The sequence below is a fragment of the Clostridium rectalis genome (assembly GCF_900626095.1).
Lineage (GTDB): Bacteria > Bacillota > Clostridia > Clostridiales > Clostridiaceae > Clostridium_AS > Clostridium_AS rectalis.
In genome coordinates, this window is the sequence record NZ_UYZZ01000003.1 from 1 (window position 1) to 57,671 (window position 57,671).

Sequence of the window (57,671 nt, forward strand, 5' to 3'; positions counted from 1 at the left end):
ATATGACTCCTAATGAATTTTACCACCTCTATTCTGGAGAACAGCTAACTGATATTGAGGTAAGGGTGTAATTATAAGAAAAGGCGAGAATTAATTAGATATTGTCCAAAATAAAGGGGTTAATCCGATATTATATAGTAATGCTAAACAATTTTGATAGCAGAATAATTAAAATTATTATAATAGAAGGTGGATTTAATTGAGTAATAGATGTAATTTATGTATACCCTGTTGTGGTAGATGCACATGTCCTAGAGGTGCTACTGGTCCTACTGGTCGTCAGGGCGTAACCGGACCTAGAGGTGCCACTGGTCTTAGAGGTCCTACTGGTATTCGTGGCATCACTGGCCCTCGTGGCATTACTGGGCCTACTGGTCTTCGTGGCATTACTGGGCCTACTGGTCCTCAAGGCATTACTGGGCCCACTGGTCTTCGTGGCATTACTGGGCCTACTGGTCCTCAAGGCATTACTGGACCCACTGGTCTTCGTGGCATTACTGGGCCTACTGGTCCTCAAGGCATTACTGGGCCTACTGGTGCATCTGCTATAATACCATTTGCGTCTGGTGGTCCAGTTGAATTAGTAACTGTTTTAGGAGGCGCAACAAATACAGGTGCATTACTAGGGTTTGGAAGCTCCTTCCCAGGAGTTAATGTTGCTCTTGGAACTATCTCCTTAGGTGTTACAGTTTCTGACTTCGCATTTGTTGCTCCTCGTACTGGAAATATAACATCCTTAGCTGGATTCTTTAGTGCTACAGTTGGAGTAACTTTATTAAGTCCAGTACAAATACGTTTAACACTATACACTGCCCCTGCAGGTAGCAATACCTTTACTCCAGTAGGTACTCCTTTATTACTAACTCCGCCATTAGGAGTGATTGTTGTAGGTACTACCGCAAGTGGTATTAGTGCTGAAGCAATTCCTGTTACTGCAGGAGATAAAATATTATTAGTTGCTGATTCTGATACTTTAGGTGTAAGCTTAGCATCTACTGTTACAGGATATTTAAGTGCAGGAATAACATTTAACTAATTCTATATCTAGTAAAAAAACACTTTCTCCCTTGTATATTTATTTGCAGTTAATAAACTGTATTATGATTATACAAGGGAATTTTTAAATTACAGATTTAATATTATAATTTTTAGGAAAATCTATTGCTTTATTATCGTTATATTATAAACTTTATTCACTTAAAGAATAGGTTAGAATAATATCTTAATAAGTTCTTTCACTATTTCTAGACTATTAACTAAATAAAGTCTATATTATTAAATTAGCCTAATATTAAAAACTTTCACAAAAGGTATACTTTTCATTTTGTATTCTATTATGAGAATCAATTATGTAATACAGCTAACACTTTTATTAAGTAAAACACATTATATAAATAATTTAATATCCAAAATCAAAGTAAATCATATTATATAGTAATGCTTAATAATTTATATAGCAAAATAATTTAATTAATTAGAATAGAAGGTGAATTCATTGAGTAATAGATGTAAAATATGTATACCTTGTTGTGGTAGATGCACCTGTCCTAGAGGTGTTACTGGACCTACTGGTCCTCAAGGTATTACTGGACCTACTGGTCCTCAAGGTATTACCGGTCCTACTGGTCCTCAAGGTATTACCGGTCCTACTGGTCCTCAAGGCGTTACCGGCCCGACTGCAGCCTTGATTGGCATACAAGTTCAAACAACAGGATTACAACTTGGTATAATACTGAATTCGGCAGATATACCTTTAGATACTTTGATTAGTGACGCTGGATCACCAGAAATAACATTTAATATAAATTCAAACGATATACAACTCAATACACTTGGGGTTTACTATGTAGACTGGTGGATTAACGTTTCTGATGCACAAACAACTGACACCGAAATAAATTTAACTCTAGATGCTGCTAATGGAATAATGGTACCAGGCAATGTAGACTTTACTGCTGAAACATTATCACTACCTACTCAGATATCAGGGAACGCAGTTATTACTGTAACTTCTGCACCTGTAAATTTAAAATTCATAAATTCTAGTGGAGGCAGTATCCAACTAGGAAATACAACAATACAATTAAATGTATCTGTTATTAAAATCAGGTAATTTCAAATTGTTTCTTATAGATTTAAAAGATAATTCACTGTTTTTTAAAATATATTTAACAGTGAATTATATTTTAAAAAAGTAATTAAATCAATATTAAATGAGGTGTATAATATGGCGAATAATAGTCTTCAGCTTCAAAGAACTACTACTGGTACTATAACTCCTAACACAAATGTTATATTTAATAATACACTTTTATCTACCGGTAGCGATATAATCTATGATTCAGGAACAGGAGTTATAACAATATATAAACTTGGCATATATTATATCGATTGGTGGGTTAATACTCAATCATCATTTTCTGCCGACTACGTTTCATTTGCTATAAAAACGTCAGACAATAGAATAATACAAGGGCAATCCCCTATAAAAATAGATCAAATCTCTGGTAATGCTTTATTAAATGTAACAACGATACCTTATACTTTTTCATTAATAAACAATAATTTATCTGTATCATTAGCCGTTAATCCTACAATAAAAGCCAATTTGGCTATAACGGAGGAAACCATCCTTGGTGCTACAGGGGCTACTGGACCTGCAGGACCTACTGGCACTACTGGGCCTCGCGGTATTACGGGACCTACAGGTATCCAAGGTGTTACTGGTCCTACTGGTATTCAAGGCGTTACGGGACCTACAGGTGTCCAAGGTGTTACTGGTCCTACTGGTATTCAAGGCATTACAGGGCCTACTGGGCTTCGTGGTATTACTGGTCCTACTGGTATCCAAGGCGTTACAGGACCTACTGGACTTCGTGGTATTACGGGACCTACAGGTATCCAAGGTGTTACCGGTCCTACTGGACTTCGCGGTATTACTGGTCCTACTGGCATTCAAGGCATTACAGGGCCTACTGGGCTTCGTGGAATCACTGGTCCTACTGGTATCCAAGGCATTACAGGGCCTACTGGGCTTCGTGGAATAACCGGACCTACTGGCATTCAAGGCATTACAGGGCCTACTGGACTTCGCGGTATTACTGGTCCTACTGGTATCCAAGGCGTTACAGGACCTACTGGGCTTCGCGGAATCACTGGTCCTACTGGTATCCAAGGTGTTACCGGTCCTACTGGGCTTCGTGGAATAACTGGACCTACTGGGCTTCGTGGAATAACCGGACCTACTGGCATTCAAGGCATTACAGGGCCTACTGGGCTTCGCGGAATCACTGGTCCTACTGGTATCCAAGGCGTTACAGGACCTACTGGACTTCGTGGTATTACGGGACCTACAGGTGTCCAAGGTGTTACCGGTCCTACTGGGCTTCGTGGAATAACCGGACCTACAGGTGTCCAAGGTGTTACCGGTCCTACTGGGCTTCGTGGAATAACCGGACCTACTGGTATCCAAGGCGTTACAGGACCTACTGGGCTTCGCGGAATCACTGGTCCTACTGGTATCCAAGGTGTTACCGGTCCTACTGGGCTTCGCGGAATAACCGGACCTACTGGACTTCGTGGTATTACTGGTCCTACTGGTATCCAAGGCGTTACAGGACCTACTGGACTTCGTGGTATCACTGGTCCTACTGGTATCCAAGGTGTTACCGGTCCTACTGGGCTTCGCGGTATTACTGGTCCTACTGGTATCCAAGGCGTTACAGGACCTACTGGACTTCGTGGTATTACGGGACCTACAGGTATCCAAGGTGTTACCGGTCCTACTGGGCTTCGTGGAATAACCGGACCTACTGGCATTCAAGGCATTACAGGGCCTACTGGGCTTCGCGGAATCACTGGTCCTACTGGACTTCGTGGAATAACCGGACCTACTGGTATCCAAGGCGTTACAGGACCTACTGGACCTGCACTTGCAAGTTCTTATATAAATGCCACACATGATTCTACTTCTACTGCTACTGTAGCCACTGGAGCTAATGCACCACTATCAGTAACTCGTCAAATTTCAACTGATATCACAAGAACAGGAAATATAGTTACAATAGGAACTACAGGTTTATATTTTATTTGGTATGCAGTAGCAATAGACGCAGGTAGTTCTGGTGGATTTGGAATAAAAATCAATACTACTATAACAGGTGGTAATAGTGCTGGAATTGATAATACTAGTATTCAAACCCAACAAGTAAGTGGTGGAGGAATATTCTCACTAGCACAGGGTGACCAAGTAAGTATAGCAAATAAATCAACTGGAGATGTAACTATATCTGGTAGCATAAGTAATTTATCTGATCCTGATGTAGTTCAACTTGTTGTCTTTAGGATTTCATAAATACTATTATTAAAAAAGTGAAAACTGTCGCATTATCGTAAAAGATTCGCTAATGCGACAGTATTATCCATGTGTTTAAAAGATTTAGTAACATTTAAATTCATTATAATCTCCATATTTAAAAATTATGAACACATAAAAATATATTATAATGATCTATTAAAACACCTCTATAATACATAAAAAATAATTTATAAACATACTTAAAAATGTCTAAATCATTCTATAACCTACAAAACTATATTATATAATTTTATTTATGTCAAAACCTTAAACCAATCATATTATATATTAAATCATCAGATTTTTATTGACATAGTAATTAATATTTTTAAAAAATAGAGGGTGATAATTTGAAAAATAGATGTAATAAAATTATATATTGTGATAAATGTACTTGTCCTCGTGGGGTGACTGGTCCTACTGGTATTCAAGGCGTTACCGGACCTACTGGACTTCGCGGAATGACTGGCCCTACTGGTATTCAAGGTTTTACCGGTCATACTGGGCTTCGCGGTATTACTGGTCCTACTGGTATCCAAGGTGTTACAGGACCTACTGGGCTTCGTGGTATAACTGGCCCTACTGGTATTCAAGGTGTTACTGGACTTACTGGACTTCGCGGTATAACTGGCCCTACTGGTATTCAGGGTTTTACCGGTCATACTGGACTTCGCGGTATAACTGGTCCTACTGGTATTCAGGGCGCCACAGGGCCTACTAATTCTAATGTCTCTACAATACTACCTTATTCCAATGGTAACAGTACTATTTCTTTATTCAATGGTGGTGGATCAACAGTAAATACAGGTATATTCCTAGGATTTGGAAACCATAGTTTGAATATAAATCTTTTTTCTAACACAATAGATTTATTTGATATTAACGGAAACTTTTCATTTATTGTTCCTGAAGATATAACTATAAAATCATTATCTGGTTTCTTTGTTTTTACTCAGCCTATAACATTATCAAGTATTTCAAGCCTACGTTTAAGAATATATACTGCACCCACAAATAGTATAATATTTAACCCAATAGCTATTACTCCATTACTGCTAACTCCAAGTTCTCTTAATATTGCTTATCGTACTATTTTGTATGATACTATTGATTACAACATTACAGTTACTAAAGGAGAAAAAATACTGTTACTTGCTGATACAGTAACAGGAGGCACATCACAGTTCACTTTTTCAGGATTATTAAGCGCAAGTATAGCACTTATTTAATTTAAAATATACCCAGTACATTAAAAAACATGTACTGGGTTTTATTTGTGTCGAGTTGACGTAATATTGAAATAAATTAAAAATATAAAATTTATAATATTAATAACTCCATATAAATGCTTAACTCGCCTTAATACACAATATTTACATAAATAAACATATTATAATTAAAATTTACCTTTCTATATTGTTTACATTTATTCCTTTCATATGATAGAAGTTTAAAATAATATTTGTCATTTCTTTTGGCGTTTTTTTAGTATCATCCTCAATCCATTTTTTTAAAGCAAACCATAGTCCCCCTGCTGAGAAGTGATTATAATAAGCATCATTTGATATAAATGTTAGTCCTTTAAACTTTTTATTTGTTGCCATAGAAGTAATATATTTTAAATGTAAATCAAGTAAAGTTAAATATACATTGTTATCTATTAATTTTTTTATAAATTCTTTATTTTTATACCAATACTCAAAATATGTAATAAGTAAATCATATAATGTTATATTATCTTTAGATGAAACTATTTCTATAAAGTCATCATAAAGACCATCAACATAGTATTCTATAATAGCCTCTTTTGTAGCAAAGTTTCTATAAAGGGTCTGCCTACTTAAGTCTGCATTTTCTGAAATTTCCTTTAAAGTAATTTTACTATAAGGCTTCTTATCCATTAATTCAATTAATGAATTAACAATCCAATTTTTTGATCTTAAAACTATAGGATTAATTCTCTCCTTATCTGCACCCATTTGTAACCTTTCTCCTTACTTGTAACACTTATTTTATTTCATTGACTTCATACTTTACAGTATTATATGATAAATATATAAATGTTACAAGTGTATCATTTGTACTATAAATTACATTTTACGAGGTGAACTAGATGAATAAAATAGCTGTTGTTGTTGATAGTACAGCTGTAATTAACGCTGAGTTACTAGAAAGTAACACTAATTTATATTCAATACCATTACATCTAATAATTGATGAAGAATCCTATAAAGATGGTTTAGATATAACTCCCAGTGAATTTTGTACTAAAATGAATCAAGCTTCGCATCTTCCAACTACATCACAACCACCAGTTGGAGATGTTTTTAACCTTTTTGAAGAACTATTAAAAAAATACGAATATATTATATATATTACAATAAGCTCTAAGTTAAGTGGTACATTTCAAACAGGATTATTGGTGAAAAATCAACTTTCAAATAATAGAATAATTGTTTTTGACTCTACCTTTACATCAACAATTCAAAAACAAATGGCATTAAAAACTTTAGAGTTAATAAAAATGGGAAGATCTATTGAAACCATTATAGAAAATCTTGAATATATAAAAGAAAACTCAAAAATATATTTAGTTGTAGATGATTTAGGGCATCTACATCGAACTGGAAGAATCTCTTTATATACTTCATCATTTGGAAAACTAATGAATATAAAACCGCTCCTATGTTTTGATCAAGGTGAGATAATAATAAAAAACAAGGTAAGAACCATGAATAAAGTTTATAATAACTTGATTGACTTAATTAGAAATGAAAAACTCTCTTCAAACTCAAGGATCATAATAGCTCATGCAAATGGTTACGACTTTGCTACAAAATTAAAAGAAAAAGTTTTAGAAATATATCCAGAACATAAAATTGATATTGAAGAACTGTCTCCTGTAATAAGCGTGCACACAGGCGAAAAAAGCTTTGGTATATCATGGATACGTTGAGTAAAATTCGATATATAAGTACTTAAAACACAAAGATTCTAAACATGAAATATAATTAGATGTTTAGAATCTTATTTTTAATTTTTACTAGTGTTAAAATTTTATATTTTTATGATATATTTTTAATTCAATACTAACCATGTTTTAAAATTCCATGCCATTTTTTGCAATTCATTTAAAAATCTAGTGGCATGATAACCATCACATACTGCATGGTGTATTTGTAATGAAATAGGAATAAATATTTCCTCATTTCTTTTAAAATATTTTCCATACGTTATTACCGGTAAAAGGTATGGAAATTTTTCGTAGGAACAAACATTGAAATTAACTCCAGTAAAACTAAACCATGGAACGCAAGAAATTGGAACGATATTTTGGGGTTGATTTTTTTTTGCAAAAAGTCTTTTTACATTACTATATTTTTTTATTTCTAAAATACAATTAGTATAAAACATTCTTAAATCATCAAGATATTCTACCCATATGTTACTAAAAGTTTTATTATCCTCATGAAATATGGTAAAAGAAGGATTAATGCTCTCCCAATACCCTAAATTACCATTTTCATCAAAAGAAGTCCTTAATTCTTTATGTTTATTTATTATGTTTGAAGTAATATAAAGTAAAATTGGATATAATTTAAGTTCATTTGTTTCTATTTCCATTAGCAAATTAGTAATTTCAATATTAGCAGTTATACTAAAAGTACATTTAATATCATTCATATAATAATTAAAATAAGGTAATCTATCCCAACTTTCTTTATTAATTAAATTAAACTTCATAAAATCAACTCCTACTCATTATATTCCATAGTAAATATCCCAATCTCTAAAAGTATTCCTCATGCACTTACATTATATATATATGCTATATAGTCTATTATGAGTAAAATATTAAATTTATAAATAAAAATACTTATATAAACAATATGTATGTTCCTAGAAATCAAGTTAGAATAAATGTTACCCCCCTATTAAGAAATCTAAAATGTTCCAACCATCAGAGTTTCACCTTTATACAGTTCCGTATATCCACATCTCTTACAACTTATTGTTATAAATTTTTTATTCTGTATATCGAACATTTTTGCAAAATTTCCCCCTGTTGCTTGAAATTGATCTGATTCAAAAACCCCATTATTACATTTTGGACATATATAATGCTTCTTTTCCATATTTACCCCTGTAATTTTGTATAATTTAAACATAATTATACCACATATTTAGTTAATAAAACTTTAAAGCCTTATATTGTGTATGTTCATATACAATATTTGTAATATATAAATATTTATTTTATTTCCTATTAATCATTAAATTGTATTGTATATAATTACAAACTTATTTTTTTATTACTAAATTCTATAATATCTATTTCTTACCCTTTAAAAATGTATTTAATAAATTATTATATAAATTATTAAAATGCTAATATTAAGACTTTTTAAAAAAGAACTTCTTATATTTCATAGATATGAAATATAAGAAGTTCTTTTTTATTGATTTTTATTATTATTTAAGTATTCTTTGCCCAATAAATCTACTGCTAATAAAGCATGATATAATTGATCTTGAGTCACATCACCTGCCATATTATGTATTGTTTCACCTTGTATACATGCTTTTTCAGCGGCAATACGTACCCTCTTAATATCAGTTATCCCAAGCTCTTTTAATGTTACCGGAAGTCCTATGCTATAACAGAAATCCATTACTTCTTTTATTTCTTCTTTTGAAACATTTTCTAATACTAACTGAGCAATAGTACCAAAAGCAACTAAAAATCCGTGCATTGTATACTCACACTCTGGTAAAGCTGTAAAACCATTATAGACAGAATGTGCTACTGCTAATCCTCCATTATCCGCTCCTACCCCACTTAAATATGTAGTAGCTTCTACAATTGATTCTAAAGCTGGGGTAATGAGTTCATTTTCACAAGCTAGTTTAGCTTGATATCCACATTTAATTAATGTTTCATAACATAACTTACAAAGAGCCATAGCTGACAATGAAATACCACCATTCTCCAAGCTTGGAGCATCAGTTCTAACACAAGCCCTTGCTTCAAAATATGTTCCTAAAGCATCTCCCATACCTGCTACTAAAAACTTTACTGGAGCACTTGCTATAACCTGAGTATCAACAATAACAACCTCTGGATTTCTAGGATAAAACAAATAACTGTTAAAAGTACCATCATCATTATAAATCACCGATAATCCGGTACATGGAGCATCCGTTGCACATACAGTAGGAATTACTACTACTGGACATTTTTCATAATAAGCAGTTGCTTTAGCTGTATCAATTGCAGATCCGCCCCCAACTCCTACTACAACTTCAATATTATCCTCTATAACTATATTTCTCATTTTTTCTATTTCTCCATTAGAGCTAGTTCCACCAAAAATCTCAAAACGCATTTTACAATCTGTTCCCTCAAAACTCTTTTTTAATTTATCAAAACAATTTTTGTAACCACTATTGCTACAAATAAATAAAAAAGAATTTCCTAACTCTTTCGTTTCATCATAGAATTTTAATAATGCATCTTTACCTTGTACATATTTCAATGGGGCCCGTAATAATTTTAATACTGCCATAATTATATCTTCCTTTCAAAAATATTGTTAATTTATTGACAAATTCATTATAGTATTTATATAATGAAATCACAATTACATAAATAACCTATTAATATAGGGTATTTATCCCAGAGGTGATATAGTGAATATTTTAGATAAGCAAGATTATCAAAATTTATTAGAATTATCAAAGGAATTAGCTCCCATGGATATTAATTTCCAAGAAAAATCCCTTCAATCAATACTTAAATATTTTAATTTTTCTGGAGCAGCTTTCCCACTAGTTGATAATAAAGGATATTATCATAGCCTTGTTTATGCAAATTTTAATCAATTGTCTAGGGTTATTTATAACAATTATTGCTATGAGCAAGATTTTTTTGCCCCTGCTAATTGTAATAAAAATTTACATGAAACCGTTTTAACTATAGATAATTTTATGACCTTTGAAGAATACGAATCATCTACTTTATACACGGATGTACTATCCCAAAATAATTTTTATTATGAAGCACTAGTACTTTTAAAAGGAAAAACCAAAAAATATATTGGTGCTGTCGCAGTCTACCATAAAAAAAATTCTATAGGATTTACAAAAAAAGAAAAAATAATTTTAAAGGAAATTGGAAATATAATTGAAACCCACTTTCAAATTCATCTTCATATATACAATAATATGTCTACTATAACGGCCAATACACTACTTCATCGTTTACCTATTGGTATGATTTTGTGTGATAGTAATTTTAAAATTCTTCAGATTAATAATGAAGCTACAAATATTTTAAAACTATCATTAGAGGATGTATCTATTAAATATATTGAACAAATAATTAAAAATAAAATTCTTCCTTTACATATCAAGTATGGTCTAAAACACTATTCTCTCCAAAACAAAAATAATATACAAATATCCATTGATCACTTAATTACAAAAGCTGAAAATAGCTCTAACTATATAACTTACTATGCCATTTTTTTTCAGTATAATAGCCAAGAAAAAGATAGAGCCTGGAGTAATTTAATGGAAAGTAAAGGTATAACAAAACGTGAACATGAAATAGCTAATTTTCTTCGTATGGGGTATTGCAACGGAAAAATAGCCAAAAATCTGCATATAAGCGAAAATACTGTTCGCCGCCATAGAGAAAGTATATATAAAAAATTAAATATTACTAGAATAAATCAATTAAATATAATATATGAAAAAATTTAATTTTACTATAGTTACATAGATTTATAATCTATGTAACTATATAATAACCCCTGCTTATTATCCTGTCCTTTTCCTTAGCTAACTTAAACATTAAATTAAGCTATAAAAAAACAGCTAAAACTTAATTTCTTAGCTACTTACAGATTTATTTTATTAAAACTTATTATAAACATTAAAAATTAAATTTATAAATAACTTTATATTTAATTAATTTTATTTAAAAACTCCTTTTTTATATTTGGAAATTCTTTTATATCATTAGAATCTAAATCCTCATTATATAAATTAATAACAGAAATTTGTCTGTTCTCATAGGTATGATAATAATAATTACCTGATTCACTACACATAGCTGATGTATAAAAAGTATAATCGCTTAAATCATCTGATTTTAAAACTACGCCTTTTGGTACTTCACAATTAGATAGAATATGAAACACTCCATTTATTCCTTTTATCTCATTATCAGTATCAGCAATATTATTCTTTAAATAAGCTGCCCTAACAAAACGAGACGGAGGTGTAAAGTCCCCAGGTAACCCAAAGGTTCCTGAACCTTGACTAAAAGCAGCTAACTCTAAATCCCCCCACATAGCATTTTCAAATTGTTTTGGTCTTAAACCAATATATTGGCGTAAATTACTTAGATGCCATTGGAAATTAGGGCTATTAGTCATAACACCCACTGGATTATCAAATATTTCAAGACCCCTGCTAGTTTTTTCTACAACTATACTTTTACCTGATCTATCAGTCAAAATCCAATGCAAAGGTGGGGCAAAATTTAATATTGAGAGAGTCTTGTTAACAATAGACATGTTTTTTAAAGCTTTCTTTACCTGATTTAAATTCTCAAATTGAGATAATACCCAAAATACAAAATCATAGCTTGGTACATTCTCCTTATTATTCACAGTTTTTTCTTCAAATTGAGAAAACCCTGGGAAATACAGTGTAGCACATATTAATCCTTTTTCGTTCATTCCATCTGCTAAAACAGGGTGATTATTTATAACAACAGCCATCCCAATTGTAGCATATTTACTTTTCCTTTCTTTTTTATCCACTTCGGTACTCCAAACAAAATTCCTAGGAATAATGTTAACTGATTCATTAAATTGTATAGCAAAGTCCATAGTACGTCCAAAAATATTATGTCCATCTTTAGTTTTTAAAGTTAAACTAGTACACATATATTAACACACCCTTTTTTATTATTTTCTTTATAAAATATAAATAAATTATTGTATGTATAAATAATAGTATTTCACAACAATTCATTTATTATTTAACAACAATAATATTATTTATTATATCTGCAATTTTTTAATAATGAATTACAATAAGATGAACTTTTTAGAAATTGCTTATAAACTGAAGCTTTCATAATATAATCTATAAATATGATCATTTCCTTTCTTACAATTAATAATAATTATTAATCTTTGAACTGGGGAAGGTTTTTATACGTATTAACATCAACTATAACATCTTAATTAGAACTATTGGACGTTGTTGCCTAACAAAAAAATTTGTAGAACTTGTGCTAAGGAGGACTATTTGATTGGTTATCGTCGTAAAAATTTATTAAAATCTATAAAATTAGTAGAAGAATTTTACAACATTGCATCAAGAGACGAAGGACGTAACTCAAGAATACTTAAAGGTATATTAAACAAACTCAGTTCTAAATAATCTTTTAATCAAAATTAGATAAAAAGTTGCTATTTAACAGTTACAAACTATTAAATAGCAACCTTTATATTACATAATATTTTTATAACAATAAATTCTATGTGCCGCTATATTAATACTTACCCAAAATACTGAAGCAAACCATCCTGTAAGTACATCAGTAAAAAAATGTACTCTTAAATAAATTCTACTTACCCCAATAATTATGGAAAATAGCAGTGCAAGTATGCTAATAATGTATACTAATTTTAAATTTTTTACATATAAAAATATTAAATATATAATCATAATAGAAAAAGCCATACATGCCATAGAATGACCACTTGGAAAACTATATCCCTTTGCTATTATTATTTTTTCTATAGGTCTTGTTCTTTTAAATGTATGTTTTAACAGTTCATTAAAAAGCCAAACACCTACAATATTAGATAAGAAAAATATAGCTTCTTTTTTCATAGTCTTAGTAAATAAAAACGCTACAACTATAACTGTCATTATTATTATAGATAAAGGATCTCCAAAATTAGTTATAAACTTAAAGAAATTATCTAAAAAATTATTTTCTATACTCTTTACGTAATTAATAGCCTTTACATCTATTAGAAATTTACCTTCTTTGTTTATATAATTAATTATTAAAGTAATAAACAATATTATTGATACAATTCCCATAACAATAGCTGTAAAAAACCATTTCCAATTATCATCTTTTTCTTTGTAATCTTTTATAAATGTTTCTATAGTTATTTTCAACATATCACCTCGTGCTTATAAGTGTATTTAAATAAAATTATTTTATAGATATATGTACTAATGCATTACCACCTTTTGTCTAAAATCAATGAAACATAATAATTAATTGATATTATATCAAAAAATATATAATATTACTAGAATAAAACTAGAAACATCGGAAGCTTCCGATGTTTCTAGTTTTATTAACTATTCTTCTATATAAGTGTTATATATGAAATTATATACTTTATCGTATACATTGTTATTTCCTATTACTACTATTGTATCTCCTTCTCTAAATATATAATTGGGTCCTGGAGATATCATTATATCATCTTTTCTTCTATAGGCAACAACAGTAGCTCCAGTTGCTTGCCAAAATCTTAATTCATTTATTTTTTTCCCAATTACCTTACATCCCTCATTTATTTCCACTTCTATTAATGTAAAGGGAGTTATATTTCTGAATCTGTCTATAAAATCAAGTATCTTTTCAAAATTTAATTGAATCTCAGTATCTAACTCTTTCTTCTTATCTATTAATCTAAATATATTTTCTTTTACTGTACTTAAATATTCATTATCTTTATTTTTTTCAATAAATCTTTCCGCTGCAGATACAGACAAAATTTCTATTCCACTTCCCTTAGTTGAAGAAACCACTCTCATGTCTTCTAGGAGTGCTATAGCTCTCCTAATGGTTTCTGGGGATACATTATACATACTTGCTAATGTAGACCTTCCACTTATCTTTTCATCTGTTTTTAATTCACCTATAAGTATCTTATTAGCTATATCTAACGCTATGTTTTTATAAACTGCCCCTCCATGGTGACCTTTCATTTATCTAATCCTCCATTAAATATGAAATAATTATTAAAATTATAGTATTAATCCTGTAGTCCCATACTATATTACACCAAATTCTATTTATTTTCTACCATTTTTTCATATTTCTCAAAATACTCTATGGTTCCCCTATATATTGCCCTTGTAAAATAATCATCACTACTGCATTTAAAATCTTTCTTATTTAATTTTATAACTTGTTGAATAATAGGTAACAGTTGTATTCCATATAGTTGCATGCACTCTTTAGGTTTTATTCCTGGCCATGCATTACAACTTACAACTATCCTCTTATTTTCCTTATTTACCCCTTCAGGAATAGTATTATAAATAGAATCATTAATGTAAATTACAGGTTTATCTAAAGTACCTGTTGGTATACCTTCAATAGCTTTAACCTGAATAGGATCAGTGTCTATTAAATAAGGGTCCGCAGTTAAATCTAATATTATTGAATGTGGTTTTAATTGAGCTAACAAACTATTTGAGATTATATATTTAGATGAATTATCTCTTGTAGAAGCATCAATTAATATATCTGTATTTTTTAAAATTTTTATAAGTTCATGTCTATCTTTAGTTATACTTCTTGGTAACATTGTTACAGTTATACCCTTTGTCCCTAATTGATTCATTTTCTTATTTAATTCTAAATTCCCATATTTACCTGCAGATTTAGCTGCATAAAGTCCTACCATTCCCATGCCTATAATACTAACCTTTATTGGTTCCCTATCTTTGGAATAAAAATCTTTAAATGAATTGCTTAATTCTTGAAAAGCTAACTCTACTCCATTCCCAGAGGTCCCATTGTAATTTACAACTATTCTTTCTAGAAAATCATTTCTTAAAGAGTCCATAGAAACGCCAAATATATTTTTTTCTTTTAGCTTTTTTACTCTTGTGGCTCTAGTTGGATAATGTAACATGCTAATAAGAGTACTTCCATTTTTCATATAATCTATTTCCATAAATTCTGGTGACCTAAGTACAACTATAATATCCTTTTCATAACATTCCTTATTAGAAACGAACCTTATATTATTATTTGCCTTTAAATAGTCTTCCTCCTTCATACCCATCCCTGAACCATATCCTTTTTCTAAATAAATTTCTACACTATCTGCTTTAAGCATTTTAAAAATATTTGGCAAAAAATCTCTTTTTTCATTCTTTTCTTTATGCATTCTTGGAAATCCTAAAGTTTTCATAAAATTCCCCCTCGTTCACAAAAATTTTATATAATTGTTACATGAAAGTTTTTGACAACAAAAAACTCATATAGTATAATAAAGTTGTTAATAGTTACAACTTTATTATATAGTGTAAGTTGTAATTTTTCAATATGTATGATTAAAGGGGGACAACTATGACAGGTAATTTAAATAAATTATTTAAAGATTCTGGTTTCCAATTTGCTCTCTCAATAGATTGTGAGGGCACTAATTTCGATAAAAACTTAGAAAATAATGTTGGAAATTTAGAGAAAATCTTAGAATTAACTTCTGTAAATAATATTTATACTATTTTATTTATAACCCCTTATTTTGCAGAAATGCTTTGTAAATTAAATTTGACAGAAAAAATCAAAAATTATAAAGTCATTTTTGGTCTTCATATTCATCCAGATAATTTGCCAAAAAAAATATTAAATTTTTGTCCTTTTATTAGAAAAAATGAAGAATACCTTACCGCTTATTCTTATCCTGAACAAAAAATGATAATAAAGCATTGTATGGATTATTTAACTAATAAAGGTATAACTCCCATTGAGATCTTTAGAGGAGGATATTTCTCTATGGATGATAACACATCTAAGGCGCTTTCTGAAGCCACAAATATAACATATGAATCTCATAATATATATAGACAGCAATATAAAATTACTAAAAATATATTAACCCCTATTCCTGTGTATGCATTTAACGATAAAGAGGAATTAAGACTTGAATATTTCTCTTTAGATAAACTAGTTTTAATGTTGCAAAATGCAATTAAAAAAAATAATAAAACTTTAGCTATAACACATAGCTATTTATTAGACCCAACGGATCATCATTATAAACGAGATGGTATAAAAAAGGACATTCACATTAGACTAAATGAATTAATACAAATTATAAATCTTAATAAAAATAAAAAGATATAATTTTTATTAATAGATAGAATGGAGGTTATTTATGAGAGATTACAGAGAAATAGAATTATGGAAAGATGTTAGCCCAAAACAATGGATGGATTGGAAATGGCAGTTGCGCAATAGAATTACTACAATATCCCAATTAAAAAGAGTTATAAATATTTTACCTGAAGAAGAAGATGCTATAGATAAATGTTTAAAAACTTTGAGAATGGGTATTTCCCCTTATTATGCTTCATTAATAGATCCAAATGATATAAATGATCCTATAAGAAAACAAGCAGTCCCTACCATACAAGAGCTAAATTTTTCTAGCGTTGATATGTCAGACCCACTTCATGAGGACGCTACCTCACCTGTACCAGGACTTACTCATGCATATCCTGACAGAGTATTATTTTTAATTACGGATATGTGTTCAATGTATTGTAGACATTGTACAAGAAGAAGATTTGCAGGTCATACTGATGCTTCTATGCCTAAAAATAGAATTGAAATGGCCCTTGAGTATATTAGAAATACTCCCCAAATAAGAGATGTACTTTTATCTGGTGGAGATGCATTAATGGTAGATGACGACAAGCTTGAATATATCATAAAAAACCTACGTGAAATTCCTCATGTAGAAATAATAAGATTAGGATCAAGAGTACCTGTAGTTAATCCAATGAGAGTAACTGATAATTTAGTAAATATGTTTAAAAAATATCATCCTATTTGGTTAAATACCCATTTCAATCACCCAAATGAAATAACTGAATATTCTATTAACGCTTGTGAAAAGCTAGCTAATGCCGGAATCCCTCTTGGGAACCAAACTGTTTTATTAAGAGGGATAAATGATTGTGTCTACATTCAAAGAAATTTAATTCATAAATTAGTAAAAATGAGGGTTAGACCTTATTATATATATCAGTGTGATTTATCTCAAGGAATTGAACACTTTAGAACCAAAGTGTCAAAGGGTATAGAAATAATTGAAGGTTTAAGAGGACATACTTCTGGTTTTTGTGTTCCTACTTTTGTTGTTGATGCACCAGGCGGTGGTGGCAAAATTCCAGTAATGCCTCAATATCTAATAAGTCAAGCCTCAAATAAAATTGTTCTTAGAAATTATGAAGGGGTAATAACAACTTATACAGAACCCGAACACTTTGAAGAAAATAAATGTTCTTGCGATGTTTGTACAGGTAAAAAAATTGAACCTACTACAGGTGTACTATCCCTTTTAGAAAATAAAAGAATGAACCTAGAACCTAGATCCCTAGATAGAAAAGAAAGAATTGCAGAATATAAAAAACTTCATGAAGATAGGATAAATCAATAATTTTCATATATAAAAAGGCTGTTGTAATTTTTTACAAACAGCCTAAAACTTAAAATAGATTGGTTACTATGTTATTAGTTAAGAATCCAAATAAAACAGTTTAATACTGCAGCAAATATAATCCATAAAAGATATGGTATCATAAGTTTAGCTGCAATTTTATCATATCTATAAAATTCTAAAATTGTTAAAATAACAAAACATATTAAAAGCATCAATTCAAAAAATGCTAGTTCTATGAGCCCAAATCTAAAAAATATTATACTCCATAAAAAATTCAATAATAACTGAGTATTATAAAACTTTAATGCCATTTTAACATCTATACCTTCTTTTCCTATCATCCATATCCTATAAACTGCTATACCCATTAACGCATATAATATAATCCATACTATTAAAAATACGTTTGCTGAAGGAGCAAATGAAGGTTTTTGTAAACTCTGGAAAACCCCTCTTATATCTCCGGAAAACAATGCTGACAGCATTCCTATTAATTCAGCTATTAGTATACTTATAAGCAAAGTCCCTATATTACTTTTCCCATTGACTTTAAAAATATTTTTTTTCATTTATCCCTCTAATTAAAATTCTATCAATACATAATATGCTAAAAATAAAAAAATATGAGGTAAAGTTATCCTTACCTCATATTTTTTTATTCTGTTTTAAAATTCTTAACTTCATCCTTAAGCTTTAATGCCATAGTATTAAGTTCTTCAACTAAAGCATTAATTTGTTCCATCTCCGCATTTTGCTCCTCCGTAGCACCACATACATTTTGTGCCGCCTCGGCTATATTGTCAGATACATTAGCCACATTATCCACTACTGTTAAAAGTTTATTTCTAGAGTCATCTACACTATTTAAACTTCTTGTAATATTATTAATCTTTTCTACTACATTCTCTATAGAAAGATTTATGTCCTTAAATGTGTTTCTTGTATCATTTACTGCATTATTTTGTTCTATAACCACTAGTTCTGATTTTTTTATAGTATTTTTTGCTCTTTCCACATCTTTTTGAATATTAGTTATAATAGCCTTTACATTATTAGTAGACTCGGCTGTACCCTCTGAGAGTTTCCTTACTTCCTCTGCCACTACTGAAAATCCTTTTCCCGCCTCTCCTGCTCTTGCTGCTTCAATAGCTGCATTTAGTGCAAGTAGATTTGTCTGTTCTGATATTGATGTTATAGTTTCAACTATAGATCCTATATTATTTGCTTTCTCACTTAAGGAATTTATAACCTGTGTTACATTTTTTGAAACCTGACTATTTTCTTCATTTTTTTCTTCAAGTTTTTTAATAGTTTCAAAACCTTTGTTAGATATTTCATAAACTTTTTGGGATGATTGTCTACTTTCCTCTATATGAGAAACAACTAAATCTAATTCACTAGAAAGTTCACCTGCGGCTTGTACACCCTCTTTTGCATCTTCTGCTCCTGAATCCGTACTGCTTGCCACATCAGTTATAGTTTTTGCAACTTCGTTTATAGATCCTGAAGTTTGCTGTGTTGAAGCCATTAATGATTCTGAAGACTCTGTAACCACCTCTGTAGCTTTATGTATGTTATTAATTAATGCCTTCATATTTCCAATCATGATGTTAAATGCACTACTTAAAGTTCCTATTTCATCTTTAGATTTATAACCACTGCATACTGTTAGATCTCCTTCAGAGGCCTTTTTGGTTAACTTAGCCAATTCAATTAAAGGTTTTGTAAAGTTATTTGATATAAAATATGTTAAAATTCCAACCAATAATAAAATTAAAACTCCAAAAAGTATTATTTTATTATTTATACTCGTTATCATTATAAAAGCATCTTTTTCATTTTCTACAGTTATTACAGCCCAACTTTGAGATTCTCCAGGAAGCTTTATTCCTTGATAAGCACTAATAATCTTATTTCCACTTGTATCATTGTATTCTGCAACTCCATTCTTACCACCTAAAGCTTCATTTGTTATTAATTTTAATTTTTCTGGAACTTCTATAGTTTTTTTCTCTGTTTTAGGACTGCCATTTTTATCCTTAATTACCTTACCGGACTCATCCCTTACTCTTACAGTTTTTTTAGAACTTTTATAATTATATATCTCACTTACCTGTATTCTATCTGGATGAGCGATAACTGCACCTTCTCCATCTATAATATATGCATATGTTTGTTTATTACTATATTTTTCAACCATTTTTTGAAGTTCATTTAACTTTAAGTCCGCATCCATAACTCCTACCATTTTACCCAAATCGTTTATTATAGGAAAAATAACTGAATTAATAGCTTCACAATCATCATTTACAGTCAAATATGATTTACTTACAAAAGGTTTCTGAGTTGTTATTGATTGTTTAAACCACCATCTATCTCCTCTGTTAGTAAGGTTACCTCTACTCCTTGCTGTTTGATTTCCATTTAAATCTTGTACACAAAACAAATCAAAATATGGATTCCTTTCTATAGTACTTTTTACTGCCTTGGACTGTTTATTCTTGTCAAACTCCTTTAAATTGTCATTATTTACTAATTCTTCTGTAATTAAATAAGCTTTATCCATATAATCCGTAACACCATTGGCTATAGTTTTAGCTAAAACTTTATGATCCTCAAAAATATGATTTTTTAAATTTCTAGTTATATAAAAATTATAAATGAAATTAGATATTATAAATGGTATAGAGACTAATAATACAGCTATAACTATTAATTTTTGTTTTATTGATCTAATTTTAACCCCCTCCTTTTCATATGTTTTAACCTAGTAAAAAATAAAAAAACTCCTTCAAGTGTATAATATATCATTTTTTGGTAAATATCAATAAAATTTGTAAAATATTTTGGATAATTATCATATTTTATCATTGCGATTCTGTATAATTTTACACTTTATTTATTTAGTCGTATAGAAAATATTAAAGTTAACACTACTTTTTATTTTCTTATACCATATCCTCCATAAATAGTTTTAGTATCATTTATTGATATAACAGATCTAACATGAGTTTTTTCTATTATTTTTACAATTTCATTTTTTCTTCTTCTCTTTGCATGAACCATAAGAATATTTTTATTTTCGTTTATACCTTCCGCGGTAATTTTTGTAACACCTACATTTTCCCCTCTTAATGCTTCAGCTAATTTATTACCATCCTTTTCTGAAACAATAACACTAACAGTCAAAAGTCCCAAAGCTAATTTTTCCTCTATAATAGACCCTAAATAGTTCCCACATGCAAACCCTAATGCGTAAATTACCATTCTTATAGGATCATCACTTATTCCTACCAATACCTTATTTATTAAATATAACCATATAAAAACTTCTACAAAACCTATTATAGAACCATATATTTTTTCCCCTCGAGTTATTAAAACAGTTCTTATAGTCATAAGAGATACCTCTAAAATTTTAGCTAAAAAAATAAAAATATAAACTATCATAACCCCACCCCTTTATAAATAATAAAAAATAATAATTTTAGAGAATAACATTTGATATTCTCTAAAATTATTATTTATTCATATACCATATAGAACCATTTAAATAAGCCGCAAAAGTTGACCAAAATAAATACGGTATTAACAAATATGCTGACACTTTATCTATTTTAATAAATTCAACTGTAGTAAGTATTATAAAAACTAGTAATGTTAACAATTCTGCAAAAGATAAACCTTTTAACTTAAGTCTAAAAAATATATATGGCCATAATATGTTAAGAACAAGTTGTACAGAAAAAAATATCATAGCCTTTTTTATTCTTTTCCCCTTTTTACCTAGACATAGTATTCTTACTGCCGAAATTGCAATCAGAGTATATAATATACTCCATACAGGAGCAAATATCCACTGTGGTGGCATAAATGTTGGTTTTTTTATTCTCTTCATAGTTTCCACTAATATCACATCCTTTTTAATATACAATATTAGTTTTAACCACTTATATTATTTAATACTATATTTTATATAAATTTATTAAATCTTTTAGTGCAGCAGCAGCAGCTCCTCTTGTATTTGACGCTCCTCCAATTACACAAATTTCTCCCATAGTATCTGTATTGAATATAATTCCTTTATTACTTCCATCTACACCATATAATAAATTTTCCTTATCTATTAATTCTGGTTTAACCTCTAACTGAATTTCTCCATTATTATAATATGCTCTACTTACCAATTTTATTTTTTTGCCTGTTTTTTTAGCATTAATAATATCTTCTTTTTTTACTTCATTAATTCCTTTTATTTTGATATTTTCAAAACTACTACTACACCCCATAAAACTATTTGCTAATATTAATATTTTACAAGCACTATCTACACCACTTGTGTCCATATTATTATCTTTTTCTGTTATATTTTTAGTCTGAGCTATATTTAATGCTTGCTCATAATTCAAATTTCCCTTTTCCATTTCTGTTAATATATAGTTTGTTGTTCCATTTAATATTCCAACTATAGAACTTACTTTACATCCTGCTAAACAGTAATATCCTATATCCATAGTAGGTAATGCAGCAGCAGTTGCTCCGCTATATTTGATTTTAGTTTTCTTTTTTTTAGCTAAATTCATTATTATATTAAAATTTCTTACTAAAGCTCCTTTAGAAAGAATTACTGTATCCATTCCACTATTTATTGAAGATAATATATGTCTTAATGCAGGATCTCCTGATTCAATATCTCCATAAGTACATTCAACTAATACATCTCCTTCATAAATTGGATAAGTATAAAAAGATTCTTTATTAATTTTTCCATATTCCATTAATCCATCTGAACTGTCTTTACACCCTAATAATAAATCTATATTAATCCCCTCATCCTCAAATATACATACTTTATTTCCTATAATACCACTAAGGATTAGATCCAAATTATATTTCTCTTTAATGTATTCTTTTTTTTCACTGAACAATTTAACGAACTGCTTCCCTACATTTCCATACCCTGATAAAATTATTTTTTTAATCATAGTTATCCCCTTTCCCTCTTAAACTTTATATTATTGTAATCGTTTTTTTGAAAGTTATATGGATATTTACTATTCTTAAGTTACCTTAGTTTTTCATAAACTAAAAAACTTCATAGGTTAAATAACCTATATACCTTTTAAACATTTAATAAATCTTTAAATAAAAATTATTTTAAAATTAAAAACTTTATAAATATAATTATACAAATTTATTATAACATACTAATTTAATTATCAAAATATGTAATATATAAAAAAAAAAGTGAATACATTGCTATAATAGCACATTCACTTTAGCCATACAAATCCTTATAAACTATTTTAAATACTTTTAAGGCTTCCTCTATCTTATTTTTCAACAAATGTTTTCTTTCCCCTAATTCTCTTTTTCCTTCTTCTGTTATAGTATATATCTTTTGCATTTTCTTTTTAGAATTATCCCATCTTCCTTCTACAAATTTAGCCTTCTCAAACTTTTTAAGAAGTGGATATATTCCCCCAGTACTTGGTATCCATAACCCATTAGTTCTTTCACCAATCTGATGTGCTATATCATTGCCATTTGTAGGTCCTAAGTCCAATACGTATAAAACATATAGGGGCAGTAGTCCCTTTGTAAAAACCTGCCCTACTGCTTCTTTTTCCTTTTCAACTTTTTTAAGTTCCGCTAGTTTTCTTTTATAATCATCATATAATCTTTTTTCTTCTGCTTTTGTATCTTCCCCTAAGCTAAAGTTACTCATATTTTTATGGCTCCCTTACTAATACAACTCCTACCAAACCTGGTCCACTATGTACACCAGATACAGGGCTTATTTCTCCTGCAAAACATACATCTTCAACATTTTCATAATTTCTTATGCTATCGCATATTTTTTTACTTTCTTCTAATGCATTTCCATGACAAACATAAATTTTATGTTTAGCATCTTTAATGATATTTTTTATTGTGTTAAGAAGTCTATTGATAGATTGTTTTCTACCTCTTACTTTATCAAAGGTATAATACTTTCCATCATTGGAGTCAACAGCTATTATCGGTTTTATATTAAGTAATTCGCCTATGGTCCCGGAAACTTTACCTATTCTTCCACCTTTTTTTAAATATTCTAAAGTACCAACCACAAAAAACAACTTTGTTCTTTTTTGAATATTAGGTATTTCTTTGATTATTTCTTCAAATTTTTTACCTTCTCGTACCATCTCAGCACACTCTTTGACTATTATACCCTCCCCCATAGATATAGATTTTGAATCGCATATATAAGTTTTTATATTAGGATGATTCTCACTTACTATCTTAAAAGCATTATAAATTCCTGATAACCCAGAAGATAAGGTTACTGCTATTACATGAGTATATCCTTGCTTTTCAAGATTACTTAGCATATCATCCATATCTTTCATGGATGGTAATGATGATGTCGGCACCTCATTTTCTAAATTATCATATACTTCCTTTGGGGTTATATCTAATTTATCCCTATATTCTCTATCTTTATATATTATTCTAAAAGGTAACACCTGAATATTATATTCTTTTATAAACTCCTCTGATAAATCCGAAGTAGTATCTGTTATCATTGCAATCTTCTCCAATTTATTTTCCTCCCTCATCTATTATGTGTTTTTATTAAATATTGTTCCACTTATATATAAATTATATCATTATATTTTTAATTATCAATAGTGATATATATCACTATTGATATGTATCACTATTGATATGTATATACAAAATTAAAGTAGTACCTATTAAAAGTACTACTTTACAATATACTACGTTCTTAATTTAAATTTAAATAAACATCTCGGACAAGTAACTAAAATATTTCCTTTATTCTTTGGTAATCGTAGTTTCTGAGAACAGTTAGGACACTTTGTAACTAAAAAATGTTTTTTAGTATTAAATCTTTGCTTAACACTATTAATTCTTGATTTAACATTATACAAGAAATTGCCACTTCCCAGATTATGAAAATATTCTTTTACCTTTCCTTCAAATCTTTCATAGTAAAACATTTCTTCTGTTCTTTTATTTATATTACGTGACCTAGTTCTTATAAATGAATAAATAACTAAAGCTATCCCTATTATAATTCCATATTTAGTAAATATAAGTGCTACTCCTAATACAAACATAATTTTTGATAATTTATCCCATCCATATATATCATTTGAATAATTCATATTATTCATACTACAATTACCTCCCTGTAATATTAATTTGTATCTATATATTAACATATTTATGCTCCTTTCATTATTAAAGTTTTTTAAACTTTTTGTGCATTATATATGTATCAGTTAGATTGACAAGTATACATAATTTCATTATTCTATATTGATAAGTTCAAAAATGCAATTAAATAAGCTAAGTATCCATATAAAATATTTTTTCTAAACTTATTAAAATAATATATTTAAATCAATTCCATGTATAATAAAAATTTCATAAAAGGAGAATTTTATTATACCAAAAACAAATGTTAGCCAATAGGTTATCCCCTCTGTTAAAGAAGAAAAGGTAAAAAAATATAGAGGATAAAACATATTAATGTTTTATCCTCTATATTTTTAATTATTTAAATTCTACATATACGGATGTTTTTTCCTTTAGTATCTTACCATCTTTTGATTTTATATTATCTACTATTAAACAATACTTACCTGAAAGTGTTGCTGTTTTTTTTGGAGTAACTATAACTTTTTTGTCATCTATTACACACTCTATATCTAATTCATCAAATGTGTTTTCATTTACAAGTTTTATAGTTTCATTATTTATAGTTTTTTTATCTAAATCCATATTAAATTTTATTATGAAATTATTATTCTGTTTATTCTTTACTAATTTATTAAATTTTTTTATATTATTAAAATAAATACTTCTCTCATTTTTTACAAATTCCTTAGTAGTTTTATTAAAACCATTTGAAGTTCCTAAATAAATTTCATTATTTTCAGCTTTATCTACTATATAATTAATACCTTTATAATATTCTTTGTTTGTAACTTTAGTTAAATCTATTAGGAAATACTCATTACCTAATTTCACCTTCAATAATCCTGTTTTATCCTCTTTTTCTTTACCTGAATACAATAGTTTAGCTACTAGCAAAGGGTCCATATCCTTTGTATCTAAATCCGGTATTATTCCAACCTTATGTATAGTACTACCTTTTGGAGAATAAAAACTATGGGTTGTAAGTTTTAATACTCCTCCATCAGAAAGTGGGAAACTACTTTGTTGTATTCCCTTTCCAAAACTTTTTATGCCTATAAAAAATGCTTTATTATAATCTTTTATAGCTGCAGACAATAATTCTGATGCAGAGGCTGTATAATCATTTATTAAAAATATAGTTGGCTTGTCTATTACATAACCATGATTTACACCTTTGTATTCCACAGCATTTCCACCTTTGTCCTTCATAATTATAGCTGTATCTTCTCCTATAAAATTACCAGCAATATTATATGCAGAATTAGTATATCCTCCAGTATTATTTCTTAAATCTATAATATATCTATCAACCTTGTCCTTCACTTCATTTACAGCATCTAAAAATAATTTAGGTGTATCCATACCAAATGTTTGGATTTTTATGTAAGCTATATGGTTATCCAATATATTCCATTGAACAGTAGGCACTTCAATTTTTTTTCTTTCTACAGAAAAAATTAAAATTTCCTTTCCTCTTTTTATAACTAACTTTACTTTTGTTCCTTCTTCACCTTTTAAATATTTTATAGCGTCTTCTAATTTTACTCCTTTAAGTACTTTATCATCAACTTTAGTAATTATATCCCCTTGCTTTATTCCTACTTCTTTAGCTGGAGAATTATCCATTACCATTTTAATTCTAATTCCTTCAATATCCTCCTCATTATATATACCTATACCACAAACTGTATTATTTACCGCATTAGTAAAATCTTTGAAATCTTCCGAACTAAAATATTCAGTATAAGGATCTCCTACCCCTTTTACTATATCCTTTATATTATCTTTTTCTAGTATTTCTTTTGGTACATCTTTTATATAACCATTTCTTATTAAATATCTAACTTGGTCTATTGCAGAATCAGAATTAGTAGATGATGCATGTACTACATTACTGGATATACCACATATAAATGTAAACATTAATGTAAATACAATGCCTAATATCCTATTACCACGTTTGTGTTTCATATTAACCCTCACCTTCCTTTTAATAAAAATTATACCATAAAAATCTTAACATAATAAAATATATTACTTAAGGATTTTTATGGTATGTATTTAAATTAATTATATAATTTCAATATTAAATAATTTATAAGAATTTTAAACAGCTTCATTTTTTTTATTAATGAGTGGGCAACAGAAGATAGTATATATAAATATAAGTAAACTCCCATTTAAAATATTTCTTGTAAAACAAGTAATTTGTTGCTTTAATAGTATACTCAGTAACAAAATAATAATCAATGCTATTAAACTAAATACCAAATATCTGTTTTTCCTTTTTTTATAACCTATTACATTTACTATTATTAAACACATAGCTATAGTTAAACTCATAATTTCACCTCATTTATAAATCTAGTTTTTCTCTTATTAAATAGGAAGTTAAAAGGAAAAATACTATTGCTACAACCACATCTAAAATTATTGAAACAATATATAAATCACCAGTTAAAGATTGAACCTTAAACGAATTTATTGTTATATTTGAATTAAATTTCATTACATTTATAGGTATGGAATAAGGAATTAATCTCTCCAACATTTCAGATAAACTAGATATTCCTAAACATATTCCTATAAATACTATCCATGAACCTAATTTACTAAGCTTCTTTTTCCTCTTAAGTGCCACTTTACTTAATGTTATAGAAAAATAAATAACGCATAAAAACCCTACATATCCTACTATGCTATTAAATATTTTTATTGTGATAAAAATTGGATTTACACTACGTATAGCTCCAATTAAATTTATGGAAATTTTACTTGTTAACATAAAGTAAATAAAAATAAAATTTAAAATTAATATACTTAAAAATTGTATAAAAGCTGTAACTAATTTTGATACAAGCAAACTATTACTAGAAACAGGAAGCGTATATAATAAATATCCTGTGTCATCATTCAATTCTTTACTAAATACTTTTATATTCCAAGAAAAAATTATTACTAAAGATATACCAACGATAGCACAGGATAATAAAATAATTGTTTCCTCTTTCCAAACACCTTTTTTAAATATTAATAGTACATTAGCAGCAATAATAGTTAATATCAATCCTAAAAATTCTTTAAAAGAGCCTTTCATTTCGTATTTAATTAGTTTTGCCATTATTCGAAAACCTCCCTATATATTTCATCTATTGATTTTCTCTCTTTATTTCTCAATTCTTCTGCATTACCGCTTAATATAATACTTCCATCTGAAATAAATAATACCTCATCAAATAATCTTTCTATATCGCTTACAAGATGAGTTGTAATTAAAATAGAACTATTTTCACTATAGTTTTCAACTATAGCATCTAATATTTTTTCTCTTGTAGTTGGATCCACTCCCCCTAACGGTTCATCTAAAATATAAAGTTCTGCATTTCTTGAAAGCACTAATGTTAAATTTAATTTCTCCATCATACCTTTAGATAAACTTGTTACTTTACTTTCCTCATCTAATTTCATAAATTTTAATAAATTTCTTGCCTTTTTCTCATCAAAGTCATTATAAAAATCTTTATAAAATTCTATCGCATCTTTTATTTTCATCCATTTATATAAAAAATTTTTATCCGGTAAATAAGAAACTATAGATTTTGTATCTACACCTGGTGTTTTTCCATCTATTAATATTTCTCCTGAAGATTCTTTTAATACACCTGAAATAATCTTTAATAAAGTTGTTTTTCCACTACCATTAGGACCTAATATTCCTACTATTTTTCCTTTTATAATTTCTAAACTAACTGAATTTAACGCCTTTTTATTCAAATAACTTTTTGTTAAATTGGTAATTTTTAATATACTATCCATTAATTATTTTCCTCCTTTAACTTCTTAGAAATAACCTTTATTATATCTTCATTGGAAAACCCTATTTTCTTCATACCTTCTATAAAAGAATTTACAATATTTGATGCTAAATTGTTTTTCAATTCATCTACCATATTCTCATCCTCCTTCACAAAAGTTCCAGTCCCCCTTTGAGTATAAGTTATCCCCTGTCTTTCTAATTCTTGATAAGCCCTTTGTAAGGTATTAGGGTTAACTCTAAATTTTGTGGCCATTTCTCTAACAGAAGGTAATTTATCTCCTCTATTTAATTTTCCTGATACAATACCTTGTTTTATATAGTCCATTATTTGAATATAAATAGGAGTTTTATCATCAAAGCGTATTCCCATATGTACTATTTCCTCCCTTCCATCGTTCTAGTGTACTATCATTATAATACACTAGGTCATTGTTATCGTCAATAGTTTTTCACATTATATATATATATTTCATAATATAAATATGAAATAACAATAAATAGGAGTTTAAAATGAATATAAAACCAACAATATATAACTTTACCACTGTAAAGGGAATAAGTTTAAATCAGCTTCAGCAGCATTACAAATTATATGAAGGTTACATTAATAAATTAAATGAAATATGGAGTGTACCAAATAATGCACAGGATTTAGGAGAAGGAAATCAAACTTATAGTCCTATGAGGTCTTTAAAACTAGGTGAAACTTTTGCTCTAGACGGTGTAAAACTTCATCAGCTATATTTTGAAAATATTACAAATGGTAATAATACTCCTAATGGAGATATACTACAATTAATAAAAAGAGATTTTATTAATCTAGAAAATTTTAAAGAATACTTTAAAAATGTAGGTCTTGCTGTAAGAGGATGGGCTATTTTAGTTATAGACCCTTTGGATGGTAAATTGCATGTTATTGGTTCAGATGCCCATGATGTTGGAGCCATATGGCTTTCATTCCCACTGCTTATAATGGATGTTTATGAACATGCTTATATGATAGATTTCGGAATAGACAGAAAAAAATATATAGATACTTTTTTTAAAAACATAAATTGGGAAGTAGTAAATAAAAGGTTTAAAACTTATTGTTCCATGACTATGCAAAGATGCACTTATAATACTTATCACCCTTCAATTTTTTATTAAATTTAATAAAAAGTTGCTAACAATATTTGTTGGCAACTTAATTTTTTACGTTTTACTTTATATAAATCCTACTTCATCTTAATGACTTTCTTAAATGCATAGTATATGGTATATTCTTATTATTCTATGGATATAAAGGAGGTAATATAAAATTGATTGTATGTTTAGGAGATAGTTTAACTTATGGGTATGGTGTTCCCCATTATGATTGTTGGGTTAGTATAAGTAAAAACTTTTCTAATACAAAAATTATAAATAAAGGTTTAAACGGTGATACCACCTCTGGTATGCTTTTTAGAATATATGAAACTGCTATTTTATTAAACCCTTCTCATATTTTTGTTATGGGTGGTACCAATGATTTTCTATTAAACCGCCCAGTGGATAAAGTTTTTAGTAATATGAAATGTATTATTAAAGACATTTTTAAACATAAAATTATACCTATAGTAGGGATACAAATTCCAGTTCATAAAGATATGGCTGAAAAATATTGGGAAGCTTCTATAGATTATGATGAAGTTAATAACAAAATACAAATATATAGGGACTTACTTTTAAACTACTGTACAATTAACAACATTAAATTTTTCGATTTCTTTAAACTCTATAAAAATAGCCGTATTTTAAATGATTTACTATATACTGACGGTATACACCCTAGTAAGGAGGGTCATAAAATAATGTCTAAAATAGTTAATTTCTAGCCTATAACCAATATTTTTTTACTTCTCATTTAACAAATTTATATCACAACATTAATACCTTATAATTATCCTTATATTAGTGGTTAATATCCTATACTATTTATATTAAATAGATATTTGGTATTTTACTATATAAGTTAAATATTATATTTTTTTAAGAATTTTTACTAAAACATAAAGATTTAAATCTTTATCTAACAAATAAAAATAACCCATTATTATTAATAATATATTAGGTATTCAACCCCACTATTATACATATATCAATTTTAAGTACCATAGTTCTACATATTAATTTATAGTGTAAGAACATAATTAGCTCTAAAACATCAAAAAATTTTTGATAAATTTTTAACAAAACTATTTAATTTTATTTTAAATCATGTTAAAATGTTCTCGTCGGTATTCTTATGAAACTGAACATTTTAAGTTTAATAAGAAAAGTCTGAATTATATCCTTTTATAGGAATAAGAACGGAGGGTACTTTTATGGAAAGAAAATTAAAACCAATTTCCCAACTTAATACTAGACAAATGGCAGTAGTTGGTATGTTGTCTGCTATATCTATCCTTCTAGGAATAACTAGACTAGGTTTTATACCAATTCCACCTGTTAATGCTACTATAATGCATGTGCCAGTAATAATAGGGGCTATCCTTGAAGGGCCTGTAGTAGGTGGTCTAATCGGTCTTATATTTGGCATATTTAGTGTTATAAACGCTATTATGAATCCAACTCCACTTTCATTTGTTTTTATGAATCCTTTGGTATCAATAATACCTAGAATTATTATAGGTATTATCTCATATTATTCTTATACTTTAATATCATCAAAATTTAAAGTTTTAAGAATAGGTATAGGAGCAGCTATTGGTTCATTATTTAACACTATTGGTGTATTAGGTTCAATGTATTTAATATATATTGAAAGGTATGCTAAGACATTTAATATTAGCTTACCTGCAGCAAAAAAAGCTATTATTGGATTAGGCATAGCTAATGGCATTCCTGAAGCTATACTATCTATTTTAATAACCATTCCTGTAATAATGGCCATAAAAAAAATAAAAAGATAAAACATATGTCTCCTGACAATTGTCAGGAGACTTTAAAATAATTTTAAAAGGTGATTTTTATGGAAGAAATAAATTTTATGGAGATAGATGGGATAAAAGTAGGTCATGCCCAAAGTATAGAAGGTGCCACTGGTTGCACTGTAGTAATTTGCAAAGAAGGAGCTACTGCTGGAGTAGATGTCCGTGGAGGTGCTCCAGGAACTAGAGAAACAGACCTTCTTAACCCAATAAACCTGGTACAAAAAATCCATGCTGTAACTTTATCCGGCGGTAGTGCCTTCGGATTGGATGCATCTAGTGGAGTTATGGAATATTTAGAAGAACATAATATAGGTTTTGATGTATCCGTTACTAAAGTTCCTATAGTATGTTCTGCTGTATTGTTTGACCTACTTATAGGTGACTATAAAATTAGACCTGATAAAGATATGGGATATAAAGCATGTATTAATTCAGAAAATAATATTAAGGACTTTCAAGGTAATGTAGGGGCCGGCATGGGGGCTACCATAGGTAAAATTTTAGGTCCTAATCATTCTATGAAAGGTGGTCTAGGCTCTTACTGTATTAAAATTGGTGATTTGAAAATTGGAGCATTAATTTCAGTAAACTGTTTAGGTGATGTTATTGATCCTACTACAGGAAAAATAATTGCTGGTGCAATAAATAAAAATAAAACTTTTATAAATACAGAACAATTTATGATTTCAAAATATAAGGAAAAGAAAAACCTATTTTCAGGAAATACCACTATAGGTGTAGTTACCACTAATGCAATAGCTACAAAATCTGAAGCTACTAAAATAGCATCCATGGCACATAATGGTTATGGTAGAACTATACGACCAGCTCATTCTATGTTTGATGGAGACACAATATTTACTATGTGCACAGGTAAAATAGAAGCAGATGTAAATGTATTAGGATCTTTGGCAGCTTATGTGGTAGAAAAAGCAATTATTAAAGCAATAAAGAATGCTTCCTCTCTACATGGATATATTTGCATGGAAGATATTAAATAAATTTTATTACAAAAAGCAATTGATAATGAATTATAAAACCCATTATCAATTGCTTTTTACATACTATGCATTAGTAATCACAGCTAAAATAGCATCCTCTTCCTTTGATATCTTAATAGAATCATCTATTTTAAGATCTTTAACTTTTATTTCTTGTCCAAATTCCATTTTACTAACATCTATTTCTATATTATCTGGAATCTGAGCCACAATACCATCAACCTCGATTTCATTTGAATAAACCTGAACATATAGGTCTTTGTTTTGTAATGCTTCTTTTCCTGAAAATGATATAGGAATTGACCACTTAACTTCTTCATCTTTATTTATGGACTGTATATCTATATGAATTATATTACCTGTTGATATCTCTCTTTCAACCTGTTTTATTATTCCTCTCATTTTCTTACCATTTAAATCTAAATTTATTTTTGCTTTTTCTCCTTTAGATTTTAATGTATTCATAAGATTAGTTTTTTGGAAACTAACTAGTAAATTTTCTGTATTTTTACCATATACTATACCTGGAATTAACCCCTTTTTTCTTGAAATTTTCGCCTTTTCCTTTCTTTCTGATGCCATAAGAACTGTTTCCATGTATATACCCTCCTTAGTATTTTATAAAATTTTGTGCTATATATATTTAAAATTATAACATAGTTTTGGAAAGATTATTCATTTTTATAATAAAGTTTACAATTGTTTCACATAAAGCCTGTTCTTTTGTAAGTTCTTTTATGATATGATGTAAAATACAATAGATTTTGAGGTGAATTTTATGAGTAAAGAAAATATTGATAATATAATCAAAAATCAACATATTTTTTTCAATTCAGGTGCAACATTAGATATATCCTTTAGAATAAAGCAATTAAGAAAATTAAAACAATTAATATTATCAAATGAAAATATTATATTTAATGCTCTTTCAAAAGATCTGCATAAATCCAAATTTGAAAGCTATATAAGCGAAATTGGCTTTGTAATAAATGAAATAAATCATACTATAAGCCATTTAAAAAAATGGTGTAGAGTTGAAAAGGTTAAAACTCCATGGATTCATTTTCCAGGTAAAAGTTACATACTTAAGGAACCTTATGGTAATATTTTAATTATAGGCCCCTGGAATTATCCTTTCCATTTAATTTTCGCTCCTATAATAGGTGCTATGTCCGCTGGAAATTGTATAATAATAAAACCATCTGAAATATCTAATAATGTTTCAAAAGTCATTACTAATATCATAAACAAAAACTTTTCTTCATCTTTTATTTACTCATATGAAGGTGGCATAGAAGAAACTAATTTATTATTATCTTATAAATGGGATTATATATTTTTTACTGGCAGTAATACTGTGGGTAAATTAATTATGAAAAAAGCTTCCGAAAATTTAACCCCAGTAACACTAGAACTTGGTGGAAAAAGCCCTTGCATAATAGATGAGAATATAAATATTAAAACAGCAGCTAGAAGATTAATTTGGGGTAAATTTTTTAATTCAGGCCAAACCTGTGTAGCACCAGATTACGCCTTTATACATAAAAATATTTTAAAAGAATTTATTGAAGAATTAAAAATAACTATAAAAGAATTCTATGGTACCCATATTATTTCAAGTACCTATTATGGAAGGATAATAAATAAAAAACATTATATAAGACTTATAAATTATATGAATTATGGTAAAGTTATATTTGGAGGAAAATATAATGAAACTTCTCTTTATATATCTCCTACATTAATAATAAATACACCTTTAGATTCATGTATTATGAATGAAGAAATTTTCGGACCTATACTTCCATTATTTAAATATGACAATTTGTCTTCAGTAGTTCAATTTATAAATAACAAACCAAAGCCTTTATCTTTATACTTTTTTTCTAAAGATAATAAAAAAATAAATTTTGTTTTAAAAAATACATCTTCTGGTAGTGTTTGCATTAATGAAACTTTATCACAAATATCATCACCCTATCTTCCTTTTGGAGGAGTTGGTAATAGTGGCATGGGAAAATATCATGGGAAATATAGTTACGATAGCTTTTCTCATAAAAAATCAGTTATGGAAAAAAACTACTTTTTAGATTTAAAATTAAAATATCCTCCATATAAAACTCCAATAAGTTTTATTAAAAAAATACTATGATATCAAAATTAATAGTTTTTTAATACATTATCATTGTAAAAGCTAGGAATTAATAGTAAAATGATTATAATAGTTTTAGATTTAAAACTTTTTTCTTTATATGTACAATATATAATATGAATACATTAGCTACTAACTAAAAGGAGGTTTAACTATGAAAAAAAGAAATAATTTCATGCTACGTACTGCAATGTTTGCAGCCGCAGTAGGTTTAGGAACCTATATATACAAGAAATTTTCACATAAAAACTACAATAATGAGGAATCTGAAGAAAACTGTGGAATCATTGAAATAGAGGAACTGGACTTTAATAACACAACATCTAATGAGAACACATGTTGTAGTAATAATGATGAAACTGATGATACAGATTTTCAAATTAATTTAGATGAAACAGCTATGGAAGAAAATAATAATGATAATAAATAAAAAGGTGCCAATAAAGCACCTTTTTATTTATTTCCAACAGTCTTTTGACTTCCAGTAGAATTTTCATCTAATTTACTTAGATTATGAATTCTAAGAACAGCTTCTGCAATATTTAAAGAATGGTCTCCTACTCTTTCGAAATTACTTATTATATCTAAATAAATAGCACTTACCCTCGCCTCACAAGCTGAGGAATTCAATCTTTTTATATCATTATCTCTTAAAAGATCTTCTAAGCTGTCTATCTTTTCTTCTATTTCATACACAGATTTTGCTATTCTTACATCATTACGTTGAAAACTCGCCATAGATTTATCTAAAGCATCTATCGTATATTTATAAATTTCATCTATTTCACTCATAGCCTCATTAGAAAAAACTAATCTTTTAGATTTCTTTTCTAAAGCCAAATCTGCTATGTTTTTTGCATGATCTGCAATACGCTCTACATCTTTAACAACATGAAACATTGATGTAACAATATCAACTTGCTGTTTTGATAGTTCTGTATTGGATAGTTTAACTAAATATTTAGTTATCTCTTCTTCTAATAAATCTATTAAGTCCTCATATTCTGCAACTTTTTTTATAGTGTCTTCATTTTCTGTATGTAAAGCTTCCACTGCTAATTTAAAATTATTTTTAGTTTTAGCTGCCATCTCTACTATTTCTTTAGAACATTGTCCTACTGCGATTACAGGTGTCTCTAATAATCTATCATCTATGTATTGAATACCAAGATTTTCATCTTTACCATCACCAGGTATAACTTTATTCACAAACCCAACTAATATTTTTATAAAGGGTGCTTGTATAATAACATTACATACATTAAATAACGTATGTGCATTAGCTATTTGTTTGGCAACATCACTAGGTGAAATACTACTTATTAAAGAAGTAATAGGACTTAAAAGTATTAAAAATATTAATGTTCCTATAGAATTAAAAGTTAAATGAATAATTGCTGCCTTTCTCGCATTTTTATTTGTTCCTATACTAGATAAAAGTGCTGTAGCACAGGTTCCTATATTATCTCCAAAAAGTACAGGTAATGCAACATGTATAGGTAGTAGTCCATTTTTTCCTAATGCAATTAAAATACCGATAGTTGCCGAAGAACTCTGAACAAGTGCTGTAAGAGCCATACCAACTAATACCCCTAAAAAAGGATTGTACGATAATGTAGCAATTAAGCTTTTAAATCCTTCTGATTTAGCAAGTGGTGCCATAGAAGATGACATTGTCTGCATACCAATAAACAAAAGTCCAAAACCTAATACTATATTACCAATTTCTCTACTTTTATTTCCCTTTGAAAACAATACTATTAATGCACCACATCCAACAAACACAGGTGCTGCAGATGTAAGATTTAAAGCTACTAATTGGCCTGTAATAGTTGTTCCAATATTTGCTCCCATTATAACTCCAGCTGCCTGATACAAATCCATCAATCCTGCATTAACAAAACCTACAACCATTACTGTAGTAGCACTACTACTTTGAATAATTGCTGTAACAATAGCTCCAGTTAAAATAGCCTTAAAAGGATTTGAAACTATCTTTTCAAAAAAAATTTTCAGCCTATCTCCAGCTGTGTTTTCCAGTCCATCCCCCATAAGCTTCATTCCATAAAGAAACAATCCAAGTCCCCCAAAAAGACCTATGGTCATAGATAAAACATCCATCTTCAAGCTCCTCTCAATTAAGTTTTTCATATTAATAATACATTAAATTAACTAAAAATACATATATTTTACTTCCAATTAACATACATTTAACATAGAACCTTTTCATATTATTTATATTAGTATGTTCAAATTATTTACTAAACATTGCATTCATTTATAAGTAGTATTTGTTAGATATTGTTGAAAAACTCCATGCACATGCATGGAGTTTTTCAACAATCTAAAATTAAAAGTAATTAGTTTTTCCATATTACTCTATATTTATAAGTTTATATCCGTAATCCTCTATTATTTGCTTTATTTTATTATCAGTTACATCTTCATTAAATTCAGCTTTAGCTGTTTTAGAGCTTAAGCTAACATCTATATTGTTCCCCCCAATTTCCTTTAAAGCCTCTTTTATGTGTTCTACACAATGCATACAACTCATTCCCTCAATAAACATAGTTTTTTTCATTTTTAAAATCTCCTTTCTAAATATAAAACTATTATCTAAAGACTATATTAAGTCACTTAAATCTAATCTAATGGCTTAAAAGTTTTTAATCTTAGTGCATTTAATAAAACTGAAACTGAACTAAAGCTCATAGCCATTGCCGCAATCATAGGATTTAAAAGAGGTCCTCCAAAAATATGAAGTACTCCCATAGCTATTGGTATTCCTATAGTGTTATATCCAAAAGCCCAAAATAAATTTTCTTTAATATTTTTTATTGTTTTTTTACTTAAAAATATAGCTGTTGGTACATCCATTAAGTCACTTTTCATAAGCACAATATCCGCAGATTCTATAGCTACATCTGTTCCTGAACCAATAGCTATTCCAACATCAGATTGTGCAAGAGCTGGTGCATCATTTATACCATCTCCCACCATAGCAACTTTTTTACCCTGACTTTGAAGTTTTTCAATTTCTTTTACCTTATCTTTTGGTAATACTTCTGCAAGTATTTTGTCTATTCCCACTTCACTAGCAATAGCCTGTGCAGTCCTCTTATTATCACCTGTTATCATAAAAACTTCTATTCCCATTTTATGAAGTTTTTCTATAGCTTTTTTACTATTATATTTAACAGTATCCGCTACCGCAATTATTCCTGCTAACTTTTTTTCTATAGATATATACATAGGTGTTTTTCCTTCCTGAGCTAATTTTTCTGATGTATTTTGTATTTGGTTTAAATCTATATCATTTTCCTTCATCAACTTTTTATTTCCTAATAATATTATTTTTCCATCAATGCTAACTTTTATACCCTGACCTAAAATAGCAACAAACTCCTCTACTTCTTTTAACTCTATATTCCTCTCTTTTGCATATTTAACTATCGCCTCTCCTAATGGATGCTCGGATCCTTTTTCACTACTTGCAGCAATTCTTAGCAATTCATTCTTTTCTATATTATTTAAAACTACTATATCTGTAACTTTAGGATTTCCCTCTGTTATTGTTCCTGTTTTGTCAAAAACTATAGTATTTATTCTGTGTGTTGTTTCTAAAGCTTCACCACTCTTTATAAGAACACCATACTCCGCTCCTTTTCCAGTACCTACCATTATAGCTGTTGGTGTAGCTAATCCTAAAGCACATGGGCATGCAATCACAAGTACAGATATAAATATAGTAAGTGAAAACAAATTACTTTCTCCATATACTTTCCAAGCTAGAGAAGATACTATAGCTAAAATTATAACTATAGGTACAAAATATCCTGCTATTATGTCTGCCATTTTTGCAATAGGTGCTTTACTTCCTTGTGCATCTTCAACTAATTTAATTATTTGGGAAAGAGTAGTATCCTTTCCAACCTTAGTAGCTTTATATTTTATATAACCATTTTTATTTATACTACCACCAATAACTTTATCACCTTTGTTTTTCTCAACAGGTATACTTTCTCCTGTAAGCATAGATTCATCTATAGCAGTATTTCCATCTATAATTTCTCCATCTACTGGTAATTTTTCACCAGGTTTTACAATCACTATATCCTTAACCTGCACTTTATCTATAGATAGTTCTATTTCTTTTTCACCTCTTATTATATGAGCTGTTTTAGGGGTTAATCCCATTAATTTTTTTATAGCCTCGGATGTCTTCCCTTTAGTTACTGACTCTAAATATTTACCTAAGGTTATTAAAGTTAATATCACAGCAGCAGACTCAAAATATAAATTAAAAACATAATGTACTTCTCCTAGTAAAATTTTATATATAGCAAAAATACCATATAAAACTGCGGCTGATGTTCCAATTGCTATTAAAGAATCCATATTAGGTTCTTTTTTTAAAAGTAGTCTAAACCCCACTTTATAAAATTTATTCCCCATAATCACAACAGGTAATGTAAGTATTAGTTGTATTAATGCAAAATTTTTAGGATTAATCATAGGATCTATAGTATCTGGCATATCAAGTCCCATCATATGCCCCATAGATACTATAAGTAATGGCACTGTAAATATAGCGGAAATCAAAAACCTTTTCCACATAATTTTTATTTCTTTTTCCTTTCTTTTACCATGCACATCTACTGTAATTTCTTCTACAATCTTGTAACCAGCTTTCTCTATAGATTTTTTCACTTCTAATATTTTATCATTCTCTAGTGTTACACTGAGCAATTCAGTGGCGAAATTTACATTAGCCTCTAAAACACCATCTACTTTCATACATGCTCTTTCTACTGCTTTAGCACAAGCTGCACATGTCATCCCCTCAATATTAAGAATTTCTTTTTTCATATATTTCCTCCTACCCTATAGTAATTCTAAATTTTGTATTATTATTTACTTTTTCTACAATTATTACCTCTATTTAAATTGCATCTCCTTTATTTATCAATAAGTTTATGTAATACACCCATTATTTCCTCCACTTTTTCTTCTCCTGAATTATGAATAAAAGCATCCTTTACACAATGATTTAAGTGTTGTTTTAGTATAAGCATATTAGCTTTTTTTAAAAGAGCCTGTGCTGCTATTATCTGATTAGAAATATCTATACAATATCTTCCTTCCTCTATCATTTTTATTATTCCCTCTATCTGTCCTTTTGATGTTTTTAGTGACTGTAGTGCTTTTTTCTTTTCTTCATTCATTCTTTTCATTCCTCTCCCCCCCATAGTGGGGTGTCATGTTTTTATTATATACTAAATGATAATAATTTTCAATATAATTTTAGTAACTTCATAACTGTTTAATAATTAGCACTCTAAAACATCCTTAAAACATTTTTACTATATAAAATCTTTTATTCTTACACATTACACTACCTAATAAATTAATAACTATAAAAAGGATAGAATTGTTATCTATCCTTTTTATCCCTTACTTTATTCCATTCATTTAAAAGTATACCATATTGATATATATCATATCTAAAACCATCCCTTTTTACTGCCTCTCGTAAAACTCCCTCTTTTTTAAATCCCAAACTCTCATATAATTTAATTGCTATAGTATTATAACTTATTGTAATTAACTGAAGTCTGTGTAAATTAAGTTCCATAAATGCAAACTCCATAACCAAAGATAATGCCTCTTTCCCATAACCTTTACCTCTATTTAAATTATTTCCAATTCCCATAGCTATAGTTCCTACCCCATTACTCCAATTAATTTCTTCTATTTCTATATATCCAATCATCTCCTCCTCATTTTTATCTCTAATTACAAAAAAGAAATTATTTTCATTATTAATTTCCTGTAAAAGCCACTGTCTTACTTTTTCTTTATGTAATGGAGCTGCAGGATTATAGTCAAAAAATCTTAAAAATTTATAGTCTTCATACCATTTTGTTACTACATCTACATCCTCTTCTCTAAATGCAGTTATTTTAAGAATATCACTACTAAGCAAATTATTTATAAACATATTAATACCTCCCAATCTACAATTAAACATATATAAATTGTATTATAGATGGAGATTTTGTTCTAGTTTTATTTGAATTTGTTTTCTTTTTTTTGGTTAAATTCCTCTATTCTTTCTTCATAAATTTTTCTATAATCTAATTTGTCGTTTGTTTTAAATGCCTCCATATTTGCTTTTTTTATTTTATCTAAAAACTCTTTAATATTATTATCCATATTTTAATCCTCCTTAAATTATATAATATTATTATGTGCTAGATACGTCTATTTTATTTTTACATTTTAATCATTAATTAGACAATTTTTTATATATTAATAATACTAAAAATGCTAAATTTATAAAATTATCTGTAATTTTTTATAAATATTGTGTCAATTCAAAATTTATGTTAAAATACTAACGTTGCAAGCATAATTATTCATTAGTTTGATTGTGCTAATTTATAGAATCTTTATACAATGTCTTTTTTATCTATCAATTATCTTAATTATCTATTCAATTATTCAAAATATTAAATTTAATACTTTATAAAGAAAAAGGATGTGGAAAACTTATGGAATCGATTGACTTTATTATGGATTTAGCTATTATTATGCTAAGCACTAAGACATTAGGTGTTTTAGCTAAACGATTTCAGATGCCCCAAGTAGTAGGTGCACTACTAGCTGGACTTATTATAGGTCCTGCTATTTTAGGAATTGTCAATGAAACAGATTTCATATCTAACTTATCTAAACTGGGCGTTATTCTACTTATGTTTAGTGCAGGTATTGAAACTGATTTAAATGAGCTAAAAAAGTGTGGAAAGGCTTCTTTTATTATAGCTATAATAGGAGTATTAGTTCCTCTTATAGGAGGATTTGCTGTAGCAAGTTTCTATAATAATACTGGAAACATATTTAATAATAATACAAAAATTATATTAGAAAATGTTTTTATAGGTGTAATATTAACTGCCACCTCTGTTAGCATTACAGTAGAAACCTTACAAGAAATGGGTAAGTTAAAAACTTCCTCTGGTACTGCCATATTAGGTGCTGCTATTATAGATGATGTTCTTGGGATAGTTATATTAACCATAGTAACTAGTTTAGCAAATCCATCTGTACATATTACTACTGTATTATTTAAAATAGTTGCATTTTTCGCACTTTCAGTGGTAGTTGTGTTGGTATTTAAAAAAATATTTAACAAGCTAAGTTATATATATGGTGAAAAAAGAAGGGTGGCTATAATTGCACTTTCTTTTTGTCTCATAATGTCATTTGTATCCGAACATTTTTTTGGTGTAACTGATATTACAGGTGCTTATATAGCAGGAGTTGTTATTTCAGGAACCCCTATCATGAATTATGTTGAAAAGAAAATATCTACAGTATCTTATATGTTACTTTCACCAATTTTCTTTGCCAATATTGGTATAAATACAACTATTGGAAATATGAACTTTGTTTTAGTAACCTTTACCGCTATATTATTATTAGTTGCTATACTAACAAAAGTAGTAGGTTGTAAATTAGGTGCTAGAGCTTGTGGGTATACAAAGTCTGAATCTTTAAGAATAGGCGTAGGTATGATTTCTAGAGGAGAAGTAGCCTTAATTATAGCCAATTTAGGTGTATCTCAAGGAATTTTAGAAATAAAATATTTTGCCCCAATAATAATAGTTGTTATAATTACTACTCTAATAACTCCTATACTATTAAAGATAGTATATAGTAAAGATATAAAAGATCACACACCTACTTTAGAAAAAGCATCTTAATAAAAATTTATAAAACTTGGTAAATAAATATTTATCAAGTTTTTTTGTTTATAACGTTAAACAACTCATGTTGAAATAATTCAAATTTATTATTAAAATTGTATTGACAATATATATTAGTATGATTATTATAATATCATACTAATATAATAGGTATAGTATGTATTTCATATAAGTGAGGTATTAAAAAAATGACTCAACAAATATTTTCAAGAACAGAATTATTAATAGGACCAACTGGATTAAACACTTTGAAAAATAGCACAGTGGTAATATTCGGTATAGGTGGTGTAGGTAGTTTTACCACTGAATCTTTAGTAAGAGCTGGTGTAGGCAATTTAATTCTTATAGATGATGATACAATTTGTCTTACGAATGTAAACCGTCAAATAATAGCAGACCATTCTACTATTGGTAAACTCAAAGTAGAAGTAATGAAAGATAGGATACAAAAAATCAATCCAAATTGTAGTGTAACAATACATAAACTCTTTGTTAAAGAAGGTAACATAGAAAATATTATTCCTAAAAATGCTAGTTACGTGGTAGATGCCATAGATACTGTATCCTCTAAACTTTCTTTAATAGTATGGTGTAAAAAAAATAATATTCCTATTATAAGTTCCATGGGAACAGGTAATAAATTAGACCCTACAATGTTTAAAATAACAGATATATTTGATACTAAGGTTTGTCCTTTAGCTAAAGTTATCCGACATGAATTAAGAAAAAGAAATATTCAAAACTTAAAAGTTTTATATTCTGAAGAAACACCGTTGAAGCCGAAAATTAAAGATATAAACACATGTACTGAAGAGTGTATTTGTACAAATGTTCGTACTTTTAAACCACAAGTACCTGGAAGTATTTCCTTTGTTCCTCCTGTTGCAGGTATGATTATTGCAGGAGAAGTCATCAAAAACCTACTAAAAATATAAATTTAAAAATCAACATTTAACATCAGTAAATAACCAATGTTAAATGTTGATTTTTTATTCTAAATATCCTTGTAAAAATTTTATCCTATTTGGATGTCTCAGTTTTTTTATAGCACTAATTTCTATTTGTCTTATTCTCTCCCGAGTTAGATTAAATTCCTTCCCTATCTCCTCTAAAGTTTTTATCTGACCTTCTCCATTTAATCCAAATCTAAGTCTCACGATTCTTTCTTCCCTGGGGGACAATGTAGATAATACCCTAGTTAAATGCTCCCTTAACATTGTGGTAGCTACAGTATTTTCTGGAGCATAGGTCTCATCTGCAATAAAATTCTCTAAATTTGTATCTTCATTATCTCCAACGGGAGTTTCTAATGATATTGGCTCTTGTGATACTTTTGATACTCTTCGTACTTTCTCCTCTGTCATATTAAGCACTTCTGCTATTTCACTGTAAGATGGTTCTCTATCTAATTTTTGTTCCAATTGTTTTTTAACCTTTAATAATTTAATTATAACCTCATTCATATGTACTGGTATTCTTATTGTTCTAGATTGATCTGCAATTGCCCTAGTAACAGCCTGTCTTATCCACCATGTGGCATATGTGCTAAACCTATATCCCTTTCTATAGTCATATTTTTCTACAGCTTTCATCAAACCTAAGTTTCCTTCCTGAACTAGATCCAAAAAATTCATTCCTTTACCGCAATACCTTTTCGAAATACTTACTACAAGTCTTAAATTTGACTCTATTAGTTTCTTTTTTGCAACTATATCCCCACTTTCAACACCTTTAGCTAACTGTACTTCTTCCTCCGCAGATAATAAATCAACTTCACCTATTTCTTTAAGATACATATTTATGTAATCTTCAGTATTTTTAAAATCCTCTTTATTCAAGTTAATCACCCTCACATAAATTTTATAAACAACCACCCTTTATACTTCAATACAATAAAGGTTTATTCCTCTTAATTCAATAGAATTAAAAGAATTGTTACAAATTATTCAATTTTTATATAAAATACTTAATATAAAAACAAAAAAATTATCTTAAAAAATGTTTTAAGATAATTTCTAAATATGAATATTATATTTTTAGATATTTTCACTTATTCCATAGGCTATATACAAACACAAGCTTACACAATAATCACCATATCATATATTACTATAAAAAATATTATATATATGCATCATTATAATATTAACAATTAAATTAAAAGTATAACATATTTATGATACATATTGACAACTATTTATTATAATAGCACATTTTATAATCCTCTAAATATTTCACCTTTATAGCTATATCCATTCTTTAATATACTATCTATTTTACTAATAATATTCTGTTTATCCCAAGGTAAATTTCCAGATAAGGAAACATAATTTGAAGCATGATTACTTCTAAATATACAATTAGTTACACTTATATTTTCTAACATAAGTTTAGTTTCCTTCATTACTTCTTTTGGACTAAGTAACTTAAAACCCCCTATTTTTGATTCTCTTTCAATTTCTGTTCCTGGTTGTAACATAAGTGTTAAAAGCCCTACATAGTCTGGGTTAATATGAGTTATAACTTTGCCGGATTCTATTGCATGATCAATTAAATTTTCTTTCCCCCCAAGACCAGAAATTAAGGTAATTGATAATAAAATACCACTTTCTTTAATCTTTTTACCTGCCTTTACTATATCATCTTGAGTAGCACCCTTTTTTACTTTTTTAAGTATTTTATCACTACCACTTTCAACACCCATATATATAATTCCAAGACCTAATTTATTCAGATCTTTAAGTTCCTTCAAAGATTTTCTCAGTATATCTTTAGGTGTAGCATATATACCAATCCTTTTGCATTCTGGAAATAAAACTTTCATCCTAGAGATTATCTGTTTTAAGCCTTCCGTAGGTATAGACATTGCATCTCCATCTGCTAAAAAAATTTTTTCAACCTTATTATAAGTTTTTCTTCCAATTTCCAGATCTTTAAATATTTCTTCTATATTTCTTATTCTAAACTTTTTCCCTTTATACATATTACAAAATGTACATTTATTATGAGCGCATCCTATAGTTGCCTGTATAATAAGACTATAAGCTTCACTAGGCGGTCTGTATACTATCCCTTCATATCTCATAAAACTCTCCTAATATAATTACTTTACTTCTTTATATTCTACATCTATTATTTTCTCTTCCTTTAAACTAGAAAAAGACTCCTCACACTTTTCAAATTTTATATCCCTTTTATTATTTTTCCATAGTTTTGATTTTTTTATAAATGCATTTACTCCCCAAAAAACTAAAACAACTACTATTATTATAGGAAGTACAGTTATAAACAGTGCAACTATACCTATTAAAATAACTATGGGGATTAAATTTTTAAAAAAATTACCATTAACAAAATCCATACTATTATCCCCTTTTTTAAAATAATTTTATTTAATTATATCATAATAAGTTATGTTATATAGTTAATTATACCTTAATAATTTTTGAACAATTCATTAAAACTTAATTAATGGTACATATTGTGATATAATTTTGTTTGAAAATTCTATATTGGAGATGATATATATGTTAAAAAGTAATGTGACAAAAAAGTTAGTTGAAGAATTTGAAAAATCCTTAAAAGAAATAATAAAATTATTGGAGGATAATAACTTAAATAAAGCTATAGATAATATCGAAAATACCTTCAGCAGTCTTTTTAGATTAAACTCTATGTTCTTCGATTCAATGAGTGATGAAAACTTAATAGAGATATTAAAAGTAGGTAGTGAACTTGAAAAAGATAAAGCAATTATTATATCTAAACTACTAGAAGAAAAAGCAAAAATTCTAGAGAAAAATAATAAAACATCCGAGAGTTTTTATACATACCTTAAATCATTAAACCTTTTTGTCGAAGCTTATCTTTGTGATAACGAAGCTGAACTTACCTATTGTTTAAATGATATTAATTTTATAATAGATAAACTCTCCCAATATAATTTGCCTAAAGAAACCTTAATTAGACTAATAAATTATTATATTGCATATGAAGATTTTGCTTTAGCAGAAAATATGTTATATGAACTCCTGGAAACTACCAACTATAGCAAAGACTCTTTAAATATTGCCACATGCTTTTATGAAAATCTATTATATAAAGACGATGAAATCTTAAAGAAAGGTAATCTCCCAAGAGAGGAAGTGTTAGATGGGTTAAATACTATAAAAAAAAAGAGTATGTAAAAAAACATACTCTTTCAAAATAGTAAAGCTCTATTTATATGCAGGTATATCTAAAAGATAATCCAAAGTCACAAATTTAAATCCTTTTGACCTAACACTATTAATTATATTTGGGATAGCTTCTAGTGTATTTATTTTATCCTGATTACTGTGCATCAATATTATATCCCCTGGTCTTAAATTCTTCATTATATTATTTAATATATTTTCCTTATCCCTTTGTGACCAATCTAAAGTATCAATTGACCATAGCACAAATTTATTTTTAGTATCTTTACCCACTTTAACCACTTTATTATCTATGGCTCCATAAGGAGGTCTTATAATTGCAGGCTTTTTACCTATAATTTTATGTATTATCTCTTCATTTTTTTCTATATTAATTTTTATTGTATTTTGTGAATTCTTGTTAAATTCTATATGATTATATCCATGGGACAATACTAGGTGCCCACTATCATATGTATCTTTCACTACACTAGGATATTTACATATATTCTCTCCTATAAAAAAGAAATTTGCCTTTACTTTTAACCTATTTAATTCTTCTAATATTTTCGTAGTTATATTGAGATCTGGCCCATCATCGAAAGTTAATGCAACAACTTTATTTTTAGTATATCCATTTATAAATACATTTTCTTTATTTTTTTTAGTAAAAGATACCATATCATCTCTCCATTTATTCATAGACGACACTTGTTTATTAGTTAATCTATTAGACTTCCCCATTATACTATAAACATTATATAATTTCTTAGTATCCTTTACAGCGCTTTTCATTTCTATTTTATTATTTCTAACTATATTATTTTTAAATACTACTATTATAGTACTAAAAATAAGAAGTAATATCATAATATAATACTTTTTTTTCATATACTTTTCCTTTTCTTAACTATTTATATGCACTTCATTTTACATCTTATCACATCTTAGTAAGAAAATATAGCATATTAGAATATATTGTAGTATTATGGTTAAAATGTTATATTATAATAAGTTTTACTATGAAGGAGTTTGGTAATTTTGTATAGAAAAGGTTTAAAGTTTCTCCTTGTATTTTTAACATTAACTTTACTTGCATTAACAATAAAATTTATTCCTAAGATTACTTCTCTATCACTACATAATTTTAACTTAGATACTTCAAAATCCACCTCAAAAGAAAATAATAATAAAATATTTTTCACCCAGCCAAGTGCTGCCCCCTCTAGTACTTTATTAAAAGTATATAAGAGAAATAGGACTATGGAATTATATGGTGATAATAAATTAATAGGAAGATTTAAAATATCGTCAGGTAGGTCTCCTAAAGGAACTAAACGTATAGAGGGAGATTGTAAGACCCCTGAAGGCAAATATTATATTTGCAGTAAAACCCAAAATACGAAATACACTCTTTTTATGGGGATAAGTTATCCTAATATAAATGACGCTTACAATGGATTAAATAATAAAATTATTGATAAAAAAACCTATGATACAATAAAAAAATCCAACTCAAACCGTACTCTTCCACCATGGAATACCCCCTTAGGTGGCGCTGTTGGTATCCACGGTGGTGGCACAAAATATGATTGGACCTATGGCTGTGTTGCTGTATCAGATAGTGATATAAAAACTCTATGGAAATATTGTACTTATAAAACACCTGTTGAAATATATAAATAAGTAGTGCTTAGAAAAGCACTACTTATTTATATTTAAACCTTAAATTTTGAAACCATATAATTTAACCCTTGGGCCAGTTCTGCTTGCTGTTTAGCAGTTAATGAAATAAGTTCCATACCTTTAGTAGTTTCATCTACATTAATCATTATCTTATTTGAATTTTCTGCAAAACTCTGCGCTTTAATTGCCATATTTTGTATTGATTCATTTACTTGAGATATTGTTGCATTGATCTCCTCTACCATAGTGGATATGTCCTCTGACATATTACTTATAAACTCAGCATCATTGTTATATTTATCACCAGTTCCAACTAATAGTTTATAATCGGGTATAACCTTCTCATTTATAAACTTAAGTACTCCATTAGAGTTTCTAGATAAATTTTCAAAAGTCTCTTGAACCTTTCCAACTGTATTTTGAATAATAGATACTGTTTCTGCAGATTGCTCTGCAAGCTTTCTTACTTCCTCTGCAACTACCGCAAACCCTTTACCATGTTCTCCTGCTCTTGCCGCTTCTATAGCTGCATTTAACGCTAATAAATTAGTTTGATTCGCAATATTTGCTATAACCTCTGCCATAGTTTTTATTTCTTCTACCACTTTTCCCTCTTCTATAGCTTTTACTATTTCTGTTTCCTTTTCTTTATATATATCCTGAGTTATTTTACTGGATTCCTCTGCTGTATTTTTAATACTATTGGCTCTCTTTTTGACTTCACTTGAATTACTGCTACCATCCTCTGCCTTTTGTGCAAGTATATTCATACTGGAATTAACTTCTTCTACTGCAGCTGTAATCTCTTCTGTAGCAGCACTAGTTTCCTGGGTTCCTTCTGTAATATCGTTAGTAGCAGCATCAATATCTACTAGTTTTGCTGTCATCTCTTCTACATTAACCGATAATTTTTCACTAGTATCGCTTAGTTCCTTAGAATTTTCTATAATCATTCTAACAAGTTCTCTAACATTTTGTTGAGCAATATTCAAAGCTATAGCAGTTTGGGAAAATTCGTCTTGACCACTTATCTTTATTGAATTTTCAAAGTCATATTTTGCTAGTTTTTCAGCAAAATCTTTTATTTTAGATAGTGATCCTATAATATGCTTGGACATAAATATTGAAATTACAACACCCATAATAATAGAAGCTACAGTAATAATAATAACTATATTAGTTACCTTAATTAATAACTCCTTTGATTTATTTTTTTCAATATCCGTATATTCATTTATCTTAATTATAGCCTTATTTAAAGAATTCAGCCACTTTTCTTGTGCTGAAGAGATATTTTTACTTATTTCTTCTTGTTGAACTATACTTATATTAGTTTTTTCAACCAAAGGTATTAATCTTTCTAATACCTGTTCTGCCTCCCTATAACTATTATCTATTTCTTGTAGTATTTTTCTTCCCTCAGTACTTTTCAATTCACTTTTTAACAATCTATTTAAATCCTTGTACTCTTTCAAATTATTTTTTAAATTCTTCTTCTGTTCATTCATATACTCATCACTATTACTTACTAAAATATTTCTAAACGAATTATATATCTTATTTACCTTTCCTCTACTTTCATATATAAGTTGAATTTTTTTTATATCTTTATCTACCACATTATTAAAAGAATCTTTTAATTTAATAGTACCATAAATAGACAACAATGAAACTATAAGTATTAGTGCCATCATTATAGAAAAAGATAAAAACATTTTTGTTTTAACTGATAATTTTTTGAAAATATTCATATGAAAATTCCCCTTTAGACTATATATTTTTATTTTTAAACATTTTTAGACTCTATTCCCTAATTTATTATATACAATTTTATATTTTTTTACAATATCTTATAAATATTAATAATAATGAAACTAATTCCAAATATGATAACCGTTTGTCACTTTTTTATTCATTATCATAAAAATTATATAAATTAAATCATGCTAAAAATACATATTAATCTTTAATAAACATATAATTTATACAGTATAAAACATAAATTTTAGGATAGGTGATTATAATGTTGAAAAAATTTTCTTGGCACTTTATTTTGATTTGGGTTATAAGAATAATTATCTTTGTAAACTTATTTTATTATATATTAATAAAAAATAACTATTTTTTATTAATATCTATAGTAGCATTTACTTTAACCTTTTTACCAAACTTATTTTGTAAAATATTCAAAAGAAAAATGGATAATATTTTAAGCTTATCTATTGTAATTTTTATTTTTATATCATTATATCTTGGTACTTTAAAAAATTTCTACAGTTTTATTTGGTGGGATACTATGTTGCACGTTTTTTCTGGATTAATTTTAGGTTTACTTTCTTTGTCTCTTATGTATTATTTAAATGGCCGCAACATAAATTTAAATTCTATATTCATTGCAATATATATGCTTTCTTTTGCAGCCTTAGGTGGTATACTATGGGAAGTATATGAATTTACTATTGATAATTTATTCAATATGGATATGCAAGGTGTGTCATTTTCTGGTGTAACAGATACTATGGAGGACTTTATAGCCGACCTTGTAGGTGGTTTCATTTCATCTATATATGGATATATAAAATTTAAAAAATAACTTCTAAAAATCACTCAATTTAATGCTATAATTGTAGGTATCATACTATAGGAGTGATCTTTCATGAAAGAACGTATTCTTAATATTATAAAATCTTCAAATGGGGATTTTATTTCTGGACAATACATAAGTGACACATTAGGTGTAACAAGAACAGCAATATGGAAATATATAAATATTTTAAAAGACGAAGGATATGTAATAAACTCAGTACCTAAAAAAGGATATAAACTTTTATCCTCTCCAGATCTTCTATCTTATGAGGAGATTAAAACTTTTTTAAATACAAAATATATAGGTAGAAATTTAAAACACTTTTATTCTATAGATTCTACTAATTTAGAAGCTAAAAGATTAGCACAAAGTGGAATAAAAGAAGCTGTTGTAATAAGTGAGGAACAAACTAATGGTCGTGGTAGACTAGGTAGAAATTGGTGTTCTCCCAAATATAAAGGGATATGGATGTCCTTAATTCTATCACCAAGTATATCACCTATGGAAGTAACTAAAATTACTCAAATAGCTGCTGCATCCGTTTATTGTGCCTTAAAAGACATGTTAATAGACTCATATATAAAATGGCCAAATGATATAATAATAAATAATAAAAAAGTTTGTGGTATTCTTACAGAAATGAGTTGTGAATTAAATAAAATTGATTATGTAACTGTGGGCATAGGATTAAATGTTAATATAGATAAATACGATTTCCCAAAGGACATTTTAGATATGGCTACTTCATTAAGTATAGAAACATCTCAAATAATAAATAGAAAAAAATTAGCTGCACTTATATTAAATAACTTTGAATTACTCTATGACGATTTTTTAAATAACAATAGTATTTCTAAAACCATATCAATTTGTAAAAAAAACTCCCTGCTTTTAGGTAAACAGATTAGAATTATAAATAAAAATAACATTACTTTAGCTAAAGCCTTAGATTTAGACTCTGAAGGAAGGTTAATAGTACAATACCAAGATGGCAAAGAAGATATTATACTATCAGGAGAAGTCTCAATTAGAGGTTTGTATGGATATGTATAAATAAAGCGGTAAAATCCGCTTTATTTATACATATCCTTAATTCCAGGTATAATTCTAACCCCTAAAATTGCGGTAACAAAACATTTTAATAAATCACCAATTAAAAATACTAAACACCCTATTTTTATAGAATCAAATATTGTTATGTGTATATGAGATATATATTTTAATATAATATAAAGATATGGTACCCCTATAACATAAGTTACTATTAAACCTATAAAAGATGCTTTAAATAAAACTATAAATGATACTTGCCGGTTACTTTCTATTATTTTTCCTATTATATATGAAGAAAATATAAAACCAATTAAATATCCAAAGGTAGGTTTTAAAATATATGCAATTCCACCTCCCTGAGTAAATATAGGTACACCAAACATCCCTAAAATAACATATACAAATTGAGATAATGCCCCAGATTTACTTCCCAAAAGCATCCCAGATAATGCAGTAAACAAAAATTGTAGAGTTATAGATTCATATATTAATGGTATTTTTATCATTGCCCCTATAGCCGTTAATGCTGCAAAAATTGCTACTAATAAAATATTCTTTGTTCTCAAAATCCAGCCCCCTTTATTGTTAACCTTTTTAATATTATTGGTTAACAATAATATTATACTTAATTTATTCCTTTGTCAATAAAAATAAAGTGGCTATTTTTAACCACTTTACTTTTATTATATGTTAGAATTTAAATGTATTAGCCCCAACTGCATCATTAAATTCTTTCCTTATTTCACCATCTAAAATATCCATAAATATCTCACAGGTTATACTTATATTAGCAGATAATAAATGTCCCCCAATACAATTATGATCAAGTCCTGTTAAATTTACATGAATATGTGGTAAAACTTCTCCGTGAAATGTAGATATATTACCTACTAAAGATGATATCTCAAAATCCCCTTTTACATTTTTTTCATGATATTTTTTTAAATTTAACTCGTATACACCTATGGTTGCATTGTTAGTAGCGCCTATGCCTGTTATCGAAGCAGTTTTAATGTTTTCCATATTACATATTTTCTTTAAACTTTCTATAATTTCATCGCCTTTATCTAACCTTATTACATATCTATTATTAAATTTTTTAAACTCCATAAAATCACTCCTTAGTTATATTTAACTATATATTAACATTATTCAATCAATACTTGTAGAGTATATAATAGCACTTCCTATAAAATTATTATTAATAATTCACAAGCTTTAGGATAAAATATTACTAATGATTTTTATATCGCAGGAGGATTATATATGGATAATAATAAAAGCCACTTGAAAACTGAACCTAAAAGCAACACAGAATTACGAAAAATGTTTCCAAAAGATGGATCAGACATTGGTATAATTGATGGTGAAAAAATAGGTTCCCATTCAAATGGTAAAAAATATACAAAACGTTCTAAATTATCACATAACCATTAAATTTTAAATAAAATTTTTATATTATTAAAGGGCTATTACAAAGTAAATAGCCCTGCATTTTTCGACAAAAAATATATTTATATACTGTTTTTTATATTATTGATGAATTAACAATCATCATCGCATTCATCTGCACGTTTTTTATCTCTGCAAGGTGATGCATCGCTGCATTTTAAGCAATACTCGCTACATGGATCTGGGTCTACAACTACTTCTCTTATCTTTACATCGTTATACCATACTTTTATTAAATAGCATCTATCTGGACAAAGTGGTCCAAATAAAAACTGACCATATTCATCAGTAAAAGTATGAGTTATAGCACATACAGTAGGTTTGCATCCACTTGGATTTTTAACCATTAATAACTTTACTACTGCATTTTTTATTGGTCTATTATTAGAATCTACTACTATACCATGTATAACACTTCTTTTTTCTTCCCCAAGTTTTACTACAGCTTCAATTTGCTCATTTTCACAAGGTTTAAAATTAAATTTTACAACTTTAGATGCCATATATATTCCTCCTCAGATTCTCATATTTTTATTTATGAAATTACATAACGTATAATATATATTATGCTATAGTGAAAGTTTTGTTCTAATGATTTGGGAAAAAATCAAAAGATCCTAATAACCTTTTAAAAAACACTTTAGTCATATTGTTTAAGCTTTAACATATAATTATGTTTTTAATGAATTACCTAATTTAATAGAATAATTGGTAACTTACTAAAACTTTAATTTTTTTTAAAAAATAGGATAGTTAAAAAACTATCCTATATATTTACTCAATTCTTAAATAAAGTTATTATAAACTTACTTCCTTTGTTTATATCACTATATAGATTTATTCTGCCCCCATGTTTTTCTATTATTGTTTTTGTTATTGCAAGACCTAATCCTGTGCCACCACTTCTAGAGTTTCTAGAAGAATCCACTCTTACAAAAGGATTAAATATATCGTGTTCTAATTCTTTTGGAATTCCTATACCATTATCCTCTATTATAATTTCAACTATATCAAAAAATTCTTCTAAGGTAACTTTAATTTTAATCCCTTCTGAATTATACTTTATCCCATTTATTATTAAATTACCAATAGCTCTATCCATACTCTTCTCATTAATCATTAAGAAAATACTTTTATCCGGAATATTGAATTCGTAGGAAAAATTTTTTTCATCCATAAGAGGTATATATTCTGCTATTACTTCTCTTAAAAATTCGCATATATCAACCTTATAAAATTCCATATTAAAATTTACGCTTTCAAATTTTGACAATTCAAATAGATCTGTGATTAAATCATTTATTCTTATACTGTTATTATCTATTATTGTAAGATATTTTGTAGTTTCGCAATCATTTAAATCCGTATTTTTTATAAGTAAATCTGAATAACCTCTAATGCTTGCTAAAGGGTTTTTTAAATCATGAGATATATCCATTATAAGTCTTCTTCTATTTTCCTCGGATTTTTCTTTTAAGGTTTTTTCCTCTTCAATTTTTTCAGCCATTAAATTAAAAGCGTCTCTTAACTCTCCAAATTCATTTCTGGATTTTAATTGAATTCTTGTAGAGTAATTTCCGTTTGTAATATTTTTTACACCTTTCATAAGCTTTTTTAATGGATTAGTTAAATTTCTAGATGTTATCCTTGCATAAACTACCATGCTGGCTATAAATATTAAAAAATATAAAAATAATGATAATTGAATAAAAGTCCTAAGCTTCATCTTAGGTTTATTAATTATACTATTAAAATAATTATCATTAGGTAGATACACTATCAAAGAAAAATCTTTTTTATCGTTATAAGCCACATTATACATGTATTTGTCATCATCAAAAGTACTCCCTCCAGAATCAATCATCATATTATAAAATCTTTTTTTGGAATATTTTTTGCAATTGGTTCTTCTCATGCCTTTTGTATATATAATATTAAATTTATTATCTACTACTTCTACCCATCCTCTAACTCTTTCTATTTCTTTAGTATCTATGTTTTTATAATCATCTCTTATTATATTTTCTGCTACTAACTTAGAATTCTCTTCACTCATAAGAGTATTAATAGGCAAATATGACGATAATCCAATTATTACCGCTGTAAGAAAAAATATAATGAAGATAACAAAAGTTATTACACTAGATGTTATATAGTTTCTTAAAAGAAGATTTGATATTTTTTTATTATTTATCATAATTAAAACTTCTCCAATTTATATCCTATTCCTCTTATGGTTTTTAAATATTTAGGCTCTTTTGGATTATCCTCTATTTTATCCCTTATATGACTTATATGTACCATTATAGTGTTATCATCTCCAAAATAAGGTTCACCCCAAACAGATTCATATATCTGTTTTTTAGTATGTATTTTTCCTACGTTATCCATAAAAAGTTCTAAAATTTTATATTCTTTTGCATTCAGTTCTAATTTAATATCATTTTTGCAAATACTACAACTTTCTTTATCTAATTTAATTTCACCATTTATTATAATATTTTTAGATATAGAATTAATATACTTATAAGTTCTTCGTAAAAGTGCCTGTACTCTAGCTATAAGTTCTATTGGACTAAAAGGTTTTACTATATAATCATCTGCTCCTAATCCAAAGCCTAATATTTTATCAGTATCTTCAACCCTTGCAGTTAAAAAAATCACTGGAACTTCACTATTCTCCCTTATTTTTTTTAATACTTTAAACCCATCTATTCCTGGCATCATTACATCTAACATCACTAAGTCTATATTTTCATTTTGAAATATAGTTAAAGCTCTTATACCATCTTCTGCTTGGAAAACATTATATCCTTCCTTACTTAAATGCAATTCTACTAATTCTCTTATACCTTGTTCATCCTCTGCTATTAAAATATTCATAAATTTTCTTCCTCCAGAAACTATTCATTGTTTTAATTATACCATTGTTTAATTATCTTATCAGCTTACATTGAAGGATAAAACATTTATTTTTCTTGTCCTTTCCTATGGAAAATACAGAAAACCTAATAACCATTTTTTAAAATACATTTTTATGGGCATATTAACTTTTTATAATTTAAAAATACATTGCACATAGTATATGTAAATATGTGAAAAAAATAAGGTTATTAATAACCTTATTTTTTATTAAACATTTCTTCAATATTTTTTTTATAAGGAGGCCTTATAATCCCTTTTTCTGTTATTATACCGGATATAAGATTATTTTCTGTAACATCAAAAGCTGGATTAAAAACTTTTATATTATCTGGTGCTACCTTTACACCAAATAATTTTCTTACTTCTTCCTTACTTCTTTCTTCAATTGGAATATCTTTTCCCTCTTTTAACTTTAAATCAATTGTAGACAACGGTGCCGCTACATATACAGGAATATTATGTTCTTTAGCTAATACAGCTAAAGAATAAGAACCTATTTTATTGGCAACATCTCCATTTGCTGTTATTCTATCCGCCCCAAATATCACCATATCTATCATTTTAAGTTTCATAACATATCCAGCCATATTGTCCGTAATCAATGTAGCTGGAATTTCTTCTTTTAATAATTCCCAACATGTAAGTCTCGCCCCTTGAAGTAGTGGCCTAGTCTCATCAACATATACGTGTATATTCTTTCCACTATTATGAGCATATCTTACAACCCCTAATGCAGTTCCATAACCTGCCGTTGCTAACGCCCCTGCATTACAATGTGTTAAAATATTACAATTATCTAAAATTATATCATTTCCATACTTACCTATACTAAAGTTAGTTTCTATGTCTTCTTTAAAAATCAAATTAGCTTCTTTTAATAACTCCTCTTTAATTTTTTCTTTGGATAAATTTTTTATTTTATTTAATCTTTTATTCATTCTATTCAAAGACCAAAATAAATTTATAGCTGTAGGTCTTGTAGAAGATAGATAGTTTATTCCACTTTTTATATAATTT

Annotated in this window: 59 protein-coding genes and 1 pseudogene (1 of these 60 running past the window's edge); 22 read left to right on the forward strand and 38 right to left on the reverse strand. The window is 28.0% G+C overall.

Annotated elements, in window-relative coordinates:
* The first annotated feature begins 199 nt into the window (after positions 1–199).
* The 4 genes from EJL03_RS05290 to EJL03_RS16595 all read left to right on the forward strand — a co-directional run bounded on the left by EJL03_RS05290 (position 200) and on the right by EJL03_RS16595 (position 5,586).
* Positions 200–1,036 (forward strand): exosporium glycoprotein BclB-related protein, encoded by an 837-nt coding sequence (locus EJL03_RS05290; protein ID WP_125152930.1) that lies wholly within the window; start codon positions 200–202, stop codon positions 1,034–1,036.
* 459 nt (positions 1,037–1,495) lie between these two features.
* The gene (locus EJL03_RS16585) at positions 1,496–2,113 is read left to right on the forward strand and encodes a collagen-like protein (RefSeq protein ID WP_164509004.1); all 618 of its coding nucleotides are present in this window, start codon (positions 1,496–1,498) and stop codon (positions 2,111–2,113) included.
* 114 nt (positions 2,114–2,227) lie between these two features.
* The gene (locus tag EJL03_RS16590; RefSeq protein WP_125152931.1) at positions 2,228–4,354 is read left to right on the forward strand and encodes a collagen-like protein; all 2,127 of its coding nucleotides are present in this window, start codon (positions 2,228–2,230) and stop codon (positions 4,352–4,354) included.
* 353 nt (positions 4,355–4,707) lie between these two features.
* Entirely contained in the window at positions 4,708–5,586 is an 879-nt protein-coding gene (locus EJL03_RS16595) for a hypothetical protein (RefSeq protein ID WP_279222061.1), read from the forward strand.
* A 174-nt stretch (positions 5,587–5,760) separates the two neighbouring features.
* Here EJL03_RS16595 and EJL03_RS05310 read toward each other — a convergent pair whose 3' ends face one another.
* Positions 5,761–6,336 (reverse strand): TetR/AcrR family transcriptional regulator, encoded by a 576-nt coding sequence (locus EJL03_RS05310; protein ID WP_125152932.1) that lies wholly within the window; start codon positions 6,334–6,336, stop codon positions 5,761–5,763.
* 134 nt (positions 6,337–6,470) lie between these two features.
* Between EJL03_RS05310 and EJL03_RS05315 the strand changes: the two genes are divergently transcribed.
* Positions 6,471–7,313 (forward strand): DegV family protein, encoded by an 843-nt coding sequence (locus EJL03_RS05315; RefSeq protein WP_125152933.1) that lies wholly within the window; start codon positions 6,471–6,473, stop codon positions 7,311–7,313.
* Positions 7,314–7,435: 122 nt separating this feature from the next.
* Here the strand turns inward: EJL03_RS05315 and catA are convergent, their stop codons facing one another.
* From catA to EJL03_RS05330, 3 genes and pseudogenes are all read right to left on the reverse strand, one after another.
* Positions 7,436–8,101, reverse strand: a complete 666-nt coding sequence (gene catA / locus EJL03_RS05320; protein ID WP_125152934.1) for a type A chloramphenicol O-acetyltransferase — start codon at positions 8,099–8,101, stop codon at positions 7,436–7,438.
* A 180-nt stretch (positions 8,102–8,281) separates the two neighbouring features.
* Positions 8,282–8,493: pseudogene (locus EJL03_RS05325) on the reverse strand (zinc ribbon domain-containing protein).
* Positions 8,494–8,814: 321 nt separating this feature from the next.
* A complete protein-coding gene (locus EJL03_RS05330) occupies positions 8,815–9,924 on the reverse strand; it encodes a glycerol dehydrogenase (protein WP_125152935.1) in 1,110 nt (369 codons plus the stop codon).
* Positions 9,925–10,048: 124 nt separating this feature from the next.
* Here EJL03_RS05330 and EJL03_RS05335 point away from each other — a divergent pair, with 124 nt between their 5' ends.
* Positions 10,049–11,122, forward strand: a complete 1,074-nt coding sequence (locus EJL03_RS05335) for a LuxR C-terminal-related transcriptional regulator (RefSeq protein ID WP_125152936.1) — start codon at positions 10,049–10,051, stop codon at positions 11,120–11,122.
* A gap of 203 nt (positions 11,123–11,325) precedes the next feature.
* Here the strand turns inward: EJL03_RS05335 and bsh are convergent, their stop codons facing one another.
* Positions 11,326–12,315, reverse strand: coding sequence for a choloylglycine hydrolase (bsh, locus tag EJL03_RS05340; RefSeq protein ID WP_125152937.1), 990 nt, complete (start codon positions 12,313–12,315; stop codon positions 11,326–11,328).
* A 367-nt stretch (positions 12,316–12,682) separates the two neighbouring features.
* Here bsh and EJL03_RS16600 point away from each other — a divergent pair, with 367 nt between their 5' ends.
* Positions 12,683–12,817 carry a hypothetical protein gene (locus EJL03_RS16600; RefSeq protein WP_279222062.1) on the forward strand — a complete coding sequence of 45 codons (135 nt, stop codon included), beginning with the start codon at positions 12,683–12,685 and terminating at the stop codon, positions 12,815–12,817.
* 69 nt (positions 12,818–12,886) lie between these two features.
* Here EJL03_RS16600 and EJL03_RS05345 read toward each other — a convergent pair whose 3' ends face one another.
* The 3 genes from EJL03_RS05345 to EJL03_RS05355 form a co-directional block, all read right to left on the reverse strand.
* A complete protein-coding gene (locus EJL03_RS05345; protein WP_125152938.1) occupies positions 12,887–13,573 on the reverse strand; it encodes a phosphatase PAP2 family protein in 687 nt (228 codons plus the stop codon).
* Positions 13,574–13,759: 186 nt separating this feature from the next.
* A complete protein-coding gene (locus EJL03_RS05350) occupies positions 13,760–14,395 on the reverse strand; it encodes a GntR family transcriptional regulator (protein WP_125152939.1) in 636 nt (211 codons plus the stop codon).
* Positions 14,396–14,478: 83 nt separating this feature from the next.
* Positions 14,479–15,612 carry an alanine dehydrogenase gene (locus EJL03_RS05355; protein ID WP_125152940.1) on the reverse strand — a complete coding sequence of 378 codons (1,134 nt, stop codon included), beginning with the start codon at positions 15,610–15,612 and terminating at the stop codon, positions 14,479–14,481.
* 158 nt (positions 15,613–15,770) lie between these two features.
* On the opposite strand from EJL03_RS05355, the gene EJL03_RS05360 reads away from it, so the two are divergent.
* Complete coding sequence (locus EJL03_RS05360; RefSeq protein WP_125152941.1) at positions 15,771–16,550, forward strand: polysaccharide deacetylase family protein; 780 nt, start codon at positions 15,771–15,773, stop codon at positions 16,548–16,550.
* A gap of 31 nt (positions 16,551–16,581) precedes the next feature.
* Complete coding sequence (gene kamA / locus EJL03_RS05365) at positions 16,582–17,868, forward strand: lysine 2,3-aminomutase (RefSeq protein ID WP_125152942.1); 1,287 nt, start codon at positions 16,582–16,584, stop codon at positions 17,866–17,868.
* Positions 17,869–17,942: 74 nt separating this feature from the next.
* On the opposite strand, the gene EJL03_RS05370 is transcribed toward kamA, so the two are convergent.
* The 12 genes from EJL03_RS05370 to EJL03_RS05425 all read right to left on the reverse strand — a co-directional run bounded on the left by EJL03_RS05370 (position 17,943) and on the right by EJL03_RS05425 (position 29,270).
* Positions 17,943–18,440, reverse strand: a complete 498-nt coding sequence (locus tag EJL03_RS05370) for a TspO/MBR family protein (RefSeq protein WP_125152943.1) — start codon at positions 18,438–18,440, stop codon at positions 17,943–17,945.
* Between the two features lie 86 nt (positions 18,441–18,526).
* Positions 18,527–20,608: a methyl-accepting chemotaxis protein gene (locus EJL03_RS05375; RefSeq protein WP_341472416.1), complete on the reverse strand. Its 2,082-nt coding sequence runs from the start codon at positions 20,606–20,608 to the stop codon at positions 18,527–18,529.
* A 203-nt stretch (positions 20,609–20,811) separates the two neighbouring features.
* Positions 20,812–21,321, reverse strand: coding sequence for a DUF2179 domain-containing protein (locus tag EJL03_RS05380; RefSeq protein ID WP_125152945.1), 510 nt, complete (start codon positions 21,319–21,321; stop codon positions 20,812–20,814).
* Between the two features lie 70 nt (positions 21,322–21,391).
* Entirely contained in the window at positions 21,392–21,769 is a 378-nt protein-coding gene (locus EJL03_RS05385) for a TspO/MBR family protein (RefSeq protein WP_243108669.1), read from the reverse strand.
* Between the two features lie 67 nt (positions 21,770–21,836).
* Positions 21,837–22,856 (reverse strand): homoserine dehydrogenase, encoded by a 1,020-nt coding sequence (locus tag EJL03_RS05390; RefSeq protein ID WP_125152947.1) that lies wholly within the window; start codon positions 22,854–22,856, stop codon positions 21,837–21,839.
* 293 nt (positions 22,857–23,149) lie between these two features.
* A complete protein-coding gene (locus tag EJL03_RS05395; RefSeq protein ID WP_125152948.1) occupies positions 23,150–23,599 on the reverse strand; it encodes a PadR family transcriptional regulator in 450 nt (149 codons plus the stop codon).
* Positions 23,600–23,603: 4 nt separating this feature from the next.
* Positions 23,604–24,455 carry a DegV family protein gene (locus EJL03_RS05400; RefSeq protein ID WP_125152949.1) on the reverse strand — a complete coding sequence of 284 codons (852 nt, stop codon included), beginning with the start codon at positions 24,453–24,455 and terminating at the stop codon, positions 23,604–23,606.
* Positions 24,456–24,635: 180 nt separating this feature from the next.
* On the reverse strand, positions 24,636–25,055 hold the full coding sequence (locus tag EJL03_RS05405) for a MotA/TolQ/ExbB proton channel family protein (RefSeq protein ID WP_125152950.1): 420 nt from the start codon (positions 25,053–25,055) through the stop codon (positions 24,636–24,638).
* A gap of 382 nt (positions 25,056–25,437) precedes the next feature.
* Positions 25,438–27,054 (reverse strand): S41 family peptidase, encoded by a 1,617-nt coding sequence (locus tag EJL03_RS05410; RefSeq protein ID WP_125152951.1) that lies wholly within the window; start codon positions 27,052–27,054, stop codon positions 25,438–25,440.
* A 385-nt stretch (positions 27,055–27,439) separates the two neighbouring features.
* On the reverse strand, positions 27,440–28,204 hold the full coding sequence (locus EJL03_RS05415) for a hypothetical protein (RefSeq protein ID WP_125152952.1): 765 nt from the start codon (positions 28,202–28,204) through the stop codon (positions 27,440–27,442).
* A complete protein-coding gene (locus EJL03_RS05420; protein ID WP_125152953.1) occupies positions 28,204–28,899 on the reverse strand; it encodes an ABC transporter ATP-binding protein in 696 nt (231 codons plus the stop codon). The genes EJL03_RS05415 and EJL03_RS05420 overlap by 1 nt, the downstream gene beginning before the upstream one ends.
* On the reverse strand, positions 28,899–29,270 hold the full coding sequence (locus EJL03_RS05425; RefSeq protein ID WP_125152954.1) for a GntR family transcriptional regulator: 372 nt from the start codon (positions 29,268–29,270) through the stop codon (positions 28,899–28,901). The genes EJL03_RS05420 and EJL03_RS05425 overlap by 1 nt, the downstream gene beginning before the upstream one ends.
* Positions 29,271–29,410: 140 nt before the next feature.
* Between EJL03_RS05425 and EJL03_RS05430 the strand changes: the two genes are divergently transcribed.
* The 4 genes from EJL03_RS05430 (at position 29,411) to EJL03_RS05445 (ending at position 32,855) form a co-directional block, all read left to right on the forward strand.
* Positions 29,411–30,049 (forward strand): superoxide dismutase, encoded by a 639-nt coding sequence (locus tag EJL03_RS05430; RefSeq protein WP_125152955.1) that lies wholly within the window; start codon positions 29,411–29,413, stop codon positions 30,047–30,049.
* A gap of 152 nt (positions 30,050–30,201) precedes the next feature.
* Positions 30,202–30,756 carry a GDSL-type esterase/lipase family protein gene (locus EJL03_RS05435; protein ID WP_164509005.1) on the forward strand — a complete coding sequence of 185 codons (555 nt, stop codon included), beginning with the start codon at positions 30,202–30,204 and terminating at the stop codon, positions 30,754–30,756.
* 489 nt (positions 30,757–31,245) lie between these two features.
* Positions 31,246–31,833: an ECF transporter S component gene (locus EJL03_RS05440; protein WP_125152957.1), complete on the forward strand. Its 588-nt coding sequence runs from the start codon at positions 31,246–31,248 to the stop codon at positions 31,831–31,833.
* Between the two features lie 59 nt (positions 31,834–31,892).
* Entirely contained in the window at positions 31,893–32,855 is a 963-nt protein-coding gene (locus tag EJL03_RS05445) for a P1 family peptidase (RefSeq protein WP_125152958.1), read from the forward strand.
* A 63-nt stretch (positions 32,856–32,918) separates the two neighbouring features.
* Here EJL03_RS05445 and EJL03_RS05450 read toward each other — a convergent pair whose 3' ends face one another.
* Entirely contained in the window at positions 32,919–33,452 is a 534-nt protein-coding gene (locus EJL03_RS05450) for a 50S ribosomal protein L25 (RefSeq protein WP_125152959.1), read from the reverse strand.
* Positions 33,453–33,633: 181 nt separating this feature from the next.
* Between EJL03_RS05450 and EJL03_RS05455 the strand changes: the two genes are divergently transcribed.
* Together EJL03_RS05455 and EJL03_RS05460 are read left to right on the forward strand one after the other, a co-directional pair.
* Positions 33,634–35,007, forward strand: a complete 1,374-nt coding sequence (locus tag EJL03_RS05455; protein ID WP_125152960.1) for an aldehyde dehydrogenase — start codon at positions 33,634–33,636, stop codon at positions 35,005–35,007.
* Positions 35,008–35,161: 154 nt separating this feature from the next.
* Positions 35,162–35,437, forward strand: coding sequence for a hypothetical protein (locus EJL03_RS05460; protein WP_125152961.1), 276 nt, complete (start codon positions 35,162–35,164; stop codon positions 35,435–35,437).
* Between the two features lie 23 nt (positions 35,438–35,460).
* Here the strand turns inward: EJL03_RS05460 and EJL03_RS05465 are convergent, their stop codons facing one another.
* The 6 genes from EJL03_RS05465 to EJL03_RS15985 form a co-directional block, all read right to left on the reverse strand.
* Positions 35,461–37,128 (reverse strand): Na/Pi cotransporter family protein, encoded by a 1,668-nt coding sequence (locus EJL03_RS05465; protein WP_125152962.1) that lies wholly within the window; start codon positions 37,126–37,128, stop codon positions 35,461–35,463.
* A 253-nt stretch (positions 37,129–37,381) separates the two neighbouring features.
* Entirely contained in the window at positions 37,382–37,588 is a 207-nt protein-coding gene (locus EJL03_RS05470; protein WP_125152963.1) for a heavy-metal-associated domain-containing protein, read from the reverse strand.
* 62 nt (positions 37,589–37,650) lie between these two features.
* Positions 37,651–39,876 carry a heavy metal translocating P-type ATPase gene (locus tag EJL03_RS05475; protein ID WP_125152964.1) on the reverse strand — a complete coding sequence of 742 codons (2,226 nt, stop codon included), beginning with the start codon at positions 39,874–39,876 and terminating at the stop codon, positions 37,651–37,653.
* Positions 39,877–39,965: 89 nt separating this feature from the next.
* Positions 39,966–40,232 (reverse strand): metal-sensing transcriptional repressor, encoded by a 267-nt coding sequence (locus EJL03_RS05480; RefSeq protein WP_125153297.1) that lies wholly within the window; start codon positions 40,230–40,232, stop codon positions 39,966–39,968.
* Between the two features lie 209 nt (positions 40,233–40,441).
* Positions 40,442–41,008, reverse strand: a complete 567-nt coding sequence (locus EJL03_RS05485; protein WP_125152965.1) for a GNAT family N-acetyltransferase — start codon at positions 41,006–41,008, stop codon at positions 40,442–40,444.
* A gap of 68 nt (positions 41,009–41,076) precedes the next feature.
* Positions 41,077–41,223, reverse strand: coding sequence for a hypothetical protein (locus EJL03_RS15985; protein WP_164509006.1), 147 nt, complete (start codon positions 41,221–41,223; stop codon positions 41,077–41,079).
* A 338-nt stretch (positions 41,224–41,561) separates the two neighbouring features.
* Here EJL03_RS15985 and EJL03_RS05490 point away from each other — a divergent pair, with 338 nt between their 5' ends.
* The gene (locus EJL03_RS05490) at positions 41,562–42,773 is read left to right on the forward strand and encodes a cation:proton antiporter (protein ID WP_125152966.1); all 1,212 of its coding nucleotides are present in this window, start codon (positions 41,562–41,564) and stop codon (positions 42,771–42,773) included.
* Positions 42,774–42,964: 191 nt separating this feature from the next.
* Positions 42,965–43,711, forward strand: coding sequence for a tRNA threonylcarbamoyladenosine dehydratase (locus EJL03_RS05495; protein WP_125152967.1), 747 nt, complete (start codon positions 42,965–42,967; stop codon positions 43,709–43,711).
* A gap of 54 nt (positions 43,712–43,765) precedes the next feature.
* Here the strand turns inward: EJL03_RS05495 and EJL03_RS05500 are convergent, their stop codons facing one another.
* The 3 genes from EJL03_RS05500 to EJL03_RS05510 all read right to left on the reverse strand — a co-directional run bounded on the left by EJL03_RS05500 (position 43,766) and on the right by EJL03_RS05510 (position 46,137).
* On the reverse strand, positions 43,766–44,572 hold the full coding sequence (locus EJL03_RS05500; RefSeq protein ID WP_125153298.1) for a sigma-70 family RNA polymerase sigma factor: 807 nt from the start codon (positions 44,570–44,572) through the stop codon (positions 43,766–43,768).
* Positions 44,573–44,991: 419 nt separating this feature from the next.
* The gene (locus EJL03_RS05505) at positions 44,992–45,861 is read right to left on the reverse strand and encodes a radical SAM protein (protein ID WP_125152968.1); all 870 of its coding nucleotides are present in this window, start codon (positions 45,859–45,861) and stop codon (positions 44,992–44,994) included.
* A gap of 18 nt (positions 45,862–45,879) precedes the next feature.
* The gene (locus EJL03_RS05510; protein WP_125152969.1) at positions 45,880–46,137 is read right to left on the reverse strand and encodes a hypothetical protein; all 258 of its coding nucleotides are present in this window, start codon (positions 46,135–46,137) and stop codon (positions 45,880–45,882) included.
* Positions 46,138–46,303: 166 nt separating this feature from the next.
* On the opposite strand from EJL03_RS05510, the gene EJL03_RS05515 reads away from it, so the two are divergent.
* Positions 46,304–46,963 carry a DUF6483 family protein gene (locus tag EJL03_RS05515; protein ID WP_125152970.1) on the forward strand — a complete coding sequence of 220 codons (660 nt, stop codon included), beginning with the start codon at positions 46,304–46,306 and terminating at the stop codon, positions 46,961–46,963.
* Between the two features lie 30 nt (positions 46,964–46,993).
* Here EJL03_RS05515 and EJL03_RS05520 read toward each other — a convergent pair whose 3' ends face one another.
* The gene (locus EJL03_RS05520) at positions 46,994–47,842 is read right to left on the reverse strand and encodes a polysaccharide deacetylase family protein (RefSeq protein ID WP_125152971.1); all 849 of its coding nucleotides are present in this window, start codon (positions 47,840–47,842) and stop codon (positions 46,994–46,996) included.
* A 150-nt stretch (positions 47,843–47,992) separates the two neighbouring features.
* Between EJL03_RS05520 and EJL03_RS05525 the strand changes: the two genes are divergently transcribed.
* Complete coding sequence (locus EJL03_RS05525; RefSeq protein ID WP_125152972.1) at positions 47,993–48,637, forward strand: L,D-transpeptidase family protein; 645 nt, start codon at positions 47,993–47,995, stop codon at positions 48,635–48,637.
* Between the two features lie 32 nt (positions 48,638–48,669).
* Here EJL03_RS05525 and EJL03_RS05530 read toward each other — a convergent pair whose 3' ends face one another.
* A complete protein-coding gene (locus tag EJL03_RS05530; protein ID WP_125152973.1) occupies positions 48,670–50,388 on the reverse strand; it encodes a methyl-accepting chemotaxis protein in 1,719 nt (572 codons plus the stop codon).
* 272 nt (positions 50,389–50,660) lie between these two features.
* Between EJL03_RS05530 and EJL03_RS16860 the strand changes: the two genes are divergently transcribed.
* Together EJL03_RS16860 and EJL03_RS05540 are read left to right on the forward strand one after the other, a co-directional pair.
* Complete coding sequence (locus EJL03_RS16860; RefSeq protein ID WP_125152974.1) at positions 50,661–51,230, forward strand: DUF2238 domain-containing protein; 570 nt, start codon at positions 50,661–50,663, stop codon at positions 51,228–51,230.
* Positions 51,231–51,293: 63 nt separating this feature from the next.
* Positions 51,294–52,277, forward strand: a complete 984-nt coding sequence (locus EJL03_RS05540; RefSeq protein ID WP_125152975.1) for a biotin--[acetyl-CoA-carboxylase] ligase — start codon at positions 51,294–51,296, stop codon at positions 52,275–52,277.
* 20 nt (positions 52,278–52,297) lie between these two features.
* On the opposite strand, the gene EJL03_RS05545 is transcribed toward EJL03_RS05540, so the two are convergent.
* Entirely contained in the window at positions 52,298–52,843 is a 546-nt protein-coding gene (locus EJL03_RS05545; RefSeq protein ID WP_243108656.1) for a biotin transporter BioY, read from the reverse strand.
* A gap of 124 nt (positions 52,844–52,967) precedes the next feature.
* Positions 52,968–53,387, reverse strand: a complete 420-nt coding sequence (locus EJL03_RS05550) for a PPC domain-containing DNA-binding protein (protein ID WP_125152976.1) — start codon at positions 53,385–53,387, stop codon at positions 52,968–52,970.
* 156 nt (positions 53,388–53,543) lie between these two features.
* Between EJL03_RS05550 and EJL03_RS05555 the strand changes: the two genes are divergently transcribed.
* A complete protein-coding gene (locus EJL03_RS05555) occupies positions 53,544–53,714 on the forward strand; it encodes a hypothetical protein (protein ID WP_125152977.1) in 171 nt (56 codons plus the stop codon).
* A gap of 107 nt (positions 53,715–53,821) precedes the next feature.
* On the opposite strand, the gene EJL03_RS05560 is transcribed toward EJL03_RS05555, so the two are convergent.
* The 4 genes from EJL03_RS05560 to mtnA all read right to left on the reverse strand — a co-directional run.
* Complete coding sequence (locus tag EJL03_RS05560) at positions 53,822–54,232, reverse strand: carboxypeptidase-like regulatory domain-containing protein (protein ID WP_125152978.1); 411 nt, start codon at positions 54,230–54,232, stop codon at positions 53,822–53,824.
* Positions 54,233–54,507: 275 nt separating this feature from the next.
* Positions 54,508–55,926 (reverse strand): sensor histidine kinase, encoded by a 1,419-nt coding sequence (locus tag EJL03_RS05565; protein ID WP_125152979.1) that lies wholly within the window; start codon positions 55,924–55,926, stop codon positions 54,508–54,510.
* A 2-nt stretch (positions 55,927–55,928) separates the two neighbouring features.
* The gene (locus EJL03_RS05570) at positions 55,929–56,612 is read right to left on the reverse strand and encodes a response regulator transcription factor (protein WP_125152980.1); all 684 of its coding nucleotides are present in this window, start codon (positions 56,610–56,612) and stop codon (positions 55,929–55,931) included.
* A 239-nt stretch (positions 56,613–56,851) separates the two neighbouring features.
* Positions 56,852–57,671, reverse strand: the 3' portion of a protein-coding gene (gene mtnA / locus EJL03_RS05575; protein WP_125152981.1) for an S-methyl-5-thioribose-1-phosphate isomerase. It continues 233 nt past the right edge of the window; only the last 820 of its 1,053 coding nucleotides appear in the window; the start codon falls outside the window, past its right edge; its stop codon occupies positions 56,852–56,854.

Coding starts and splice junctions, on each gene's coding strand:
- EJL03_RS16590 (WP_125152931.1), top strand. CDS start 2,228: ATGGCGAATAATAGTCTTCAGCTTCAAAGAACTACTACTGGTACTATA.
- EJL03_RS05310 (WP_125152932.1), bottom strand. CDS start 6,336: ATGGGTGCAGATAAGGAGAGAATTAATCCTATAGTTTTAAGATCAAAA.
- EJL03_RS05315 (WP_125152933.1), top strand. CDS start 6,471: ATGAATAAAATAGCTGTTGTTGTTGATAGTACAGCTGTAATTAACGCT.
- catA (WP_125152934.1), bottom strand. CDS start 8,101: ATGAAGTTTAATTTAATTAATAAAGAAAGTTGGGATAGATTACCTTAT.
- EJL03_RS05330 (WP_125152935.1), bottom strand. CDS start 9,924: ATGGCAGTATTAAAATTATTACGGGCCCCATTGAAATATGTACAAGGT.
- bsh (WP_125152937.1), bottom strand. CDS start 12,315: ATGTGTACTAGTTTAACTTTAAAAACTAAAGATGGACATAATATTTTT.
- EJL03_RS05345 (WP_125152938.1), bottom strand. CDS start 13,573: ATGTTGAAAATAACTATAGAAACATTTATAAAAGATTACAAAGAAAAA.
- EJL03_RS05350 (WP_125152939.1), bottom strand. CDS start 14,395: ATGAAAGGTCACCATGGAGGGGCAGTTTATAAAAACATAGCGTTAGAT.
- EJL03_RS05355 (WP_125152940.1), bottom strand. CDS start 15,612: ATGAAAACTTTAGGATTTCCAAGAATGCATAAAGAAAAGAATGAAAAA.
- EJL03_RS05360 (WP_125152941.1), top strand. CDS start 15,771: ATGACAGGTAATTTAAATAAATTATTTAAAGATTCTGGTTTCCAATTT.
- kamA (WP_125152942.1), top strand. CDS start 16,582: ATGAGAGATTACAGAGAAATAGAATTATGGAAAGATGTTAGCCCAAAA.
- EJL03_RS05370 (WP_125152943.1), bottom strand. CDS start 18,440: ATGAAAAAAAATATTTTTAAAGTCAATGGGAAAAGTAATATAGGGACT.
- EJL03_RS05380 (WP_125152945.1), bottom strand. CDS start 21,321: ATGATAGTTTATATTTTTATTTTTTTAGCTAAAATTTTAGAGGTATCT.
- EJL03_RS05385 (WP_243108669.1), bottom strand. CDS start 21,769: ATGAAGAGAATAAAAAAACCAACATTTATGCCACCACAGTGGATATTT.
- EJL03_RS05390 (WP_125152947.1), bottom strand. CDS start 22,856: ATGATTAAAAAAATAATTTTATCAGGGTATGGAAATGTAGGGAAGCAG.
- EJL03_RS05395 (WP_125152948.1), bottom strand. CDS start 23,599: ATGAGTAACTTTAGCTTAGGGGAAGATACAAAAGCAGAAGAAAAAAGA.
- EJL03_RS05405 (WP_125152950.1), bottom strand. CDS start 25,055: ATGAATAATATGAATTATTCAAATGATATATATGGATGGGATAAATTA.
- EJL03_RS05410 (WP_125152951.1), bottom strand. CDS start 27,054: ATGAAACACAAACGTGGTAATAGGATATTAGGCATTGTATTTACATTA.
- EJL03_RS05415 (WP_125152952.1), bottom strand. CDS start 28,204: ATGGCAAAACTAATTAAATACGAAATGAAAGGCTCTTTTAAAGAATTT.
- EJL03_RS05420 (WP_125152953.1), bottom strand. CDS start 28,899: ATGGATAGTATATTAAAAATTACCAATTTAACAAAAAGTTATTTGAAT.
- EJL03_RS05425 (WP_125152954.1), bottom strand. CDS start 29,270: ATGGGAATACGCTTTGATGATAAAACTCCTATTTATATTCAAATAATG.
- EJL03_RS05430 (WP_125152955.1), top strand. CDS start 29,411: ATGAATATAAAACCAACAATATATAACTTTACCACTGTAAAGGGAATA.
- EJL03_RS05440 (WP_125152957.1), top strand. CDS start 31,246: ATGGAAAGAAAATTAAAACCAATTTCCCAACTTAATACTAGACAAATG.
- EJL03_RS05445 (WP_125152958.1), top strand. CDS start 31,893: ATGGAAGAAATAAATTTTATGGAGATAGATGGGATAAAAGTAGGTCAT.
- EJL03_RS05450 (WP_125152959.1), bottom strand. CDS start 33,452: ATGGAAACAGTTCTTATGGCATCAGAAAGAAAGGAAAAGGCGAAAATT.
- EJL03_RS05455 (WP_125152960.1), top strand. CDS start 33,634: ATGAGTAAAGAAAATATTGATAATATAATCAAAAATCAACATATTTTT.
- EJL03_RS05460 (WP_125152961.1), top strand. CDS start 35,162: ATGAAAAAAAGAAATAATTTCATGCTACGTACTGCAATGTTTGCAGCC.
- EJL03_RS05465 (WP_125152962.1), bottom strand. CDS start 37,128: ATGGATGTTTTATCTATGACCATAGGTCTTTTTGGGGGACTTGGATTG.
- EJL03_RS05470 (WP_125152963.1), bottom strand. CDS start 37,588: ATGAAAAAAACTATGTTTATTGAGGGAATGAGTTGTATGCATTGTGTA.
- EJL03_RS05475 (WP_125152964.1), bottom strand. CDS start 39,876: ATGAAAAAAGAAATTCTTAATATTGAGGGGATGACATGTGCAGCTTGT.
- EJL03_RS05480 (WP_125153297.1), bottom strand. CDS start 40,232: ATGAATGAAGAAAAGAAAAAAGCACTACAGTCACTAAAAACATCAAAA.
- EJL03_RS05485 (WP_125152965.1), bottom strand. CDS start 41,008: ATGTTTATAAATAATTTGCTTAGTAGTGATATTCTTAAAATAACTGCA.
- EJL03_RS15985 (WP_164509006.1), bottom strand. CDS start 41,223: ATGGATAATAATATTAAAGAGTTTTTAGATAAAATAAAAAAAGCAAAT.
- EJL03_RS05490 (WP_125152966.1), top strand. CDS start 41,562: ATGGAATCGATTGACTTTATTATGGATTTAGCTATTATTATGCTAAGC.
- EJL03_RS05495 (WP_125152967.1), top strand. CDS start 42,965: ATGACTCAACAAATATTTTCAAGAACAGAATTATTAATAGGACCAACT.
- EJL03_RS05500 (WP_125153298.1), bottom strand. CDS start 44,572: ATGTATCTTAAAGAAATAGGTGAAGTTGATTTATTATCTGCGGAGGAA.
- EJL03_RS05505 (WP_125152968.1), bottom strand. CDS start 45,861: ATGAGATATGAAGGGATAGTATACAGACCGCCTAGTGAAGCTTATAGT.
- EJL03_RS05510 (WP_125152969.1), bottom strand. CDS start 46,137: ATGGATTTTGTTAATGGTAATTTTTTTAAAAATTTAATCCCCATAGTT.
- EJL03_RS05515 (WP_125152970.1), top strand. CDS start 46,304: ATGTTAAAAAGTAATGTGACAAAAAAGTTAGTTGAAGAATTTGAAAAA.
- EJL03_RS05520 (WP_125152971.1), bottom strand. CDS start 47,842: ATGAAAAAAAAGTATTATATTATGATATTACTTCTTATTTTTAGTACT.
- EJL03_RS05530 (WP_125152973.1), bottom strand. CDS start 50,388: ATGAATATTTTCAAAAAATTATCAGTTAAAACAAAAATGTTTTTATCT.
- EJL03_RS16860 (WP_125152974.1), top strand. CDS start 50,661: ATGTTGAAAAAATTTTCTTGGCACTTTATTTTGATTTGGGTTATAAGA.
- EJL03_RS05540 (WP_125152975.1), top strand. CDS start 51,294: ATGAAAGAACGTATTCTTAATATTATAAAATCTTCAAATGGGGATTTT.
- EJL03_RS05550 (WP_125152976.1), bottom strand. CDS start 53,387: ATGGAGTTTAAAAAATTTAATAATAGATATGTAATAAGGTTAGATAAA.
- EJL03_RS05555 (WP_125152977.1), top strand. CDS start 53,544: ATGGATAATAATAAAAGCCACTTGAAAACTGAACCTAAAAGCAACACA.
- EJL03_RS05560 (WP_125152978.1), bottom strand. CDS start 54,232: ATGGCATCTAAAGTTGTAAAATTTAATTTTAAACCTTGTGAAAATGAG.
- EJL03_RS05565 (WP_125152979.1), bottom strand. CDS start 55,926: ATGATAAATAATAAAAAAATATCAAATCTTCTTTTAAGAAACTATATA.
- EJL03_RS05570 (WP_125152980.1), bottom strand. CDS start 56,612: ATGAATATTTTAATAGCAGAGGATGAACAAGGTATAAGAGAATTAGTA.